Here is a 56,347-nt window from a genome sequence, read left to right on the forward strand (position 1 = left end):
CGAATTGATTCGCTATCGAGTTGGCCATGAAGATATCTCCGTAGTGGTGGTTAATGCCTGAACTGCGTCCCGCTGCTCTTTTTCGTTGTTTGTTGAAAGTGCCAGGTTTTGACCTGGGTGCCGGAAAGCTGTATCGATCGTTTGCTGATCGATCAATTCAAGAATCACAGGCAGACTGTTTCAATCAAATGGCGTCGCTCGGGGATTGTTGCAAGTTCTGTCAGCATGATCCCCGTTTCGTATGGCGCATTTTCCGTTCTTCTATTACAGGCGCCTTTGCCGTCCGTGAAATCCTGATATTCGTACTGGTCAGAGAATAGGCGATGGACCGCCCCCCCGCAATGACAGTCACTCGACTAGTCCGGGTTCGCTTTACCGCGGACGTCGCTCGTCACGACAAAAAAAGGAACGAACCTGACCGCATTTTTGTGGGCGAGGCAGTTGAAGAGCCTATGGCGCAATCGTCATTTCTCCATTACGCGCGCCTTGCCGTCCGCGAAATCCCGATACTCGTATCGATTAGAGAATAGCCAATGGACCGGCGGCCCGTAATACCGCTCGGGCGTGACTAACGCACAGCGGCACAGCGCCTCTCCGCTTCCCGGGCAGGTCACAACAGCTCGCCCCGAACGTCCCTTCCCCCTGTGTCCTTCACCCCATGATGCCGGGCAGCGCTTTCGGCCCACCGGCCGTCTACGTGCGCCTGCTTATCGCTGACGCATGCCCGCTCGTGGGCCCTCTCCCATCCACGAAATCACTGGAGCCCGTTCATGGATATCGATCGTAACTTTATCGGCGGCACCCTGGGGATCGCCGCATGTTCGTTTGCCGCCGCACTTTCTTTCGCCACGCAGGCGCAGGGGGCGAGCGCCTGCTATGCCGTCGACATGCGCGGATCGCAGCTCTACGTGACGTCGGGGGTGTTGCGCGAAGCCGCGCTCAAGGTCGCGAACGCGCGAGTCACCGCCTCCATCGAGGGTACGCCGTTGACGCCGGTAAAGCCCCCGCCCGACCCGAAACGTTGCGACGGGGCGAACGATCACCTTCCTGCGGACGGTCCCGGCACCCGCAACTACTTCGGCAATGTCGTGAGCCCGTTGAAGTTCCTGCGTCTCGCGGCGTATCAATGCGCGGGAGCCGGAAACCAGAGTCAGTTCTTCTCGATGAACCAGGCCATTTATTATCGCCAGTGTGGAGGCGGGCAATACTCGAACTACATTCACTTCTGGGGACGCGCGAACGGGAACCCGAGCACGTGTTTCGCCAGCGACTACCCGACGATGTTTGCCAAGGCCACCAAAGACAGGAAGCCGGCGGACCTGCTCAACGCGATGAAGACGGTCTACTCGGGCGGCCTGAGTGGAACCGACGCGAACGATCAGGCGCTCGGCAACGCGATGGCGGCGATCCTGATCGCCGAAAGCAATCGCGACTATCTGGTCAACCTCGAGAACTACATGTTGATGGACCTTGCCGACGTGAAGAAGGCCACGCCGGCGCAAATCATCGGGGGCCACTGCGTGCCGAATGCCGAGTCCTGCCAGAACCGCGGTGAGTCGCAGAACGGCAAGCACCCGATCGCGTGGGGCGGAGCGCAGGAAACCATGATGGTGGACGGCTGGGGCCAGGCGGCAGGTGCCAATAGCGACTTCGGCATGATATTCGAAGGCAATCTGTCGGCCGAATGGGCAGTCGCGAAAGGAAAGGTCGCAAGCGCGAAGGTCGCCGAATGCGGCAGGGTTCCGCTAACCTACGGAAATCTGAACCCCGACCAGCAGAAGGCAGTGAAAGGCGTCTTTGAAGGCATTCTGCCGGCCCGCTGAGGTTCGCCGTCGGCAACGCGCCAAGAAAACGCCGCCGCCCCATACGTGGAAGCGGCGGCCTCACTACGCTCAACCTGTTGTCAAACCGCCATCACCGTCACCGACTTCGTTACGAGGTACGGCTCGAGCGCTTCCGGCCCGCCTTCCGACCCGTAGCCCGAGTCCTTCACGCCGCCGAACGGCATTTCCGGCCACGGCGTCGCCGGCTGGTTGATCCACAGCATCCCCACTTCGAGACGCTGCGTAAGCAGGTGCACGTTCGCGAACGAACGCGTGAACGCGTAGCCGGCCAGCCCGAACGGCAGACGGTTCGCTTCCGCGATCGCATCCTCGAGCTTGTCGAAGCCGCGAATCGCCGCGACCGGGCCGAACGGCTCGTTGTTGAACACGTCCGCTTCGAGCGGCACGTTCGCGATCACGGTCGGTGCGAAGAAGTTGCCTGCCGAGCCGATCCGCTCGCCGCCCGTCTCGATGCTCGCGCCGACCTTGCGCGCGTTCTCGACCACCGACGCCATCGCGGTCAGCCGGCGCGGGTTCGCGAGCGCGCCGAGCGTCGTGCCTTCCTCGAGGCCGTTGCCAATCTTCAGCCCTTCGGCATGCTTGACCAGCGCGCGCGTGAATTCGTCGCGGATGCTGTTATGCACGAGGAAGCGCGTCGGCGAAATGCAGACCTGCCCCGCGTTGCGGAACTTCGCGCCGCCGGCGGCCTTCACCGCGAGCGCGACGTCGGCGTCCTCGGCGACGATCACCGGCGCGTGCCCGCCCAGCTCCATCGTCGCGCGCTTCATATGCTGGCCCGCCAGCGCGGCGAGCTGCTTGCCGACCGGCGTCGAACCCGTGAACGTGACCTTGCGGATCACCGGGTGCGGGATCAGGTACGACGAGATTTCGGCCGGATCGCCGTACACGAGGCCGATCACGCCGGCCGGCACGCCTGCGTCGACGAACGCGCGCAGCAGCGCGGCCGGCGATGCGGGGGTTTCCTCCGGCGCCTTCACGAGGAACGAGCAGCCGGTCGCGAGCGCGGCGCTCAGCTTGCGCACGACCTGGTTGACCGGGAAATTCCACGGCGTGAACGCGGCGACCGGGCCGACCGGCTCCTTCACGACCATCTGCTGCGCGCCGAGATTGCGCGGCGGCACGATCCGGCCGTACACGCGGCGGCCTTCGTCCGCGAACCATTCGATGATGTCGGCCGCCGACAGCACTTCGACGCGTGCCTCGGTGAGCGGCTTGCCCTGTTCCTGCGTCATCAACTGAGCGATCGCGTCGGCGCGCTCGCGCACCAGCGCGGCCGCCTTGCGCATCGTCGCCGCGCGTTCGTGCGCGGGCACCTTGCGCCACGTTTCGAAGCCGCGCTGCGCGGCGGCGAGCGCGCGGTCGAGGTCGGCGATGCCCGCGTGGGCCACCTTGCCGATTGTGTTGCCGGTCGCCGGGTTCACGACGTCGATCGTCTTGCCGCTCGCGGCGTCAACCCACTCGCCGTCGATCAGCAGTTGCGTATCCGTATAAGTCACGTTAGCCATCCAGACACCCCTACATTGCGTCGATAAAACGCGCGCTGCCGCGAGCGGCCGCGCGCCGGTTGACAGAAAGAGCAAAGCCGCCGGGGCTGACAACCACCCGGCGGTGCAGACGGCAGGCACACCGGCCTGCCGTCGTTCCGCATGGGCCGCGCTCAGTGCGCGGCCGCCGTCGCCTTGCGGAGTTTCGCGACGTCCGCCGCCTGCACGGCCGGCGCGCCGTTGTTCCAGCCGGCGCGCATGAACGTCAGCACGTCGGCGATCTGCCGGTCGTTCAACTGGTTCGAGAACGCCGGCATCGGATACGCGGAAGGCACGCCGTCGATCACGAGCGTGTCGCTGCCGTTCAGCGTCACGTTGATCAGCGACGATGCATCGGTTTCGAGCACGTTCGGATTGCCGGCGAGCGGCGCGAGCAGCGGCGCGTAACCGCGCCCGTCCACGCCGTGGCAATGCAGGCAGTAAGCGTTATACACCTTCGCGCCCGGGTCGGCTGCCGGCCGGCCCAGCACCACCTGCGTCGGCTTCGGATCGTAGCTGTACGGCGGCGCGCCCGTGCCGCCCGCGGCCGGCAGCGATTTCAGGTAGCGGGAAATCGCTGCCAGATCGTCGTCGCTCAGCGCCTGCGTGCTGTGGTTGATCACGCTCACCATCGAGCCGAACGCGGTCGCGTGCCGGTTCGCGCCGGTCTTCAGGAACTGCGCGACGTCGGCCTCGTTCCAGCGGCCGAGCCCCGTGTTGTGCTCGCCGGTCAGGTTCGACGCGAACCAGTTGTCGATCGCCGCGCCCGACAGGAACGCCGAGCCGCCTTCGTCGAGCGCCTTCTCCTGGAAGCCGACACCGCGCGGTGTGTGGCACGACCCGCAGTGCCCGAGCCCCTGCACGAGATACGCGCCGCGGTTCCACGTCGCATCCTTTCCGGGCTTGTCGGCATACGGCGTCGTGTCGAGGAACACCGCGTTCCACAACGCGAGCGGCCAGCGCATATTGAGCGGCCACGGGATGTCGGCCGCCCGGTTCGCCTGCTTCACCGGTTCGACGCCGTGCATGAAGTACGCGTACAGCGCCTTCACGTCGTCGTCCTTCAGCTTCGCGTACGACGGATACGGCATCGCCGGATACAGACGATGGCCGTCCTTCGCGACGCCCCGGCGCAGCGCGCTCGCGAATTCGGCTTCCGTGTACCCGCCGATGCCCGTGTCCGGATCGGGCGTGATGTTGGTCGTGTAGATCGCGCCCATCGGCGTGACCATCTTCAGGCCGCCCGCGAACGGCGTGCCGCGCGGCGCGGTGTGGCACGCGACGCAGTCGCCGGCTTTCGCGAGATACGCGCCGCGCGCGACGAGCGCGCTGTCGGCCGGTGCCGTTTGCGCGGCGTGCGCGGCCGTGCCGGCCAGCAGCGCGGACAGTGCGAGCAGCGATGCGCCGAGCGTGTTCAGGGTGAGGTTTCGCATGTTCGTCTCCTCTCCTCAGGCCGTCTTCAGCTGGTTGCCGACCGGCAGCTTGCGCAGCCGCTTGCCGGTTGCCGCGAAGATCGCGTTCGACAGCGCCGCCGCGGTCGCGGCCGTGCCCGGTTCGCCGATCCCGCCCGGCGCTTCGCCGCTTTTCACCAGATGGACTTCGATCGGCGGTGTCTCGTTGATTCGCATCATCCGGTAGTCGGTGAAGTTGCTCTGCACGACGCGGCCGTCCTCGATCGTGATCTCGCCGTACAGCGCGCCCGTGATCCCGAAGATGATGCCGCCCTGCACCTGCGCCTCGATCGTGTTCGGGTTGACGAACATCCCGCAGTCCACCGCGCACACGACGCGCTTGACCTGCACCTCGCCGTCGTCCACCGCGACGTCGATGACGATCGAGAAGAAGCTGCCGAACGCGTGCATCACCGACACGCCGCGCCCTTGCCCCTTCGGCAGCGACGGCCCCCAGCCGGCTGCCTTCGTCGCGACGTCGAGCACGTTGAGCGCGCGCGGCGTCTTGCCGAGCAGTGAGCGGCGGTATTGCACGGGGTCGGTCTTGGCCTGCGCGGCCAGCTCGTCGATGAAGCTCTCGACGACGAAGGTGCTGCGCGTCGGCCCGACGCCGCGCCAGAACGCGGTCGGCACGTGGCGCGGCTCCTGCCGCACGTAGTCGATCAACTGGTTCGGCAGGTCGTACGGCAGGTCGGTTGCGACCTCCACCGCGTCGGGATCGACGCCGTTCTTGAACGCGGGCGGCGCGAAGCGCGCGAGGATCGACGAACCGACGATCCGGTGCTGCCACGCGACCGGCTTGCCGTTCGCGTCGAGGCCGGCCGAGATCCGGTCGTAGTAGTACGGCCGGTACATGTCGTGCTGGATGTCCTCCTCGCGCGTCCAGATGACCTTCACGGGCGCGCCGACCTGTTTGGCGATCTTCACCGCCTGGCCGATCATGTCCGTCTCGAGGCGCCGGCCGAAGCCGCCGCCGAGCAGGTGGTTGTGCACGACGATCTTGTCCGGCGGAAAGCTCGTGAGCCGCTGCACGGTGTCGACCGCGCGCGTCGGCACCTGCGTGCCGACCCAGATCTCGCAGCCGTCGCCGCGCACGTGCACCGTACAGTTCACGGGCTCCATCGTTGCGTGCGCAAGGAACGGCTGCTCGTAGACGGCGTCGATGCGCGTCTTCGCGTTCGCGAACGCCTTGCCGACGTCGCCGTCCTTGCGCGCGACCGCGCCCTTGCCGTTCGTGGCGGCCTGCGCGAGATCGGCGACGATGTCCTTCGTCGACACCTTCGCGTCCGCGCCTTCGTTCCACTTCACGACGAGCGCCGACGCGCCGCGCTTCGCGGCCCACGTGTGATCGCCGACCACCGCGACCGCGTTGTCCGCGCGCACGACCTGGCGCACGCCCGGAATTTTCTTCGCGGCCGTGTCGTCGACGCTCGCAACCGTGCCGCCGAACACCGGGCTGTTCACGATTACCGCGTACAGCATGCCCGGCAGGCGCACGTCGAGCCCGAACTGCGCGGTGCCGTCGACCTTCTCCGGCGAATCGAGCCGCTTCGCGGGCGTGCCGATCAGCTTGAAATCCTCCGGCTTCTTCAGCACGACATCCTTCGGCACCGGCAGCTTCGCCGCGGCGTCGGCCAACTGGCCATACGACGCGCGCCGGCCGCTCGGCGGATGCTGCACTTCGCCGTTCGCGGCGCGGCACGATGCCGGATCGACATTCCATTGCTTCGCGGCCGCCGCGACCAGCAGCGTGCGCGCCGTTGCGCCCGCGCGGCGCAGCGGTTCCCATGCGTAGCGCACCGACGTCGAGCCACCGGTGAGCTGGCCGCCGAGCAGCGGATCGAGGAACAGTTTCTCGTTCGGCGGCGCATGATCGAGCGTCACGCTCGACAGCGGCACTTCGAGTTCCTCGGCGATCAGCATCGGCAGCGCCGTATAGACGCCCTGTCCCATCTCGACCTTCGGCATCACCAGCGTGACCTTGCCGCCGCGGTCGATCTGCACGAACGCGTTCGGCGCGAACACGCCCGCACGCGCGGTTTCATCGCCGTCGCCGCCGATCACCGAACGGCGCGTGTCGTCGCCCGCCGCCGGCAGGCTGAAGCCGAGCAGCAAGCCGCCGCCCGCCGCCGCGCCGAGCGACATGCCGAGTTTGAGAAACCCGCGGCGCGACACGCCGGCGCCTGCCGCTTGTCCGGCGGCCTTGCCTGCTTCGATCAGTCCTCGCGACATGTCAAACCCCCTTCGCGGCCTGCTTGACCGCCGCGCGAATCCGGTTGTACGTGCCGCAGCGGCAGATGTTGCCGGCCATCGCCGCGTCGATGTCGGCGTCGCTCGGGTTCGGGTTCGATGCAATCAGCGCGGTGGCCGCCATCACCTGCCCCGACTGGCAGTAGCCGCACTGGACGACGTCGAGCTCGCGCCATGCCTGCTGGACCTTGTGGCCGGCCGGCGTGGCGCCGACGGCTTCGATCGTCGTGATCCTGCGGCCCGCGACGGCCGCGACCGGCAGCACGCAGGAGCGCGCGGCGACGCCGTCGAGATGCACGGTGCACGCGCCGCATTGCGCGATCCCGCAGCCGAACTTCGTGCCGGTGAGGCCCACGACGTCGCGCAGCACCCAGAGCAAGGGCATGTCGTCGGGGGCGTCGACCGTGCGGGTTTCGCCGTTGATGTTGAGGGTGACCATTCAGCCTCCGGGGCCGTTGTATTGGGGAAGCGGCGCGCATGGCGCGCCGCGCGGGGTCGTCGTTGTCATTGCCGTCACGGGTGCGCAACGGATGCCGCGCGGCCCGGGAGGGACGAGCCGCGGCGGTGGTCCTGCGTCGTTACTCGGCCACGTCGATGCCCGACAGCACCTTGATGACCGGCGGTGCCGTGAACCAGTCGGCCGACTTCGTGCGGAATTCGCCGAAATACGGGCTGGCGAGGTGCGCGTCGAATGCGGCCTGGTCGTCGTAGATTTCGTACAGGTGCAGGTTCGGCGAGCCGTCTTGCTCGCGGAACAGGTCGTAGCGCCGGTTGCCCGGTTCGGTGCGCGTCTTGACGACCAGGCTGCGCAGTTCGGCCTCGGCGGCCTGAGCGTGTTCGGGTTTCACGAACAGCGAAGCAATCACGTGAAGCGCCATCTTGTCACTCCTTTCGAAACGGAATCGAGCATGCCACAAGCCGGCGTCGCGTGACGCCAGCGTGCAACCTCGGTGTGTTTGTGTTGCCGTGCCGCAGCATCAGGCCAGTTCGTCCGGGCCCACGCGCACGACGACCTTGCCGAAATTCTTGCCGGCCAGCAGGCCGATCAACGCTTCCGGTGCGTCGGCGAGGTCGGGGACGACATCTTCCCGCGTCTTCACCTTGCCCTGCGCGACCCATTCGCTCATCTCCTTCAGGAACGGCGCATAGCCGGTCGCATAGTGATCGAGGATAATGAAACCCTGCACGCGGATGCGCTTGCGCAGGATCGCACCCATCAGCGCCGGCACGCGATCACGGCCGGACGACACCGCGGTGTCGTCGTATGCCGCGTCGTTGTAATGCGCAATGATGCCGCACACCGGCACGCGCGCGTGATCGTTGAGCAGCGGCCACACTGCGTCGAACACGGCCCCGCCGACGTTCTCGAAATAGACGTCGATGCCGTTCGGACAGGCGTCCTTCAGCTTCGCGGCAAACGCCGGATCGCGGTGGTCGACGCACTCGTCGAAGCCGAGCGTGTCGGTCACGTACGCGCACTTGTCGGCGCCGCCCGCGACGCCGATCACGCGGCAGCCCTTCAGCTTCGCGATCTGGCCGACGACCGAGCCGACCGCGCCGCTGGCTGCCGCGACGACGACGGTTTCGCCGGCCTTCGGTTCGCCGATCTTCAGCAGCCCGGTGTACGCGGTGAAGCCCGGCATGCCGAGCACGCCGAGCGCGTAGGACGGATGCGCGAAATCGCGGCCGAGCGGAATCAGGTCGCGGCCGTCGGACAGCGCATAGTCCTGCCAGCCGGCGCCGGCAACGACGAGATCGCCTTCGCGAAACGCGGGCAGGTTCGACGACACGACGCGGCTGACCGTGCCGCCGACCATCACGTCGCCGAGTTCGACCGGCGCGGCATAGGACGGCGCGTCGCTCATCCGGCCGCGCATGTACGGGTCGAGCGACAACCAGACCGTGCGCAGCAGCACCTGGCCGGCGCCGGGCGTCGGCACGCTACCGGACTCGGAGCGGAAGTTGCCCGGCGTCGGCGCGCCGACCGGGCGCGACGTCAGGATGATCTGGCGGTTTGCGGTTTTGCTTTGCGGCATAAGAGTGTCTCCGTCAACAGGAATAAACGTGCTTCGTGGGCACGATCGGATCAGGGATGGACCGACAGAAGGCGCGCACGCGTGGCAGCGTCGGCGGTCAGGCCGGCGTGGTTGCACGCGTGCGGTTGGAACAATCGGGACAGCGTAACGCGGAGCGAGGTATTCGTCATGCGCGGATAAGTAGACCAGTCGTCTAGAATCGGGGCAAAAACAAGGCGCGCCGATGCGCGCCCGGGTTACGACTGCGCTCCGTCATGCGCGGCCGGCGGCAGGTTCAGCATGCGCCGCGTTTCGATCATCGCCCTTTCGAGCGGTTTGCGGTTGCGGTGAATCTTTTCCAGCAGCGTTGCGCCAAGCCACAGCTCGTAAAGGATCGCGGCCGTGTGCGGCGGATCGTCGACCGCACGCAGCGAGCCATCGGCAAGCCCTGCCTCGATGCCGCCCGCGAGCCGTTCGATGATCTGGCTCGTGCCACGCCGCAGCACCGCGCGCATCGCTTCCGACAGGTCCGACACTTCCGCGCCGAGCTTCACCGCGAGGCACTTGCCCTCCGGATCGTCCGCGCATTGCGTGTGCAGCCAGTTGCCCCAGTACGTCATCAGGCGTTCGGCGCCCGTGCCGGTCTGATGCTTGAGCAGGTTGTCGAGATGCGCGAGATAACCTTCGAAATACGCTTCGAGCAGTGCCTCGCCGAATGCTTCTTTCGAGCCGAAGTAATGGTAGAACGAGCCCTTCGGGATGCCCGCCGCAGCGAGAATCTCGTTCAGACCGACCGCCGAGAACCCCTTGTGGAGCATGATCGGCTTCGCGATGTTCAGGATGTGCTGGCGGACTTCCGCGCCTGAAGATGCATTCATGATGGCGTATGGTAGCAACGATTAGACCGGTCGTCTAGCAACGCCGGACCGACATGTTGAGCGGCACTTTACCCGATCGCGACCGGACAATCGACCGCCGTCAGCGCGCCGCTTCGTCGGCGCGTTTCCTCGTGCGCGCCCGCCGCTCGCTTCGCTGCGCGGCCGGAGCCGTCTTCGTGCCGCGCACCGGTGCCCGGCGCGCGAGCACCGTCATCTCCCGCCTCAACGCATCGAGTTCCTTGGCGCGCGCCGCATCGGTCGCCTGCGCGCCGTCGAGCTGCCCCTGAAGCACCCCGCATCGATGCAGTGCATCGCCGAGTTGCGCCTGCAGCGCGGCGACATCCTTCCGCTGCTGCGCATCGCGCTGCTCGGCGCGCGATGCCGTCGCGTCGAGTTCCTTTTGCAGCCGTGCGGCGGCGAGCCGTTCGCGATCGATCTCCTGAAGCGCCCGCTTCTCCGATGCGCGCAAGCGTTCCTCGGCCCGGCCTGCGTCGTCGCGCAGCCGGTCAAGTTGAGTCGTGAAATCCGCACGCGCCTGCGCAAGTGCGCGGTCGCCTTCCGCGTTGTCGGCTTTCAGGCGTTCGATCTCCGCTTGCATCGCGCGCCTCGATGCGTCGTCGGCCGCCCTCGCCTGCTCCAGTTCCTGGATGCGCACCTGCGCGGCCAGCAGCGCGGCCGTGCGTTGTTCGAGCGCGGTTTCGGTGCGGGCCAGCTCGGCCTGCAGCGTAGCGACTTCCGTTTTCGCCGCCGTTCGTTCGGCTTCGACTTCCGCGCGCAGTACGTCGAGCGCGGCGGCCGCGTCGGTGCTCGAACGATTCCACAACGCCGCGACCAGCTCGCCGGCTGCCGCCTGCAGATCGGCCGGCAGGCCGGGATGTTCGATCCGCACGCGACTCTTTTCCCGCAGCTCGGCCCAGAACTCGCCGAGGACAGCCGTCGGCGTGCTCATGCTGCCCTTGCGGACGAGCTGGTACAGGCGGTTCGCGGTAGGCGTGATGCCGAAACGGAAGAACAGCAGCGCGCAGACCTCGCGGTATAGCTCGCGGGTTTTCGGGAAGTCGGCCTTGAGGCGCTCGATTTCGGCGGTCAGGCGGGGTTCGGCGGCGGCGAGATCGGACATGGTGTGGTTTCGTCGGGAATTTCGTAAATAATATAACGTAAACCGTTAAATATCTAATTATTGCAGTCTATTTATTTGACATTATTTCTATAATGTCGAGATGGCCGAAGATCAGTGTGGCGTGTGGAATCGAAGCGCGCGCTGGCCCCTCCTTGCCTCCATCGCGCGCCCGGTTGGCGATGAATAGGCCGAGCCTGGGTTGCCAACCAGCCCGTCGACGATCGAATCAATACGGCCGGCTGCGGGATCGCGGTGCCGGCAGGAGGGTTGGTCCGGTTTTCGCGTAACAGGCGATCGCTTGTTTTCACGAAATACAGCCTCAGGTTTGTATTTTTACAATACATGCCATAGACTGTATTTTCAGATTACAAACGATCGCCTGTCATCCTGCGGAGCGCCCGATGGCCTTTCCTGTCCAGACCCTGACCCAGTTGCGCCCGATACTCGTCGGTTTCCGGAAATCCGCGGGGCTCACGCAGGCGCAATTGGCCGCCCGCCTGGGCGTCACGCAGCAATCCTATGCGCAGCTCGAAGCCAATCCGTCGGCGGTGAGCATCGAACGGCTTTTCAAGGTGCTGAACACGCTTGGCGTTCGTATGACGCTCGACCTGGGCGCGCAGGACGAATCGGCGGGACCAGCCAGTACCGATGCACGGCCGGCGGCTCCCAAGCCGGCCGCGAAAAAGCGCATGCCGGACCCGGCGCGCGGCGCAACGGCAGCAAAAGCTCAAACCAAAACCACGACCGGCGCCGCGCGCAAGCGGCCGGCGACAGCAGCGCCGGGCAAGCCACGGGTCTCGAAACGGGAGGACTGGTGACGATGGCGTCACGCGCCCGCCACGACCGGCTCGACCTGTGGATGAACGGCATTCCGGTCGGCTATTGGGAAATCCGGCGCGGCGTCGAGCGCCTCGTCTACCTGCCGGGCTGGCTCGACGATCCCCAGGGGCGGCCGCTATCGCTGTCGCTGCCCTTTACGCCCGGCAACCAGCCGCACCAGGGCGCGATCGTCGCCGACTACTTCGACAACCTGCTGCCGGACAGCGAGCCGATCCGCCGCCGCATCGCGCAGCGTTACCGGCTCGGATCGACGGCACCGTTCGAACTGCTCGCGTCGATCGGCCGGGATTGCGTCGGCGCGATCCAGATGCTGCCGCCCGGCGAAATGCCCGTTGACCTCGAGACGATCGACGGCGTGGCGCTCGACGACGCAGCCGTCGCCGACGTGCTGCGCCACGCGACCGCCGCTCCGCTGCCCGGCCGCGCGGAGCCGGACGGCGACCTGCGCCTGTCGATCGCCGGCGCGCAGGAAAAGACCGCATTGCTGCGTCAGGGAAACCGCTGGTTGCGGCCGTCGGGCAGCACGCCGACGACACACATTTTCAAGCTGCCGCTCGGGCGCGTCGGGAACATGCAGGCCGACATGCGGACGTCCGTCGAGAACGAATGGCTGTGCTCGAAGCTCGTCGCCGCATACGGCCTGCCGGTCGCGCCGTGCGAGATCGGCAGGTTCGACGACCAGAAAGCGCTGATCGTCGAGCGCTTCGACCGGCGTCCTTCGCGTGACGGCACGTGGATCCTGCGACTGCCGCAGGAGGACATGTGCCAGGCGACCGGCACGCCGTCCGGCGCGAAATACGAATCCGACGGCGGCCCCGGCATCGATACGATCATGGGCATCCTCGCGAATTCGACCGACGCCGCGCACGACAGGATGAATTTCTTCGTCGCACAGCTCGTGTTCTGGGTGCTGGCGGCGATCGACGGCCACGCGAAGAACTTCAGCATCGCGCACCTGCCCGGCAATACGTACCGCAGCACGCCGCTGTACGACGTGCTGTCCGCGCATCCGATCATCGGTACACGCCGCAACCAGTTGCCGCCGCGCCGCGCGCGGCTCGCGATGGCCGTGTGCGGGAAGAACCGGCACTACGTGATCGGCGAGATCCAGCCGCGTCACTGGATCGCGCAGGGGCGGCGCGTCGGCCTGACCGAAGACGACGTGCGCGTGGCGATGGCGGCTGTCGCCGCGCGCACGGAACCCGCGATTGCCGAAGTCGCGGCGCAGATCCCGGCGAATTTTCCGGCGGACGTGGCGGACGCGATCTTCGACGGCATGCGTCGCCAGAGCCGCAAGCTCGGGGCGGGAAGTGCCGCGTGAGGTTTGACGGCCGCCGCGAGCCGCTCAGCCCGCGTCGCGCGCGCGGGCGAGTGCCGCGAGGTTCCCTTCGCCAAACCCGTGGTGCCCCTTGCGCTGCACGATCTCGAAGAAGATCTCGCCGGGCCGGCGCTTGACGAAGGTCTGGAAGAACAGGCGCGGCACGCCGTCGCTGCCGATCTCGCCGTCGACCAGCACCGCGCGGCTGCGCAGCGCGTCGAGATCGACGCCGTGCCCGGGCAGCCGCGCATCGACGTCGTCGTAATAGCGTGCGGGCGGCTCGATGAATTCGACGCCGTTCGCGCGCAGCGCATCGACGCATGACAGGATGTCGTCAGTCGACAATGCGACGTGCTGGACGCCCTCGCCCGGATGGTCGGGCAGATACGCGTGCATCAGCTCGGTACGCCGCGTGCCTTCCTCGTAGACCGGAATCCGCACCGCGCCGCACGGCGACACCATCACGCGCGATTCCTCCGACACATGCCAGTGCGCGTCGATCTGGTGGATCTCGCGAAAATGCAGCAGGTCGTGGTAGAAATCCAGCCACTCCTGCATGCGGCCTGCGCCGACGGTTTGCGTGAAGTGGTCGACCTGCTGCAGGCCGACGCCCGCGCAGTCGAGATCGGTGTGTGCGGTCGCGATGTCGATCGGCCGGAAATCGATGTCGAAGATCGAGATGTCGCCGACCCCGCCGCGCTGGCCGTTCCGCCCGCGCCAGCGGTCGACGAAATACAGGTGCGAATCGCCGATGCCCTGGATCGCCGGGATCTTCAACTCGCCGACACCGACCTTTTCGCCTTCGAACGCCCACGCGCCGAGCTGGATCGCGCGCTCGAACGCGCGCCGGGCATTCGCCACGCGCAAGCCGATCGCGCAGACGCCCATCCCGTATTCCTCCGCATAGCGTGCGGCGAACGAATCGGGCTCGGCGTTGATCAGGAAATGCATCTGCCCTTGCCGGTACAGCGTGACGTTCTTGCTGACATGCCGCGCGATCGCCTTGAACCCGAGCTGCTCGAAGCGTTGCGCGAGCGCTTCCGGCACGGGCGCCGCGAATTCGACGAATTCGAGGCCGGCCATCCCGAGCGGATTGGCGACCGGATCGACGACGGACGGCGTATCGCTGGACAGGGGGTGGGAATTGCCGGGCATTCCAGTCTCCGGGGGCATGCGGTCGAGGGGGATGGCGCCCCGCGCGGGCGGCATGCGCGGCCGATGTGGCGACCGGGCATCCGCCCCGAGCGGGCGAGTTTTCATGCTGCAGATTTTAACCAGATCGTTCACGACGGCACACCCTGGCCGAACGGGATATCGTCGCGCCGCCTAGTGCAAACCCGAAAAGCGTTCGATAATCGCACGATATTGAACGATAATCGCGCACTTTGCCCGATTGGCCAATTGCCGCCGTGCGGCGCGCACCCTATTCTCCGTTCACTCATCGACTTCAATGCAGCATCGGACGCGGCGCCGCCACGATTCCACGATGCGCCGTACCAGGAGACACCGCCATGACCCCAACCTTCGACACCCTCGACGTCGCCGCCGGCAGCCGCGCGCGCAGCCAGGCCCGCAAGGCCGCGCTCGGCAGCTTCGTCGGCGCCGTCGTCGACTGGTACGACTTCCTGCTGTACGGGATCGTCGCCGCGCTGGTATTCAATTCCGAGTTCTTCCCGAAAGTCAGCCCGACGATGGGCACGCTCGCGGCGTTCGCGACGTTCGGCGTCGGCTTCCTGTTCCGGCCGCTCGGCGGCGTCGTGTTCGGCCACTACGGCGACCGGCTCGGCCGCAAGCGGATGCTGGTGCTGACGGTGATGCTGATGGGGCTGTCGACGGTCGCGATCGGCCTGCTGCCGACCTTCGCGACCATCGGCTGGTGGGCGCCGGTGCTGCTGGTGCTGATGCGTGCGATCCAGGGTTTCGCGGTCGGCGGCGAATGGGGCGGCGCGGCGCTGATGGCCGTCGAGAGCGCGCCGAAGCAAAAGAAGGCGTTCTACAGCAGCGGCGTGCAGGTCGGCTACGGCGTCGGGCTCGTGCTGGCCACGGGCATCGTGTCGATCCTGAGCCACACGCTCGGCGAAGCCGCGTTCAAGTCGTGGGGCTGGCGCCTGCCGTTCGTGTTCAGCATCGTGCTCGTGCTGGTCGGGCTGTGGGTGCGCAAGAGCATGGACGAATCGCAGGAGTTCGTCGAGAAGGTCGAGCACGGCAACCGCAAGCTGCGCCTGCCGGTGCTGGAAGCGCTGACGCGCCATCCGAAGGCGTTCCTGCTGATCGTCGCGCTGCGTCTCGCCGAACTGTTCACGATGTATATCGTCACCGCGTTCGCGCTCAGCTATTCGACGACGAACCTCGGCATGTCGCGCGACCTGTTCCTGAACGTCGGCCTGCTGGTCGGTGCGGTGAGCTGCGTGACGATCCCGTGCTTCGCGTGGCTGGCCGACCGCTACGGCCTGCGCCGCATCTACCTGATCGGCGCGCTGATCGGCCTTGCATCCGCGGTGCCGTTCTTCATCGCGCTGGAGGCGCGGTCGATCGCGTGGATCGTGATCTTCTCGATCCTGCTCGCGAACGCCGCGCACGACATGGTCGTGAGCGTCCAGCAGCCGCTGTTCACCGAGCTGTTCGGCGCCGAATACCGCTATAGCGGCGCGGGCGTCGGCTACCAGTTCGCGAGCGTCGTCGGCGGCGGGTTCACGCCGTTCATCGCGGTCGGCTTGGTCAGTCTCGCCGGTGGCTCGTGGCACCTCGTCGCCGGTTATCTCGCGGCGGGCTGCCTGATCTCGCTGGTGGTTGCCGCGCGGATGCGCGCGGCGCAGTGACGAAGTGAGCGCGTGGCCGGCCCGATCCGCGGCCGGCCATTTCTCCGCATCGGCCGCCGGCCGAACGGCGGTCCCCCGCCCAACGTCAAACACCGTCAATCACGCGCGGCGATTCCCCTTTTCCCCGCTGAACATTCCACGCCGCCCGCCGACCAATGGCATCATATGGGCCTACGTCAGTCACCGATACGCCCCCATATCATGTCGAATCTCATCGTCCACGGCGGCACTCCGCTGCGCGGGGACATCAAGCCGTCCGCGAACAAGAACGCCGTCCTGCCGATCCTGTGCGCCACCCTGTTGACCGATCAGCCGCTGCGCCTTGTCGGCGTGCCGGACATCACCGACGTGCGCAAGATCCTCGACATCTTCCGCACGCTCGGCAGCGACGTGTCGGTCGACTTCACGACCGGCCTGCTCGAACTCCACCATCGCAACACGAAGTTCGATCCGGCCGTCCACCGGCTGCCCGAGGCGATGCGCTCGTCGATCATGCTGATTCCGCCGCTGCTCGCGCGCTTCGGCGTCGCGCGCCTCGAGAACGACGTGAAAGGCTGCACGCTCGGCGTGCGCGAGATCGATCCGCACGTCGAGGTGTTCGAGCGCTTCGGCGCGCACATCGAGCGCACGCCCGATTCGCTGATCGTTCGCACCGACGGCCCGCTGACGGCCAACGATCACTGGTTCGACTACGCGTCGGTGACGACCACCGAGAACTTCGCGCTGTGCGCGACGGCGGCGAACGGCACGTCGACGCTGATGAACGCGGCGTCCGAGCCGCACGTGCAGGAGTTCTGCCAGTTCCTCGCGATGATCGGCGTCACGATCGAAGGCATCGGCACGTCGCGGCTCTGCGTGACGGGCGGCGGCAAGCTCGGCGGCGGCGAATTCCGCTTCGCCGAGGATTTCCACGAGATCGCGACGTTCCTCGCGCTCGGCGCGATCACGGGCGGCGACATCACCGTGCGCAACTCGTCGCCCGAGCATTTCCCGCTGATCGACCGCACGTTCGCGAAGTTCGGCGTCAACGTCACGCACCGCGACGGCTGGTCGCGCGCGGAACGCGATGGCCCGCTGCGCGTGCGCCGGCCGTTCACGCAGAACATCCTGACCAAGGTCGAAGCCGCGCCGTGGCCGTACCTGCCGGTCGACCTGCTGCCGATCTTCATCGCGCTCGGCGTGCGTGCGGAAGGCAGCGCGATGTTCTGGAACAAGGTCTACGACGGTGCGCTCGGCTGGTCCGGCGAACTGTCGAAGTTCGGCGCGCACGTGCTGCTGTCGGATCCGCACCGGCTGATCACGTTCGGCGGGCTGCAACTGACGCCGGCGCGCGTCGAGAGCCCGTACATCATCCGCGTCGCGATCGCGCTGCTGATGGTGGCCGCGAGCATCGAAGGCCGCTCGGAAATCATGAACGCGCTGCCGATCCGCCGCGCGCATCCGCATTTCGTCGAGAACCTGCGCTCGGTCGGCGCGAACGTCGAGTGGACGAGCAGCGAATAATGCCGCTCCGGCGGGTGCGGCTCGCGTGAAGTCGGCGCCGCATCCGTCCTCCCTCCTTCCCCGGCCGGCGTCGGCAGACTGCCCGGCAAGCGGCGCGCGTTGAAGGATCGCCGCTTCGCTTCCAGGCGTTACTCTCCCTCCCCGCACTCGACGTCGCCCGCTCCCATGTGGTCGAAGCCGTAAAGCATCACGGCGGTCGTCCCGTGCGCGGGATCGCTCGGCCGCCTGCCAAGGCCGTCGTCGGCCGGGCTCGACGGATACTGGATGCTCGTGTCCATCAGGTTGGCCGGCTGCTTGCGCAGTTCCGCCTCGGTCAGCTTGCGCCCTTCCGCGCGCGGCAACCCGAACGCCTTGCGCACGTCCGCTTCGTTCCAGGTTCCCTTCAGCATCACTGTGACCATCTGCAGGTCGCCATGCTCCCAGTCCAGGTCGACTTTCGTCGCGAGCGGATGCACGCGGGCCGCGAGCCGGTCGGGGAATGCGGGGCCTTCGTAATATGCGGTCGTGTTCCTGCACGCGTCGCCGGTATTCCGGTACTTCTTCAGCATGCAATTGAAGCGCTTGTCGCGATAGTCGAAAGTCTTTTCGAGGGTGCAGCCGAATGCCGGCGACGGCATGCGTGGCCATGCGCGGATGTCGACGGTTGGCTTCGGGAGTGCCGCGCCCGTCGAAGGGTTCGCCGCGGCAAGCAGCGGCATGGCCGCGACGAGCACGGCGAGAGCGGATTCGCGAATTTTCATTTTTTGTTCCAGTCGGACCGGCGATTCTATCCAGACTGTGGATGACCGGGGCCAGTCGGCGCGATCAACCGTGTTCCGATAGTCTCCTTGACGGCCAGCGCCCACGCATCCGGCGTGGCCGGCGCTGCCTGCGCATGCGCGGGCAATGCCGCCAGCGCCAGCGCCACGGCGCAGTATGCGAGATGGCGCGTGATTCGGTTGTTGTCGACGCTCATTTCCCCACGCTCGTGCCGAGAATCCTGCGCCGAATCATACAAGCCCGAACCATGCGACCGGCTGCGTGCCCGCAGCCTGTTCGATCTGCGCGATAATCGCCCACTCCCGCGCGATCACCGCGCATGACGGCACCGCTTCCCGACGATGAAAAAGCCCGAACTCGACCGACGCGACTGGATTGCCGGCCTCGAAAAAGGCCTGATGATCCTGGAAGCATTCGACAGCCAGCACGCGCGCATGACGCCCACGCAGGCCGCCGCGCGGACCGGCCTCACGCGCACGGCCGCGCGGCGCTACCTGCTGACGCTCGAATCGCTCGGCTACGTCTACACCGACGGCAAGCTGTACGGCCTGACGCCGCGCGTGCTGCGGGTCGGCTGGTCGTACTTCGACTCGGCGCGGCTGCCGCGCACGGTCCAGCCGTATCTGCAGCAACTGAGCGCGTCGTTGAACGAATCGGCTTACGTGAGCGTGCTCGACGGTTGGGAACTCGTGTTCATCGCGCGCAACGGCGTGTCGCGCGTGATGACGACCGGCTTCGTGCTCGGCGCGCGCGTGCCGGCGCCGCTGACGTCGCCGGGCGTCGTGCTGCTCGCCCATCATCCGGATCGCGAGGCTGTGCGTGCATGGCTCGACGACACCGAACTGCCGCCATTCACGCCGCACACGATCACCAACAAGGCGCGCCTGCTCGAACAGGTCGACCACGCGCGCGACGCCGGTTTCGCGGCGATCGAGCAGCAACTGCAGGTTGGCGTGCGCGGGATCGCGGTGCCGCTGAAGAATCGTCACGGCGAAGTCGTCGCCGCGCTGAGCACGAACATGCCGATCGGCACGGAGACGACCGATGCTGCCGTGCGGCGCGTACTGCCGCACCTGCAGGAGGCCGCGCTGGCGATGCTGAACGTGCTGTAGTGCCCCGCCCAGGGCGACGCCCGCTACACCGCTACGCAACGAACGGATAACGCTTCTGCGCTGCAACCGGCAGTCTGCCGGCCGGGCAACCTCTCCTTCACCCGATCCGCCACCACCGCGGCAGCAGATCGCGCACTTCCCGCCGCCGGTAACGATCGTCGATCAGATGCACGACGCCTTCGTCGTGCTCGGTGCGGATCACGCGCCCGGCCGCCTGCACGACCTTCTGCAAGCCCGGATACAGGTACATGTAGTCGTAGCCGTTGCCGAAGCGCGCGTCCATCGCGCGCCGCATCTGCTCGTTGACATCGTTGACCTGCGGCAACCCGAGCGTCGCGATGAATGCGCCGATCAGCCGTTCGCCGACCAGGTCCACGCCTTCCGAGAACGCGCCGCCCAGCACCGCGAAGCCGACGCCGCGCCCGCCCGCGTCGAAGCGTGCGAGAAACGCATCGCGCTCGCTTTCGGCCATGCCGGGCGCCTGCGCCCATACCGGCACGTCCGGATGGCGCGTCTGCATCAGCGCGACCACGCGCCCCAGGTAGTCGAAGCTGCTCAGGAAACCAAGGTAGTTGCCTGGCCGCGTCGCGTATTGCGCGGCGATCAGGTCGGCGATCGGTTCGAGCGAACGGTCGCGGTCGCGCCAGCGTGTCGACACGTGGCTCGCGACGCGCACCGTCAGTTGCTCGGCGCGGAACGGCCCGTCGACGTCGAGCCAGCCCGTATCGCCGGGAAGCCCGAGCGTGTCGCGGTAGAAATGGAACGGGCTCAGCGTGCCCGAGAACAGCACGGTCGCGCGCGCGGCTTCGTAGCGCGGCGCGAGAAATCCGGCCGGGATCACGTTGCGCACGCACAGCGTCGACTGAACGCGGCGCCGCCGGCTGGCCGACGCGACGCCGTCGAGCGCCGGCTGGCGCGGCATCGGCTCGCCGTGCAGCGTCGCGTCGAAGATCGACGCGCTGTCGAAGGCTTCGGCGAGCACGCCGAACTGGATCGCCTCGAAATGAAAGCGCAGCAGCGCGTCGCCGTTCGCGCGCGGCGCGTCGGTCAGGTGCTCGCCGATCGCCGCGACGAGATTCTGCACGGCCGACACGATCGGGCCCGGAATGTCCGGATACGCCGCATAGCGCTCGGCCTGCGCGCGATTGACCGTGCCCCATGCGCGGGCGAGCCGGTCGAACGCCTTGCGCAGCGCCGCGGGCGCGGCTTCGCGCGCGGCCGCGAACGCGAACGGATCGAGCGACGCGCTGTACATCTTGCGCGCACGGTCCAACAGGTTGTGCGCTTCGTCGACGAGCACGCCGACGCGCCACTGGTTCTGCTGCGCGAGCGTGTGCAGCATCGCGCTGCCGTCGTAGTAGTAGTTGTAGTCGCCGATCATCATGTCCGACCAGCGCGCGAGCTCCTGCGCGAGGTAGTACGGGCAGACGTCGTGCGCGAGCGCGGCCGCGCGCACGGTATCGCGATCGAGCAGCCCGGCACCGATCGCCGCGTCGCGCGCGGCCGGCAGCCGGTCGTAGAAACCTTGCGCGAGCGGGCACGACTCGCCGTGGCACGCTTTGTCCGGATGCTCGCACGCCTTGTCGCGGGCAACGAGCTCCAGCACGCGCAGCGGCAGCGCGGGCGTGCCGGCGCCGAGCGTCGTCGCCGCTTCGAGCGCGAGCGCGCGTCCGGGCGTTTTCGCGGTGAGGAAGAACACGTGGTCGAGCTCACCCTCGCCGCACGCCTTCAGCAGCGGGAACACGGTGCCGAGCGTCTTGCCGATGCCGGTCGGCGCCTGCGCCATCAGGCAGCGCTCGTCGCGCGCCGCGCGATAGACGGCGACCGCCAGCTCGCGCTGGCCGCTGCGGAACTGCCCATGCGGAAACGCGAGCGCGCGCAGCGCCGCATCGCGCGCCGCGCGATGGGCCGTCTCGCGCTCGGCCCAGCCGACGAAGCATGCGCACTGCTCGGCAAAGAACGCTGCGAGCGTGTGCGCGTCCAGCGTTTCAGTCAGCACGGTCTCGCGCTCGGACACGATGTCGAAATACACGAGCGCGACGTCGATTTCCGCGAGGCCACGCGCGTCGCACATCAGGTGCGCATAGACCTTCGCCTGCGCCCAGTGCAGTGCGCGGTGGTTCGCCGGCATCGCGTCGAGGCTGCCGCGATAGGTCTTGATTTCCTCGATGCGGTTCGCCACGGGATCGTAACCGTCCGCGCGACCGCGCACGGTGAGCGTGCCCCACGTGCCCGTCAGCGCGATCTCGGTTTCGTAGCGCGCGCCCCGGTTCGACGTGACCGCGCCGTGGCCGGCGATGCCTTCGAGCGCGGTCGGCGCAGGCGTGAAGCGCAGGTCGAGATCGCCGCGCCGCGCGGTGAACTCGCACATTGCCCGCACCGCGACGACGTAGCTCACGCGGACAGCCTCGCCGCGTCAGCTTGCGCGCCGCCCGCGCCGGCCCACTCGACATCGACGACGCGCACCGGCATGCCGTGCGCGACGCAGTAGGCGAGCCAGCGCGTCTGGTTGTCCTGCAGCCGGTCTCCCGGGCCCTTCACCTCGATCAGTTCATAGCGGCGCTCGCCGGGCCAGAAGCGGACGAGATCGGGCAGCCCCGAGCGGTTGCCGCGGATATCCGCGAGCAGGCGTGCGAACCACAGCCGCAGGTGCTCGGGCGGCAGGCACGCGAGCGCCTCGTCGAGCAGTTCGTCCGTCAGCACGCCCCAGAACACGAACGGCGACTGCAGCCCCGCCTTCGTCGAGTAATGCCGGCGGATCGTGTCGCGATACGCGCCCGAATCGAGCTGCGCGAAACAGGCGGCGAACGCGTCCGCGCGGCGTGCAGCGAAATCGGGCGCGTGCAGGTCGGCCGGGCCGCGCTGGAACGGGTGGAAGAACGCGCCGGGCACGGCTGCGAACACGGGCTCCCAGCACAGCAGCCCGAACAGCGAATTGATCAGCGTGTTTTCGACGTAATGGACCGTCGACGCCGGCTGCGCGAGATGGTCGCGCACCGCGAATTCGACGCTGACGAACGCGTCGGGGCGCGCCAGCACGAGCGTCTCGCGCGGCACGTCCGGCGCGGCGGCCGCGCGTTCGACGCGCTGGCCGACGCGGCGCTGCAGGCGTGGCAGCATGCGCTCGACGCGCTGGCGCTCCTCGTCGCTCTCGAAACCGCCGCGCGCATCGAGCGCCAGTGCGAGCGCGTCGTCGTCGCGCCCGCAGCGCTCGAGCACGCGGATGCGCCGATGGCGGCTGCCGGGCCATGCGCTGCGCGTGTAAGCGTCGAGCGCGGCGGCCCAGTCGGCGCGGCGCTCGCAGGTCTGCCCGAGCGCGAACAGCAGCTTCGCGCGACGCGTCGCGAGCCACGGCTGCGCACAGCCCACCGCGTCGATCGCGCGCAGCAGGTCGTCGAACGGCAGATCGTCGGGCCACGCGTCGAGCGCGTCGCGGCACATCTGCAGCGCGAGATACGCGTCGACGTCGCCGCGCTGCTGGAACGCGCGCGACGACGGCGCAATCGGCACGCTTTCGTACTGGAACACGCCGAGATCGGCGAGGACGAATTCGCTCCAGTCCTGATGCAGATTGCCGAAGAACATCAGGCGCAGCCGGTCGCACAGCGCACCGACCGTCACGCGCAGCACGCGGTCGCCCGCCTGCGCACACCACGCGTCGAGCGGCTGCGCGGCATCGTGCGCGGGCCGCAGCCGTTCGAGCCATTCGGGCTTGCGCTCGCCCGCATGCGCGGCCAGCGACGGGAAGATGCGCAGCAGGTCGGCCTTGGTCGACAGCGCGAACAGCTCGTCGAGCGTCAGCGCGGGCGCCGGATCGACCCAGCCGAGCGCGACGAGCGGCGCGGCCGCATCGAGCGTGCAGCCGATTTCGTCGTACGCGAGCTTGCTTGCGCGGAAGTCGGACCCGCTGCGCATCAGCATCCGCACCAGCAGCGCGCGCGACGCCTGCGGCAGCGACGCAAAATCGCGAACGAACGCCTGCTCCCGATGGTCGAGCAGATCGTCGTAACGCTCGCCGAGCCAGGCCAGCGCGCGTTCGAAATTGGTCAGGTAGTAAAACGCCGGGGGCGTCGGCGAAGCAGGCGTCACGGGAATCGATCACTGTACGTTTGTACAGGTCGGAATCATATCAAATGTGATGGGAATTGCCGCACGCCGCCGCCCGGCCAGACACCTGGATCAGAACTGGTAATTCACCGACATGTCGAACACGCCGTTGGTCGACTGCTGCGTGATCGGGCTGCGCGCCGCGCGGCCGACGAGCTGCTCGATCGCGCCGTCCATCGTCACGAACCAGTGCTTGTTCACGAACCAGACCATCGTCACGCCCAGGCCAGCCGACTTGATCCCCGCGCCCGACGAATAAGCCGGCAGCCCCGAGCGAGCGGCGGCACCCTGGCTCACGCCGAACCAGCTGTTCATGTAGCGCGAGTCGGCGAACGAGACGGTCGGCCCCGCGAACCAGAAGAAGTTTTCGTTACTGCCGGGCATCGGCATGTATGCGGAGAAATCGCCGGTCCAGCCGTTCGAGCCGCCGATGCTGCGGCGGACATCCGCGCGCAGCACGAGCGGGAATTCCTTCGAGATCACGTAATCGGCCGCCAGCTTCATCACGGGCGCCGCGTTGATGTTGTCGAGGCCGTTCAGGTGGCCGAGATCGTCGGCCGAGCGGCGCCCGAGGTCATAACCGACCGACAGGCTCACGCGCCAGTTCGGCCCGCGCAGCACGTTCGCGCCCAGCCCTTCGCCCGTCGACAGGAAGAACAGGTCGCGATAGCGGATGTCGAGATTCGGGCCGCCCATCACGCGATAGCGGTCGGAGCCCGCATAGCGCGGCTGCAGCGTCATCGCGGCGCCGACGCTGACCTGCCAGGTGGAGACGGTCGGATCGAACAGTTTCTCGAGCGGCACGCCTGCCGAGTATTGCCACTCGCCGAGCGGCGAAGGTGTCTGGGCCGACGCGTCGCGGGCGCCGGCCGCGGCAAGCGCCGCGCATGCCGACAAGCCGGATACGAACCGGCGTGCGCCGGGTGACAGTAACGGGCGGGCAACAGTCATCAAGGCGGTCTCCGTCGGTTGCGCGAAACGAACCTGAGGAAAAGCGCAGCGCAGCCTCTTCGGCTGCAGCGGCTGGCAGGGCAGCCTGCGGCACGAACGTAGCGTGCGCTGAATTAACGGACATCCTACGCGACGCGCGCGCAGACGCAAAGCGCCCGCTGCGCGCGGGCACTTTGCCGCTTTCCGGAATGGATGGGTGAAGCGTTGCCGGATCAGAAACGCTCGACGTGATAGTCGCCGGCCAGCGCGGCCGGGCTACGCGTCGACATCATCCGCGAGAAGCCGTCCGCGAGCCGCCCGAGCGCGAGCTGTTTCTGGCTGGTATCCCAGTGCGTATAGGTGTCGTATGCAGCATCGTCGAACGATACGGTGACGGCGACCGGGCGGCCGCTGGCGCGAAAGCCGATATGCAGCACGCCGCCCGGCAATTCCTCGATGTGATAACGCAACGAGCGCGATTCGAAATAGCGGCCCAGCACCTGAGCGATCGCGCGCTTGTCTGGCGATTGCACGTGAATGTCCATGATGGTCCTCCTTTCAGTGGTCGTGCGGCCGGTTGCGGCGCACCGCACCGCGCCCGCCCGGCATCCGTATCGGCGGCGGGTGCGACGGCGGATCGCCGTGCGGCAACCCCTCGGGCACGGGCGGATCGACGGGATCGTCGTGCCCGGGCTGCGTCGGATCGGGGTCGACGTCAGGTGTCGGTTCGGGGCGGTGCAGCGTGAATGGCGTCTTCATGTCACTCCTGCGCGACGGCGCACATCTCGATGGCGCTGCGGCCGTGCGCAAGCGGCGTGCCCGTTGCCCGATCCGGCCTGACGCTGCCGTGCGGTCAGTCGTCGTAGGCCGCCATCACCAGCCACATCGTGCGCCCTTCCGCGATCAGCCGCACCGCGAGCGCGAACGGATCGGACGGCGAGCATTGCGCGACGAGCGCCCGCTGCGCGCGTTCGGGACCGTCGTAGACGACGTCGTTCAGTTCGCGCACTTCGTCCTTGCCGTCGAACATGCGTCGTTCGGGCCGATAGACCAGCGATTCGCGCTTCCACGCGTCGAACCGCTCGCGTACGTGGCCGAAATCGCCGCCGCATACGTTTGCGTCGTAACGTATCCTTTCCTTGGTTGCATTCATCACGATGTCCTCTCGTCCAGGTCGACGGCGCGCGGGTCATGCCCGTCGCACCGGCCGGCGTCCCCCGGCGTGCAAGCGTCGTGCCGCCGATGCCGCGCAGGCACGGCGCTTGCGCCCGCATCAACGAACAAGGAGGTTCGACCATGAACGTTCACGCCCCCGGCCGCCGCGACGCCGTGTCACCGGCTGCCGGCCTGCTCAGGCTCGCCACGTCCCGCCCGCCGCCCGAAGACAAGACGGAGGAGCGCATCGACGAAGGGCTCGAGGAGACGTTCCCGGCCAGCGATCCGCCCGCCGTCGGCGGTGCGACGCGTATCGACCCCGCCAAGCCGTCCGGCAAGCACGAACGTCGTGCGCCGCACGTCCCTTCCCCGCCCCGCGATCACGGCTGACGGCGGCACCCGGCTCACGATGCGCTGCGGCGCATCGGCGGGCCGGCGAAATCCGGAGCGATCTGATGAAGATCCTTGAACGCCGATGGCATGAAATCAGCGGCGCCGCCGGCGTCGCGACGCTGGCGGCGATCGAAAGCGCCGTGGTGCTCGCGATCGTCGCGATGACCGGCATCGGCCACTGACATCGCTTGCCGCCCGTTCGCGACTGCCGCCGTGGAAGATGTACAAGCGGGCTGGCAAATTTCTCCGTCGTCCGGCCGACAAGGGCCGGCGTGCGCGGAGCGCGCGCGGCACGGTATCTGCTCCCGAATCGATTCGCTCACGAAGGAGGCTTCATGTATCGCGTCAACGAGATCATGTCGCGCGACGTGGTGTGCGTCGCGCCGACCGATACGATTCGCCATGCGGCCGAACTGATGCAGCGCTTCGATATCGGCGTGCTGCCCGTTTGCGACGGCACCGAACTCGTCGCGATCGTGACCGACCGCGACCTCGCGGTGCGGGCGCTGTCGCACGGCCATTCGTCCGATACGCCCGTGCTGGCGGTCGCATCCGCACCCGTGCAGTGGTGCGTCGAGGACGACGGCGTCGGTGATGTCCAGCAGCGGATGGCCGACGTGCAGTTGCATCGGCTGCCGGTGCTCGACCGCAGCCTGCGGCTCGTCGGCATCGTGTCGCTCGGCGACATCGCAACGCGCGCGGGCGGCCCTGAGCGCGACGAGCTCGCCAATACGCTCGAGGACGTGTCGCTGCCGCGTCGGCGCTGACACACGCGCGCTCCCTCGTTCCGCACGACGGCCCGCTGCCCGGGTGCGACGCGCACACGCACGCGTTTCGCGCGTGCGCCGGGTTGCCGTTTCGACCAGGAGGTTTTCGATGACAACGGACAAACCGTCGCGCGACGCCGCGCGCATCGTCGGCGCCGGCCGCCGCCCGCACGCGGGTGGGCCGGGGCCCGACGTGATGGCCGCCCGCACGCTCGAAGGCGATCGCGTGCTGACGGTGGACGGCGACGACATCGGCAAGGTCACCGACATCATGCTCGACGTGCGTTCCGGCCGGATCGCATATGCAGTCGTCGCGTCGCGCGGCGGGAGCGGGAGCGGCGACAAGCTGCTCGCGGTGCCATGGAACGCGCTGATACTCGACGTCGAGCGCAAATGCTTCGTGCTGCCCGTTGCCGCCGAGCAGGTGCGCGAAGCACCCGGCTTCGACAGGAACCGCTGGCCGGCCATGGCCGATCCGGACTGGGCCGAGGCGCTGCATGCGTACTACGGCAGTGCGCCGTACTGGCTGATCGAGGAAGGCGAAACGGCGCTCGACTCGCCGCCTTACGAGGCGTCGCCGGGCGGCCCCGAAGACGACGGCCGGCGCAGGCGTTGAAATCGGCCGGCTGCAACGCGATTCAGTGCGCGGCCGCCACCGTCTGCGCGAGCCGCCGCGCGGCGGCCAGATGCGCGTTCAGCGTCGGCAGCGCGCGGGCCGCGAATGCGCGAAGCTGCGGATCGCGGCCGTTGCGCGCCTCGGCTTCGTAGAGCCGGATCGCCGCCTCGTGCGCGCGCGGGCCCGCCAGCGCGACATAGGCCGTGTCGAACGCGCGGCCATCCTTCGTTCGCAATGCCGTCACTGCCGGATCGACTAGCATCCGCGTCTGGACCGGTACGCCCTTTTGCGCGCCAAGCTGCCGCAATTCGGCGGCGATGCGCGTGAGATCGTCGATCATCCGGCGCGCGAATGCCTTTACGTCCGGGTTCGACGAGCGGTCGAGCGCGAGCTGGCTGGCCTGTCGCTCGACCTTGCCGAGCATCGCGGCCTTGTCGACGAATTCGGCATCGATGCCGGTCGGCCGCTGCGTCATGGCGGCCTCGTCGGCGGTCGGGCCGGGGCTGACGACGCCCGGCGCGACCTGCACCGAAGAAGCAGGCGGCGCCTGCGCGTGCGAGAGCGCGAACGCCAGTGCGCCGGCGGCGGCCAGCGCGCCTGCCGCCGGCCGGCGTTCGTCCCGGTTCATCCGGTTCGTTTTCATCCGGGGACCTCCGTATGCGAGACGGAGCGGGCCGGCCGCGCGTTTTCCGTCACTCGGGACGCTCGGCCGACGTAAGGAAATCGGTCCTGCGCCGTTGCTCCATGCGCCCGCTGTATCCGCTGCTACCGGTCGCGCACTTTCCCGTCGCGTGAATCGTCCGGCGCGACGTCGACGATCACGCTCGCCAGCGTCGGCATGTCGACCGGCTTGCACAGATATGCGTCGAAACCGGCGGCCAGCACGCGGTGACGGTCGGCCTTGCCGGCGTGCGCGGTGACCGCGACGACCGGCAGGTGTCCGCCGCCGCCCGGCAAATGCCGAATGCGGTCGAGCAGCCAGAAGCCGTCGCCGTCGGGCATCGCGAGATCCGACAACACGACGCTCGGCGGATGCCGTTCCACCACGTCGAGCGCATCGTGCCCCGACTGCGCGGTCGATACCTGCGCGCCCATCGTTTCGAGTGCCGCGGCGAGGCTGGCGCGCGACGTCGCGTCGTCGTCGACGACGAGCACGCGCCGGCCGTCGAGCGCGGCCGCGGCCGGCCGGCCCGTCGTGCGCACCGGTTGTGCGACCGGATCGTCTGCGTCCCAGCCGGCCGGCAGCGTGACCGTCACGGTCGTCCCGCGTCCGGTGCCGGCACTCGTTGCGACGACGTCGCCGCCGTGCAGTTGCGCGATGTTGCGCACGATCGACAGGCCGAGCCCGAGGCCGCGTTTCGGCGAAGCGAACGCGCCTTCGGGCCGGCTGAACGTCTCGAACAGGTGCGGCAGGTATTCCGCCGCAATGCCTTGCCCCGTATCGGCGACCGACAGCCGCACGCGCTCGCCCGCTCGCGTCAGCGACACGGTGATGCGCCCGCCCGGCGGCGTGAACTTGATCGCGTTGGACAGCAGGTTCGACAGGATCTGGCGCACGCGCTCGCCGTCCGCCGAAATCACGCAGGTCGGCATCGAGTACTCCGTCGACAGCACGAGCCCGTTCGCCCGTGCCGTCGCGTCGAGTTCGCGCATGGCGTCGCCCACGACGCGCACGAGATCGACCGGCACGTGTTCGAGGCGCAGCCGGCCCGTCGCGAGCGACGATGCGTCGAGCAGGTCGCCGACCATGTGAGACAGCGATCGCGCGCTGCGATCGATCGCGTCGATCGCCTGTTGCGCGAAACCCTGCCCGTCGACGTTGCGCAGCACCTCGACCCAGCCGTAGATCACGTTCACCGGCGTGCGCAGCTCGTGCGAAACCGTGGCCAGCAGTTCGTCCTTCAGCCGGTTCGACGAGTCGGCCTGCGCACGCGCGTCGCGCGCGCCGCGCAGCGAACGCAGATCGCGCCGCTCGTCGCGGCGGCGTTCGCGCGCTTCGCTCAGCGTCATCGACAGGCCCGTGCAGTTGCCCTGCGCATCGATGATCGGCGACGCGGCAAAGGTCGCACGAAAGCGGCCGCCGTCGCCGCGCACGCACAGCACGTCGAGCGGCCCGACAGGCGCATGCAGGTTCGCGAACGATGCGGGCACCGGATGCCGCCGCAACCAGCGCGGCGCGATCATCGAAACGATGTCGCGCCCGGTCGCCTGCGCCGCGTCGATCCCGAAGATCCGCCACGCGGCCGGATTCCAGCTGGTGATTCGCCGCGCGGCGTCGACCCCGACGATCGCATCGGGTGACGCGTCGACCACACGGCGCAGCTGGCTGTCGTCAGGCGCGCGCGCGGCGGGCGCGGGCTCGCGGCGCGGCGAGCGGGCATTGCCGTGGCCGTCGTCATCGATTTCGCGCGGACGCGGACGATCGTTCGCGAGCAATGGCTTCACGGCCGTCACGAGCACGCACTCGACGAAGCCGATCGCGACGAACGTGCCGGCCTGCGCGAACAATGTGGCCAGCGGCGCATCGCGCCACCACAGCATGCCGATCACGGCCACGCTCGCAACGGTCGCGGCCAGGCCGCCGCCGAATGACGTCAGCCACGCAGCAGCCGCAACGGCCGCATAGAAAGGCAGCGGCGCAATTGGCGCGTGCTCGCCGACGACGCGAATCGCCCACGCCTGCAGCGCGGACGCCAGCCCGACGGCCAGCATGACCCATGCACCCTGCCGTAACAGCTCACGGTTCAGGGTCCTCATTGCATCCTTGCATCGCGCCGGCTCCCGTCGCGCGGCATCGTGCCGCTTGTCGGCCATCCGGCATTGTCGTCGAGCGTGCCGAGCGAGCATGGTGGTATCAGCAAGCAACATGCCCGATGCGGGCCTGGGGCGGTGTCCGGACCGAGAATGGTCGGACCGGCGTCATGGCGGCAGTCTGTTCGGCCGCAGCCGGTCCGGCACCGGTCGAAGTCGCGGTCCGCCCGGGAGGAATGCAATCGCAACCGGCTTTTTCATCGGGTTTCTGTAAAAAGGCGCCGGTGGATCGTTCCACGGGTTTGCGGAAAGACCGATGGGCGATTCCTTCCGCTCACGCCGCACACATTGGAAATTCCTATTCAGCGGCACCTTCGCGGCCGTTTCGCTGTCGATGATAAATATTGCAATGAACGGAACACGTGATGCCGATTTTCAAAACGGCCCGCTAACGCCGATGGTCGAACCCGCAAACCGGTCGAAGCAGCGCGCAGACGGCCGCCGGCTATCCGGACGGTCCTCCGCGATGCGCACGCTGCTCGGCCGCATCGAGAAAATCGCGCCGACCCGCGCCAGCGTGATGATTGCCGGCGAAAGCGGGGTCGGCAAGGATATCGTCGCGCGCCGGCTGCACGATCTCAGCGCACAGCGGGACGGCCCGTTCGTTCCCGTGAACTGCGGCGCGATTCCGCCCGATATTGCCGAGTCGCAACTGTTCGGGCACGAGAAAGGCAGTTTTACCGGCGCGATCGCGCAGCGGGAAGGTTTTTTCGAAGCCGCGCGCGGCGGCACGCTGCTGCTCGACGAGATCGCGGAAATGCCCGCGGCGCTGCAGGTGAAGCTGTTGCGGGCAATCGAGTCGAACGCGATCGTGCGGGTGGGCGGCACCGAGCCGATTCCGCTCGACGTGCGGATCGTGTCGGCCACCCGCCATAATCCGGCCGACGCCGTGCGCGACGGCCGGCTGCGCGAGGATCTGTTCTATCGCCTCGCCGCGTTCGCACTGTACGTGCCGCCGCTGCGCCAGCGCGACGGCGACATCGAGACGATCGCGCTGGAATTCGTCGATACGCTGAACGCGCGGCACCGCTCGCACAAGCGGCTGACCGACGCGGCGATCGCGGCGCTGCGCGCGTATTCGTGGCCCGGCAACGTGCGCGAGCTGCACAACACGCTCGAGCGCGCGTACATCCTGGCGGACGACGGCATCGACGTCGCGCTGCCGAAGCTGGCGATGCCGCCCGACCGCACGTCGGAGAGCGCAATGGCGCTGCCGCTCGGCGCGACGCTGCACCATGCGCAGCAGCGCTTCATCGCGGCGACGCTGCATCATTTCGACGGCAACAAGCCGCGCGCGGCGAAAGCGCTCGGGATCAGCCTGAAGACGCTCTACAACCGGCTCGCGCTGATGCGCGACCGAGGCCGCTCCTGAGCGGCACGGCCGCGCATCCGGCGTGCCGCGTCATGCGACCTTGAACTGCCCGACCGTCGTCGCCAGCGCGTTCGCCTGCGACTGCAGCGCGGTTGCGGCCGCCGTCGACTGTTCGACGAGCGCCGCGTTCTGCTGCACCATTTCGTCGAGCTGCGTGACCGCGCGATTCACTTCCTGGATGCCGCGCGTCTGCTCGTTCGCCGCGTGCGTGATCTCGGAAATGATCGTCGTCACGTTCGACACGTTGGACACGATCTCGCGCATCGTGTCGCCGGCCTGGCGCACCTGCCCGGACCCGGCCGACACGCTCGCGACCGTCGATTCGACCAGCACCTTCACTTCGCGCGCGGCCTGCGCGCTGCGTTGCGCGAGGCTGCGCACTTCCTGCGCGACCACCGCGAAGCCGCGGCCCTGCTCGCCCGCGCGCGCCGCTTCGACGGCCGCGTTCAGCGCGAGGATGTTGGTCTGGAATGCGATCCCGTCGATCACGCCGATGATGTCGCCGATCCGGCCCGACGCTTCCTCGATCTTCCCCATCGTCGCGACGACGTCCGACACGACCACGCCGCCGTGCGACGCGATCCGCGACGCGGCCGCCGCGCGTTCGTCGGCCTGGTCGGCGGCTGCCGCCGACTGGCCGACGGTGGCCGTGATTTCTTCCATCGAAGCGGCCGTTTCCTCGAGGCTCGCCGCCGCCGATTCGGTGCGCGACGACAGGTCCTGGTTGCCCGCCGCGATCTCGTTCGCAGCCGTGCGCACCGATTCGCTCGCGTCGCGGATCTGGCGCATCACGTCGTTCAGCTTGTCGATGAAGCTGTTGAACGAGCGCGCGATGTCGGCGACTTCGTCGCGGCCGTCGGCCGGCAGGCGCTGCGTCAGGTCGCCCGCACCCGAGCCGATCGCGGCCATCGCCTGACGCACCAGCGACAGGCGGCGGAACGCGGTCGCGGTGATCGCGCCGATGATCAGCGACGCGACGCCGACGATCACGATCAGCGTGACCAGCGATGCGGTCAGCAGCGAGCGCATCCCGGCCGTCGCCTCGGTCTTGTCGAGCAGCACCAGCGCGTACCAGTCGGTGCCCGGCACGGGCCGCGCGCGCACCAGCTTCGCCTCGCCGCCGACACCGACCTCGACGGGCGCGGTCGCGGCCGCGATCGACGCGGCGCTCGTCGCACCGAGTTCGGACGACACGTCGGCGACCGGCTTCAGCGTGAGCTTCGGGTCCGGGTGCGCGACGACGTGGCCGCTGCTGTCGATCAACATCCCGAAACTCGCGGGCGTCGGATGAATCGACTTCACGTTGGCGATCACGCTGTCCATTGCGACGTCCGCGGCGACCACGCCCTTCAGCGCGCCGTCGCGCAGGATCGGCACCGCGAACGTGACGACCAGATTGCCGGTGCCGGCGTCGACGTAAGGCGGCGTGACGACCGGCTTGCCGGCCTGCGCGGCCTGCTTGTACCACGGGCGGCCGGTCGGATCGTAGTCGGGCGGGATGCCGGTCGGGTCGGAGAAGCGGAACGCCTTGTCGGCATAACCCGCGTAGACGTTCGTGAAGCCGCCGGCCGCGGCCGTCTGCTTGAACACAGGCAGCGGATCGGACGCCAGCGCGGCATCCTGCAGCGACGCGATCATCCGGCTCCGGGTGGCGACCCAGTCGGCGATCCCGACCACGTGGCCGCTCGCGACGGAGGTCAGGTTGCGATCGATCGCGTCGTCGTTGTACGAGCGTGCGATGAAGTAGTTGATCAGCGTGGTGGCAACGAGCGCGAATACGACGATGGCGACGCACGCGGCAAGGATGCGGGCGCGGATGGAGGAGAACATGGCAACGACTCGGTAAGGGAGCGCGAACGCGCGGTGGACCAGTTCACCGGGTAAACGGCAATCGCGCCGCTTACTTGAGGCCGTTGCGACAATTCAGCGAAATGTATGACGAAACGCCGCCGGCTGTCGGCGGATCGTCAGGAGACTGCCGTGCCTGACCAGTGCCCGCGCGCAGGTCGCCGGGCGCGGCGACGGTGCCGACGGCCTCGTGCGCGGAAATCGCCGGGCGTTTCGGGTTGGCCGGCTCGCCGTCGACCGCATGCGTGAAGGTCGAGCGGGATTTGACCGCGGCCCGGCGACGGATCGGGTAACGCCCGCCGCGTCAGCCGCGGCGAGCGCCCGTCATAGACGGTGGCTCGGGCGCGGATCGGATTCAGCGGGCGACGTATCGGCCCGCGTGTCGCTGTCGAGATCGTCCTGCTGGCGCATCCGTTCGCGCAGGTGCCGGATCGCGAACACGTGGATGTAGTCGTGCACACGCGCGCCGGACGACAGCGCGCGCACTTCGTCGTCGAGCATCGCGCGCAACTGGTCTGCGCCGATCGCACGCTGTTGGGCGGCTTCCTTGAGTGAATCGAGCAAATTGTCCTTGGACATCGACGAACTCCTGACGGTCGAGGAACGAAAAGAAGACGGTACTGGAAGTTTAGAGACTGGACGGCTACGCGGCGTGCGATGCGCCGGAGCATATTTGCGCGCGATCAACGGCACGTTGCGTGCCGCCGTGCCGATCCGTCTCCGGACCGGCCGCGCCCGGTTCGCGGCGCAAACCGCCCGCGAACGAAACTGGAAGCCCTGCCACGCCACCCCGGGCGCGGCACCGGTCGACGGGCTGACGATGGAATGCCGCGCGACGCCGATGCAGTTGGGGAACTTAGACCGGCCGAAATCATGCGTCAAGCGACGTCTGCGGCACCCCGCTCATTCGTCGGAACGAACGCACGGATCACGGCAGATAGCACCGCACCCGCCGATCGGCCGCCACGCGTGTCAGCGGATTCCGATACGCACCGCGCAATGCCTGACAGCGACTTCAGCGCACGCTGCTTGGCAGCGCGTTGTCGCCGCCCGATACTGATGGCATGAACAAGGCGTTCATACCGGGTCATCGCCCAGCCGGCCTTCGAGCCGGCATGCGGGGTCCGGCGCAGGAGACCAACCATGACACATCGCAACTTCGCAGGCCGGGACGGCCAGCGGCACGCGTCGGGCAATGCGCGCGCCCTGCCCGCCCGGGCCGGGTCGGCCGGCATCCGTCCGTCCGACGATCTCGACACCTTGCTCGCACTCGCACGCGAAGCCGGGCTGCTCGTCACGCTCGACGGGCAGATCGGCCGCGAAAAATACCAGAGCGTCGCGGGGTCGCTACTCGCGCTGCAACGGTTCGCCGCGGCACTCTGCGCGCGGGCCGCGGACGACGCGCCGGCCGTTTCGGAGTCGCGCCGCAAGGCGCGCCCCGGCTGGCCGCATGCGAACCGGCTGCGCAATCGCACATGCGGCGTGTGCGCACCGCTGCATGTCGTGCGCCGACGCCCGCATCCGAATGTACGCCGCGGTGCCGGCCGCCGGCACACTCTGCGGTCCATTCTTCGCACCCTCTAGCAGGCACGGCGCGGGGCCGTGCGATGGCCTGGCTTCTACAGGGCCTGCAGCGTGCCGCGCATGTACGGCGATGCCATGCACGCCGCGAGCATCCGCCGACCCGCATCGACCGCGCGCCATGACGTGCCATGACGTGCCGTTCCACACGGCAGCATTCACGACAGTTCCCGCGGGGAAAAGAAATCTGACGGGGCCGGCAATGCGGAAAGCGGACGGGGTGACTCGCACCCCGCCCGTCCTCCAAGGCAGCGGTCGGCTGCCTACCCTCGTGCCAGAGAGTTCCGGGTCGGACGATGCGCCATGCAATGCGAGGCGCGCCTCCTGAAAAGGATGGGTCGACGACCAACGCGCCGTCGATCGATGCCCGCGTTCATGCGCGACTGTCATTACATTTGCACGACAGACCGGCCGCGTCGGCGGATGCTCCATGAATATCTCACGCGATGCGCACGACGTTTCTGATGCAGGTCAACCGAAACCCGTTTCGTGCGTGACAGCGCGCCAGTCACTCCGCGCCACGCACGAGCAAGACAGGCACTTGCGCGAGGTGCGCAACGCGGCGCGCGACGCTGCCGATCAGCCAGGCGGCGATGCCGCGCCGGCCGTGCGAGCCGACCACCAGCAGTTCCGCACGCCAGTGCACGGCGTCGCGCATCAGCGCATGGGCCACGTCGTCGCTGGTCGGACGCGTTTCGACGATACCGCGCTTGGTCGGGTTACCGGTCGCATGGAACAGCGGACCGACCTTCGCCAGTGCATCCTCGCCCTCCGCACGGTACGCATCCTCCAGCGCGCGCACCGGCACGAAATCCGTCAGACGAACCGCGCGATCGATCACGTACGCCGCATACAGCAACGTCGTCGGCGCCGCGAAGCCGAGCCCGACACGCACCGCGTGCAGCGACGGCTCGCTGCCGTCGACCGCGAACATCAGCCGCTGCAGCGTGCCGTCCGACGGACGTGCATAGCCGGCCGGCACGATCAGCAGCGCGCAGCGCGCGCGTGTCGTCAGCGTGTCCGACATCGCACCTTCGACGAGCCGCAGCAGCCCGTGATGCGGATTCGCGCCGACCACGAGCACGTCTGCACGCCACGCCAGCGTGTCGTTCACCAGCGCATCGGCGACCGTGCCGCCCGTGACCGACGTATCGACGACGACCTGCTCGACCTCGATGCCGCTGTCGTCGAACAGCGCCGCGATCCGCGCGTTGGTGGCTTGCGCCTCGCGGATCATGTCCTCGCGCGCCGACGTCAGCAGCGCGTCGATGCGCGGGATGTCGGGCAATACGAGGCGCGGGTTGTCGATCGTGCAGACGATGCGCAATCGCATGCCGGAGCGCAGAAGCGTGCGCGCGTAGCGCGCGGCGGCCAGCGATTCGGGCGTCGGATCGACGGCCAGCGCGATTCGCGCGAGCGTCGGGATGGAATGAGCAGGCTGCATGGCGAAGGCCTCCGTGCGTGCGCGTCGTCGCGGAACGACGACGGGAGCTTCGCGCGGAAACGGCGCGCGACGGCCGGGCGGCCGAACGGCTGGCGCGGTCGCGGGGATCGCCGGGTGACCACGCGAAGCGCGGACAAGCAATGCGTTCAGCATAGGACGTCCGGCCCACGCGCGCATGATCGTGATCAACGATCGCGCAGCCCCTGCCCGTACTGCTTACGACTTCGTCGGCACCGATGCCGCCGGACGGTTCGCGTAGAACAGCGCATACGCGATGCCGAGCAGCACGATCCACACCGGCCCGATCACGAGCGCGACGCGCGTGTCGGGCGTGAACGCCATCAGCACCACGACCAACGCGAGAAATCCGAGCGCGATATACGAACCCAGCGGATAGAACGGCACGCGGATCGGCAGGCGCGCGATCTTGTCGGCTGAAAGCGTGCGGCGAAAGCGCATCTGCGCGATCAGGATCACGCACCACGTCCAGATCGCGCCGAACGTCGACACCGACGTGAGCCACGTGAACACGTGCTGCGGCGCGAGATAGTTGAGCAGCACGCCGATCAGCAGCAGCGCGACCGACACGATCACGCCGTACACCGGCACGCCGTTGCGGTTCACGCGGCCGAGCTGCGCCGGCGCCTGGCCCTGCTGCGCGAGGTTGTAGAGCATCCGCGCGGTGCTGAACAGGCCGCTGTTGCACGACGACAGCGCCGCGGTCAGCACGACGAAGTTGATGATGCCGGCGGCGGCCGGAATGCCGAGCCGCGAGAACGTCATCACGAACGGGCTGCCCTGCGTGCCGATCTGGTCCCACGGATACAGCGACATGATCACGAACAGCGCGCCGATGTAGAAAATCAGCACGCGCCAGAACACCGAGTTCACGGCCTTCGTCAGCGACTTCTCCGGGTTGCGCGCCTCGCCGGCCGTGAGGCCGAGCATTTCGACGCCGAGATACGCGAACATCACGATCGGCAGCGCGGCGATCACGCCGCCGATGCCGTTCGGCATGAAGCCGCCGTGCGCCCACAGGTTCGAGATGCCGGTCGCGACACCGCCGTTGCCGATGCCGAACGCGATCATCAACCCGCCGCCGACGATCATCAGCACGATCGTGACGATCTTGATCAACGCGAACCAGAACTCGAATTCGCCATACAGCTTGACCGCGATGAAGTTCACCGAACCCATTGCCATGAGCGCCGCGAGCGCCCAGATCCAGTTCGGCACGCCGGGGAACCACATGTGCATGTAGACGCCGACCGCCGTGATTTCCGCCATGCAGGTGACGATCCACACGAACCAGTAGGTCCAGCCGGTCAGGTAGCCCGCGAGCGGGCCGAGGTAGTCGCGCGCGTAGCGGCTGAACGCGCCGGCGACCGGATTGGTGATCGCCATCTCGCCGAGGGCGCGCATGATCAGGAAGATCGCGATGCCGCCCAGCAGGTAGGTCAGCAGGATCGCCGGGCCGGCCGTGCGGATCGCGGTGGCCGAGCCGAGGAACAGGCCGACGCCGATCGTCGCGCCGAGCGCCATCAGGTTGATGTGCCGCTCTTCCAGCCCGCGGTGCAACTGGTCTTCTGGTTGTTTCAAGTCCGTCTCCTGGCAGCCGCGCGCGGGCCGCCGTCATTGTGTCGATGTCAATGCGCGACCGTTCATGCCGATCCCGGCAGCCGAAAACGAAATAATCTCCGCTGTCGTTTTTCGAATGAGAAACGACACGAATACTGCGTCAATCCGACTGGAATCGCCGCGGATTATCCGTATTCTCCGGAACAATCCGGAAAACGGATCGGGCTTTTCACGGAATACGCCCGTTCGGCCCGTGTGACGCGGCTGTGCGCGTGACGAGCGGCAACGGGATCAATCGCTTTCGGCGCGAACGAACGCGCGTCGAATGTGCGCGATCATGCGCAGCAATATGCAGGCGGGATTATATGAATGATCGGAGGTTTCACGCCAGCCGATTTTCGCAAAATCGCGATGCGTGAAACCGCTGGCGGAATTCGAATGCGCGCGACGCCGCGCACGCATTTATTTGGACAGCGTCGCCCTCACCGTATATTCGCCTTCGAGCGCACCGTGTTCGGGGCGCACGAAATAGCGCGACGAATCGAGATCGGCCGGCAGCGGCTCGACCGGATAGCCGTGCTTCTCCCACGCATCGAGGCCGCCCTTCAGCGCCCGGATGTTGTGGATCATCTTCTTGCGCTGCATCTTCGCGATCAGGCGCTTCGCGGTCGCCTCGTTCGGGCACACGCAATAGACGACGATCGGCCGTTTCAGCATTTCCGGGTCGAGCAGATCCGGCGAGTCGAGATCGACCGGCACCGCGCCGGCGATCCGGTACGGCTCGCGTTCGCGGATCGCGCGCGGCCGCGCGTCGAAGATCAGCGGCGGCTCGTCCGACGTCATCATCTCGACGAGCTGCGGCGGCGAGATGCGTACCTGCGCGAGATAGCGGCGGAACTGCACGCGGCGCACCCAGCGGTACAGCAGGAACGTGATGAAGATCGCGAGGAACGCGTCGAGGATCGTGCCGCCGCTCGCGCGCACCCACAGCACGAACTGGACGATCTGGTCGTGAATGGCCGCGCCGCCGACGAGCCAGAACGCGGCCCACAGCGACGCGCCGGCCAAATCCCAGAACAGGAATACGCCCACGCCGATCGCGGTCGTGCCGAGCAGCGGCGCCGACACGAGGCCGAGGCCCGGCAGGAACTTGGACAGCACGAGCAGCGGCGCGCCGTATCTTTCGAATACGTTACGCGCGAAGCGCAGCGTCGTGTCGAGCGACAGCGAGAAGCGCACGAGGCCGTTCAGCAGGCGCCGGCCGCGCGTGCGGCCCATGAAGAACCACAGCGAATCGGCGAGCATCGTCGCGCCGATCGCCGCCGCGAACATGCTGGCCCAGGACGCCTGCCCCATTGCCGCCATCGTGCCGCCGAGAATCAGCATCGGCACGGCCGGCACCGGCACGCCGAGCTGCGTGATCAACACGCTCGCGAACACGGCCCACGGGCCGAGCGACGATGGAATTGCAATGGGAAAGTGCCACACGGCGGCGCTCCTGGAAGACATGCGGGCCGCGCGACGGGGGCCGTCGGACCGGCTGCGCAACGGCCGCCGCGGCACGTCCGCAGCAGACCTTGTGCATCACGGGCATTCTAAACGGGTTTGACCGGGATCGCGCGGAACACACGCGACCGTCACGGGCTTCAGGCCGACGGCTGCACCAAGTTACGCGTCCGGGCGCTGCGCGAGCCTTGCAACGTGCTCCGCGTAGTCGGGAAACGCGGCAGCCAGCGCGGCCGCGTCGGCCAGTTCGAATTCCGCGAACTCGAACCCCGGTGCAACCGTGCAGCCGACCAGCGCGACATGCTCCGGCGACGCGCAGCGCGCACCGAACCAGCGCCCGGCCGGCACGACCGTCTGGAACACCGTGCCCGGATGCGTGAGCGGGTTGCCGAGCCGGTGGATCGTCAGCCCGTCGCGCTCGTCGAGCACCCAAACTTCAAGCGGATCGCCTGCGTAGAAATGCCAGACCTCGTCGGAACGGATCCGGTGCCACGACGAATAGGCGCCGTCGCAAAGCAGGTAGTAGATCGCGGTCGATGCGGCGCGCGGTGCGCCGTCGGCCGGACGCACGACCGAATCGGCCGCACGGTAGGTTTCGCGGAAATAGCCGCCCTCGGGGTGCGGCTGCAGGTCGAACTGGCGGATCAGGTCGGTGGCGGAAATCGGCATGGCGGATGACGTCGGTAACGTGAGAAACCGGCATCCGGCTACGGCCCGGTTCGTCGCGGATGCGACCGGGTGCCGCCGGATACCGCTGCGTCGATCGCCGCGGCCATGCGCGCGGCGAGGAATCGGACACGGTCGATGCTGCCAGAACTGCGGGTCGGGATGCAACCCGCGGGCGTCAATGGCGCCTATGTGTGCGCATCCGGGGCGCCCTCTCGTCCGGACGACGCATGCGTCGAACGCGACAGGCGCACTCACGCGCGCTGCGCCGATCAGCGCGTCGCGCGTTCCATCAGGCAGACATCCGGCAAAGGCGCGCGGCAGTCTCCTGCCCGCAACCGCTCATGCGTCAGCAACGCACCGCATGCATCACGCGGTCGCCGGCGCGCCCGGCTCGCTGTGCCGCACCAGCAGCACGGGCCGGTCGGCCGTGCGCAGCAGCGATTCAGCGACGCTGCCGAGCAACAGCCGGCGCAGCCCGTGCCGCCCGCTCGTGCCCATTACGATCAGGTCGGCATCGGTTTCGGCCGCCGTGCGCATCAGCACCGTGGCGACATCCTCGCCGTACGCGTCGAGCGCGCGCACGGTGCCCGGCACGTGCTGCTGAGCGAGCTCCGCTTTCGCAGCGTCGAGCACCGGCGTCGCAGCGGCGGTGGCCGCCGCATCGCCATCGCGCTCGGCTGCGAAGCCCGCGTCGACGTCGACGAGCTGCGGCCGATGCTCGACGACATACGCGCAGGTGACCTCGCCGCCGGACGCCGCCGCGATCCGGATCGCCTCGTTCAGCGCGAGACGCGCGCTCGGGCCGCCGTCGAGCCCGACGAAAATCCGCTTGTACATGGTCCGTTCCTCCGACCGGGCATGCGTCGCGCGTTGTACGACGACGGCCCGTTACCGCAAGCCGGCCCGGTGCCGGCTCGCCTGCCGAACAGTCTGCCCCACGTGCCGACGCGCTCGTTGACGCGCGTCAAGCGCGGCCGGCGCACCCGCTGCTCCGTGCCGTTTGCCGCATTTTCAGCCGACCCTATTACATAAAACGTGTAAAACGCGCACAATTTCATCTTCAAAATAGACGCTGTACGCAGCCGGTGCGAGTTTTGCCCGGTTTTGCCGCGCTGCCCGAGTGCTGCGGGCCGCCCCGACAACAGAATGGCCATCGAATGACCGCCAGTGGAACCCCGACGCGTGATTCCCGAGGGCCCACGCGCCTCCAGAGCATGTTACGCCAGCCGCTTGCGGCTGGCATCGTCGCGCTGTGCGTCGGCGCGGTGCTGTCGCTCGGCGTCGCGCTGCTGGTGCGCGAGCAGTGGCAAGGCGCCGTCCGTACGCGCTTCGAGCGCCGCACGACGCACGTGACCGCGATGCTGCGCCACGAGCTGCAGTCCGGCGTCGCCGTGCTCGAAGGCGCGCGCGGCGCATTCAGCCTCGTCCCGGAAATGACGCCCGAGCAATGGCGCCGGTATGCGGAGACGCTCGATCTCGACAGCGGCCGCTCGCCGGTCCGGCAGATCGGCTATGTGCCGCTGCCGCCCGCGACACGCAGCGCCCTCGCCGGCTCGAAACCGATGCCGGGCGGCGCGCTCGCGGCCGCGGCGCTCAGCGCGCCCCCGTCGAGTTCGCCCGTCGTGCGCTTCGGCACGTCCGACGCGGCGCCGCTGGCGCGCGCGCTGCAAACCGGCGACATCGCGCTCGGCGTTCACCCGGCCGACGACGACACGTCCCGCGACGCGCGCACCCTCACACTGTTCCTGCCCGTGAGCGCCTCGCCGCATGCGGCCGCCACGCCGTCCGGCACGCGCGAAGCCGGCGCCGACGGGATGCTGTTCGCAGCGCTGAGCCCGCGGCGCCTGGTCGAGCGCGCACTCGACGCGGAACGCGGGATCGACCTGTGGATGACCGCCGGCGGCGATCCGCGCGCGATCGCCAGCGTCGAAACGACGACCGACGAGGCATTGGCTTCGCCCGACCTGTTGCGGCGCACCGACGTGCTGAATTTCGGCGGCACCGTGCTGACGCTCGCCTATTCCGCTGACGGCCGCCCGAGCGCAACCGGCGCGCAGCGCGCGGCCGGCACCGTGCTTGCCGCCGGACTGATCGCGTCGTTCGCGTTCGCGGCGCTCGTCCATGCGCTGATGCGCGGCCGGTCCGGCGCCACGGCCGATTCCGGCGCGAGCAGCCGCGGCATCCTCAACGAGGCGCGGATGATGGGCATTATCCGTTCGTCGATGGAAGCGATCATCACGATCGACGAGAAGCAAACGGTCGTGATCTTCAATCCGATGGCCGAGCAGGTGTTCGGCGTGTCCGCGATGGAGGCGATCGGCGCGCCGCTGTCGCGCTTCATCCCCGAGCGGTTCCGCGCCGCGCACGCGAGGCATGTCGACCAGTTCGGCGTGACAGGCGTTTCCGAGCGGCAGATGGGCCGCCAGCGCGTGCTGTTCGGGCTGCGCGCCAGCGGCGAGGAATTTCCGATCGAGGCGTCGATCTCGCAGATTCGCGACGCGTCGGGCAAGCTCTATACGGTGATGCTGCGCGACATCACCGAGCGGCTGCGCGCCGAGAATGCACTGAAGCAATCGCGCGAGGAATTGCGCGAACTGTCGGCGAACCTGCAGAACGTGCGTGAAGAAGAAAAGACGCGCATCGCACGCGAGCTGCACGACGACCTCGGCCAGCAACTCACCGCGCTGAAGATGGACCTGTCGGTGGTCGAGCAGCAGTTACGCGTGCCCGGCCGCGCGCAGCCGGACGAAGGCATGCTGTCGCATCTGCAGGGCATGCGGCGGCTGATCGACGCGACGGTCGCGTCGGTGCGGCGCATCGCGGCCGACCTGCGGCCGGTGATGCTCGACGATCTCGGCCTCGTGCCCGCGATCGAATGGCTCGCGAACGATTTCACGAACCGCTACGGGATCGATGTCGAGCGTCACATCGAAACGGGCGGCCTTACGTTCACCAGCGCGGGCGCGACCACGCTGTTCCGGATCGTCCAGGAAGCGCTGACGAACGTTGCGCGCCATGCGGATGCGACGCGCGTCGCGCTGCGGCTCGACATCGAGGACGGCTTCTGCGTGCTGCGCGTCGCGGACAACGGCCGCGGCGCGGCGCCCGGCGGCACGGTCCACGAGGACAAATCGTTCGGCCTGATCGGCATTCGCGAACGCGCGCACATGCTCGGTGGTACCGTGACGATCGACACCGCGCTCGCGCGCGGTTTCTCGATTACCGTCGCGTTACCGCTCAGTACCGTCCAACAGGAAACCCTCATCACATGATCAAGGTGCTCATCGCCGACGACCATACGCTCGTGCGCGACGGTCTGCGGCACATCCTCCAGAACGCCAGCGGATTCGAGGTGGCCGGCGAAGCCTGCGACGGCCCGTCGACGATCGCGCTCGTTCGCTCGACACCCGCGCAGGTGCTCGTGCTCGACCTGTCGATGCCGGGCCGCAACGGCGTCGAACTGATCAAGCAGATCAAGGACGAGAAGCCCGCGCTGCGCGTGCTCGTGCTGACGATGCACGCGGAACAGCAATATGCGGTACGCGCGTTCCGCGCGGGTGCGTCAGGCTATCTGACGAAGGAAAGCGCGAGCGCCGAATTGGTCGGCGCGGTCACGAAGGTGGCGTCGGGCGGCGTCTACGTGAGCCTCGCGATGGCCGAGCAGTTCGCGCAGAGCCTGAACGAGCCGGCCGAGACGCTGCCGCACCAGCGGCTGTCCGATCGCGAATTCGACGTGTTCCGACGGATCGCCGCCGGCCAGACGCTGACCGAGATCGCGCACGCGCTGTGCGTGAGCGCGAAGACGGTCAGCACCTACAAGACGCGAATCCTGGAAAAGATGCAGATGCCGCACGAAGCGGCGCTGGTGCGTTACGCGATGCGGCACAAGCTGCTCGACGAAACGGACGACGTGTAACGGACGACGTGTAGCAGCGGATGGCGGCTTGACCGGCCGCGCGGCATGCGGCCGGTAACGGTTCGTGACTTTTCCTACCTGGCTGGCACCGGGCATGCGAGATCGCCTTCCTCGCAGGACAGATAGGCCTTCAGCGTTTCCGTACGCGCTTTCGTCAGATCGTCGAGGCAGGTCGATACGACCATCGGATACACACTGCCGCCCTCGGCATTCGCGCTGGAGAAACTGCATTCGGCATCGCGGTACGCGATCCACGCCCGCTGCGCATTCACGAGTTTGTCGGCAAGCGGCCGTGCATCGCGCAGGCGCGCGGTGACGGACTGGTAGGTCCGGTTCAAATCCCCGTCGGATTTCTTGTACGCGCGATCGGCACACGCCGTCATCGTCGCCTGATCCGTTGCGTCCGCACAATTCGCCTGTGCATGGGCGACGTTCGCCGCGAGTGCCAGCGAGCACAGCAGACCGGTCAAGACACGCATGGATGCTCCTTGTTGTTCGTTGAAGTCGTGGAAGCCGGTGCGGAGCATGACGCCCCTGCCGCGCCTCGGCGCGCGGCGACACCGTCCGCGATGCTAGCGCACGCGCGTCCGCTTGTCAGCCGGCATCATGCTCGCGCGTCGGCTTGCATATCATCCACGCGCACCTACACTGGAAAAATTGATACGCCGCTTCAGGCCAGCGCTATCGCGTCCATCCCGTCCCGCTTCCGCGCATTTCTCAGCGCATTTCGCGTTCGTGCCGCCGAGCGGGCGTGACGTTTCGTCAGCCGGTTTCCTCTGCCTTGCGCAACGCGCGATCGCCGTCGCTCTCTGGAGGAAATCATGAGCTATCACCTGGAAGGCCGTCTGCTCGAGGTCTGCAACTGTCGCGTACTGTGCCCGTGCTGGATCGGCGAGGATCCGGATTTCGGCGTGTGCGACACCATCGTCGCATGGCATGTCGACAAGGGCACGGTCGACGGCGTCGACGTCGGCGGCAACACGATCGCCGCGGTGTGCCGCGTGCCGGGCAATATCCTGGAAGGCAACTGGACGGCTGCGATCTACGTCAGCGACACGGCGTCCGACGAGCAGGAGCAGGCGCTCCTCAAGGTCTATACGGGACAGGCCGGCGGCCCGATCGCCGAACTCGCGAAACTGATCGGCAAGGTCGTGTCGATCGAGCGCGCACCGATCCGGTTCGACGTCGAAGGCGCGCGCGGCACGCTGTCGATCGGCACCGACTATCACGCGGAACTCGAGCCGTACCTGGGCCCGAGCGGCGCGCAGACGACGCTGACCGACACCGTGTTCTCGACCGTGCCCGGCGCCCCCGTGTTCGTCGGCAAGGCGCCCGTCTACCGGTCGAAGAATGCGGCGATCGGCATCGACGTCGATCTGAAGAATCACAACGCGTTGCAGAGCACGTTCCTGTTCGACGCGTGAATCGCGATCGCACGGAAACGGCCATGGCAGCGTCGCTGCATCGGCGCCTGTTTCCGCTCGTGCTCACGAGCCTGGTTGGATTCGCGTGGGTCACGCTGTGGGCGTGGACGCGCAGTCCGTACGGGCGTTATCTCGAGCACGGCGACGGTGCCGCCTCCGAACCGTTCAGCGCGCTTTGTCGCGCGCTGCCTGGCGGCGCGCTATGGCTGCCGGCCGTGCTCGACGCGGCCGCCTGGACGCTGATGATCCTTGCGATGATGCTGCCGACGACGCTGGCGCTGTTCAATGCGTTCGCGCGCGTCGTCGCGAACCGCCCCGACCAGGCGCGCCTGCTCGCGCTCGTCGGCGTAGGCTACATCGTCGTGTGGAGCGGATTCGGCCTCGTCGCGCACGGCCTGCATGCACTGGTGCTGACGGGCGTCGCGCATGTGCCGGCGCTCGCGTGGCGCGGCTGGCTGATCGGCGCGGCCGTGTTTGCGCTCGCCGGCGCATTTCAGTTCAGTTGGCTGAAGGAACACTGCCTGGACCGGTGCCGCACCCCTTTCAGTTTCGTGATCAGCCGCTGGCGCGGCCGCACGCCGTTGCGCAACGCATTTGCGCTGGGCGCAAGCCACGGGCTCTTCTGCGTCGGGTGCTGCTGGGCGCTGATGCTGCTGATGTTCGTCGTCGGCGCCGGCAGTCTCGGCTGGATGCTGTCGCTCGCCGCGCTGATGGCCATCGAAAAGAATGCGGCGTGGGGGCGGCAGCTCACGGCGCCGCTCGGCGCCGCGCTGTTCGGCGTGGCCATGCTGATCGTCGCGAACCACGCGTGAGGCCCGCGATGCGCCCGCCCGCCTCCGCATTCGCGCTGCACGTACGGCCGGGCGTGCGGGTCGCCGCGCTGACGTCCGTCGCGATGCTCGCCTTCGCGTCGAATTCGCTGCTGTGCCGGCTCGCGCTGCAGGCCGGGCGGATCGACGCGGCCAGCTTCGGCAGCCTGCGCCTCGTGTCGGGCGCGCTGATGCTCGCGATCGTTGCCCGCGCGGGTGCGCGACGGCCCGCCCCGCCCGCGGACTGGCCCGCGGCGGCGATGCTGTTCGCCTATGTCGCGTGCTTCTCGTTCGCGTACCTGACCGTCAGTGCCGCAACCGGCGCGCTGATCCTGTTCGGCGCCGTGCAACTGACGATGTTCGCGGCGGGATGGCGCGCAGGCGAACGGTTCGCCCCGGCGGGCTGGGCCGGGTTCGGCGTCGCGCTCGGCGGGCTGCTGTATCTCGTGTCGCCGGGGCTCGCGGCGCCGACGCCGCAAGGCGCCGCGCTGATGACCGTCGCCGGCATTGCATGGGGCATCTATTCGATACGCGGCCGCAAGCCTGCCGATCCGGTCGCGGCGACCGCCAGCAACTTCCTGCGTGCCGCACCGCTGGCGCTCGCATTGAGCGTCGCGCTCGCCGCCCGCATGCGCGTGACGCCGGCCGGCGTCGCGCTTGCCGTGCTTTCCGGTGCGCTCACCTCGGGCCTCGGCTACATCGTCTGGTATGCCGCGCTGCGGCACCTCACGGCCATGCGCGCCGCGGCAATCCAGTTGTCCGTACCGCCGATCGCCGCGTGCGGCGCCGTGCTGTTCCTGTCCGAACAGCCGACCTGGCGGCTCGCGCTCGCATCGGCCGCCATCCTCGGTGGCGTCGCGGTCGTGCTCGCGACTCGTGCCCGCCGCGCGGGCACCGCGTCGTAATGCCAGGCAGGCGCACCGCGCTCGCCCCGGCTCATTCGGTCATGCGGAAACGAAAAACCCGTACACGGATACCGTGCACGGGTTTTGGGGAAACCGCAAACCGGGCACCGTTGCGGGCGCCGGCCCGCTTAGTGGCCGAAGTACACCGACGTGCGATCGGCGGCGGCCGGCACGACCACGCGCTGGCCCGACTGCGACGTCGCGGCGGCATTCGCGCCGTAGCCCGTTGCGTCAGCCTGCGCGCCGGTGTTCTGCGCTGCGGCGATCTTTGCCTGCGCGGCCTGGATGTTTTCCGGATAGTTCACCCAGTCGTTCGGGTTGTAGCCGGCCTTTTCGAGCTGGACCAGCTCGGCGCGCACTTGCGCGCGCGTCAGCGGCTGCTGGTTCGATTGGGCAAACGAGACGACCGGTGCGGCCACCAGGGCGGCCAGTGCAACTGCCTTGATCAGCGATTTCATGATGCGTTACCTCCAGGATTGTTTTGTCAGGCGCTTCGGACTCGGGGTCGTTGCGCATGAGTAGAAGTCTAGGAGGCGTGACTATCAGGGTAAATACTTAAATCGCAAATTCACTGTTGACGGAAACCGTACAATTTCGCCGGAATAGCCTCAATCATCAGACGATTGTCGACATTCATACGCCGAATGCTGCGATACAGCATCTGGCGCGCGCGGCCCACGCGTCAGCGCGATTGATCGATGTCCACCGACGCCATCAGCCTGTCGAACAGCAGGGCCTTGAGGCGGACCAGATCGTCGGCGCCGGTCTCGCCGAACGCCGCGTGATGCAGCGTCAGTGCCGGCGCCGCCGGATCGGCATGCACGGCCCGCACCGTGCCGTCGAGCGCCAGCTGCTCGACGCGGTCGCCCGCCGCGTACGGCAGCAGCACGCGCAACGGCTCTCCGCTTGCGGCGATCGTCCGGTCGACCGCGATCGACAGCCCGCTCAGGCTGATGTCGTGCACCATTCCGATGCCTTCCACCCCGTCGGCTCCCCCCGTGCAGCAGGCCGCGATCCGCGCCGGCACGCGCGGCTCCGCGCGCGTACGCAGCCGGTCGACGAAGCCGGGCGGCGACAGAATCATGAACCGCGCGGCGCCCGACACCTGCACCGACTCGACCGTCGCGCCGAAACGGGACACCGCGGCCCGGCCGATCGCTACCGCTTCGATGTCGTCGCCGCGCGCGAAGTCGAACACGGCCGCCGGCTGCGGCTCGACGAACAGCGCGCCCGACGCGGCGATGCCGATCAGCCGGAAGCGCTGCAGTCCGCGTGTCGTGCCGACCCGGCGGCGGATGCCGATCGCGGCACCGGCCGACAGCCCCATGCGCGGGGCGGGCGGCACCGCGCCATGCGCGCGCGGCTCGGCATCGGCGTCATCGCGCATGCGCACGGGCCGGAAATGGTCGAACAGGAAAGCATGCTGCGCGGCATCGCTCAGCGTCGTGCCGGCCGGCAGCAGCGCGGCGCCGTCGGCATCGTAGAGATCGAAGCCGAGCGGAACGCCAACGCAGAGGTCGTCGCGCGCTAGCGCGACGTAGTCGGTGGGAGGTCGCATCGGAGAGGCGCGGAACGACCGCGCGAACTGTCGTGACAACATGATTACGGCAGCATCGCGCGAAATCTGAACGGCGTCGTTACTGCGAGGCGCCCGTCGCGTCGGGAGCGACCGGCGCGGGCGGCTGGGCCGGCGTGGCGGCCGGCGCAGCACCGATGCCCGCACTGCCGTCGCTCGTCGTACTTGCGCCCACTGCCGGGGGCTGCGCTGTCTGCGGTTGCGATGCGCCTGGCGACAATGCAGCGGCCGATGCGGCCACTTCGGACGCCGGTATCCATTCCTCGACGATGCCGCCGGACGCCGCTTCGGGCGCCGATGCCGCCGACGCGGCCGATGCAGCGCCTTCGTCGGCCTCCGATGAAGGCTCCATGCGCTGCGTCCTGACCGGCGCGGGCGCCTTCGTCGGCTCGGGCCTGAACCACGTGTCGAACAGATCCGTCGCACGCTCGCGCAGCGACGCGAACCAGCCGGGCGACGGCTCGGTATCGAATTTCGCCTTCGTGTCGACGATCCGGGCGCGCTGCGCGCGCTGGAGGAAATCGCCGACGATCGGCAGCGCACTGTGCGCGCCCTGTCCCCAGTAATCGCTGCGCAGCGTCACGCGGCCGTCGTCGAAACCGACCCACGCACCGGCGACGAGGCCGGGCTGCATCAGGATGAACCAGCCGTCCGCGTTGTCCTGCGTCGTGCCCGTCTTGCCGGCTACATCGCCGCGAATGCCGAAGCGCGTGCGGATGCTGCCGCCGGTGCCGCGCGTCACGACATCGCGCATCACGTCGAGCAGCGTCTTGTCGGTTTCGGCGTCGAGTGCGCGCTCGGGCGGCGACGGCGCGTACTCGGCGAGCACGTCGCCCTGGCGGTTCTCGATGCGCGTCACCATTTGCGGCTCGACGTAGAGGCCGCCGTTCGCGATCGTCGCGTACGACGCGACCATCTCCTTCAGCGTGACCGGGCTCGTGCCGAGCGCGAGCGACGGCACGCGTTCGAGCGGGCTTTCGCGCACGCCCATGTCGCGCGCGAGCCGTGCGACCGCCGCCGGCCCGACCTTCTCCATCACCTGCGCGGTAATCCGGTTGCGCGACAGCGCGACCGCGTCGCGCAGCGTCATCGGCTTGCCCGTCGGCGGCACGTCGTCGTTCGGCCGCCAGATCTCGCCGCCCTTCAGCGGGATCTCGACCGGCTGGTCGATGAACGTGTCCTCCGGCTTCATCCCGCCCGCGAACGCGGCGCCATAGACGAACGGCTTGAACGTCGAGCCCGGCTGGCGCCGTGCCTGCGCGACGTGGTCGAACGGCTCGTTGGTAAAGTCGCGGCTGCCCACCCACGCGCGGATCTGCCCGTCGCGCGGATCGATCGCGAGGAAGCCGGCCTGCACGTCGGTCTTCGTCTTGCACAGCGCGCGCATGAAGCCGCGGTCGGCCGCGAGCAGCTTCATCGCGGCCGCGTCGTCCTTGCCGGCGTCCTGCGCGGCCTTGTACTCGGGCGACTCGCGCATGAAGGTGCGGAACACCTCGTTGTCGGTGCCGCAGCCGTCGCGGCCGCTCCACGCGTTGTTCGCGATGCCCTGCAGCTGATTGCCCTGCAGCGTGAGCGCCTGCGTCGCCATCTGCTGCAGCCGCGAGTCGATCGTCGTGCGCACGATCAGTCCGTCCGAGTAGATGTTGTAGTCGTTGCGGTCGGCCCACGCGATCAGCCATTTGCGCAACTGCTGCGCGAAATGCGGCGCCGGCCCCGGCGGCTCCTTCTGGCGCTCGAAATCGATGCGCAGCGGCCTGCGCTGCAACTGCGCGAACTGCGCCGTCGACAGCTTGCCGTACTTCACCATCTGGCCGAGCACCGTGTTGCGCCGCTGCAGCGCACGCTCGGGGTTCAGCACCGGGTTGTAGTAGCTGTTGCCCTTCAGCATTCCGACGAGCGTCGCGCTGTCGAGCACGTCGAGTTCGTCGGCCGACTTGTCGAAATAGGTGCGCGCGGCCATCTCGACGCCGTACGCGTTGTACAGGAACGGCACCGTGTTCAGGTAGGTCTCGAGAATCTGGTCCTTGCTGTAGACGGCCTCGATCTTCAGCGCGGTGATGGCTTCCTTCACCTTGCGCGTGAGCGTCGGCGCACGGCCGATCTCGTCCGGATACAGGTTGCGAGCGAGCTGCTGCGTGATCGTCGAGCCGCCCTGGCGGCTGCCCGAGAACGTATGGAGCGCGGCCGATGCGGTGCGTTTCCAGTCGAGGCCGTGATGCTCGTAGAAGCGATGATCCTCGGTCGCGATCAGCGCGTCGACCATATGCGGCGAGATCTGCTTGAGCGGCACCCACTCGCGGTTCGACGGCTTGAATTCGGCCAGTAGCTTGCCGTCGGCGGACAGCACCTGCGCGGGCTGGTCGACGCGCGCCTTGCGGATGTCGCCGATGCCCGGCGTGAACGGGATCAGCGCGATCACGTACAGCACGAACAGCACCGGCACGCCGGCCGCCGTGAGCAGTACGCCGCGGCGCGTGGGACGACGGAGATGCTGCCACGCGGCGGCGGCGAGAGGCTTGACCCTCGCGACGGCGGCAGCCGCGACGGCTTGGGCGCGCGCAACCCAGCTGGCACAGAAGTCACGCACTGACGACACGTTTCGGCGATTCACGCGGGTGGAGCTCGGCTGAAAAGGGTGCATCGTACCAAAACTCGCGCGGCCCGCCGGCCGTGGCGGCCTTGCGCCCTCGCGCACCGCACGGCTTCGCGACCGGCCGCACGCAAAAAAGGCGCGTGCCCCCGCAACGGGAACGACGCGCCAGGCCTGGTACGACAACCGGGTGGCCGCGCGACGGCGGCCGATCGGCGCTGCTGCTCAGCGCACGAGAAAACCGTAGGTCAGCGGATCGCGCTCGTCGACGATCCAGTTCGCGAAACCGCAGATATGCGCGCTGCCTTCCACTTCCGGGATCACGGCCGGGATGTCGCCGACCGTCGTCTCGCGCAGCACGCGCCCCTTGAAGATCGTGCCGACGATCGATTCGTTGACGAGCGTGTCGCCGGCCGCGAGCAGCCCGCGCTGGTACAGCTGCGCGACGCGCCCGCCGGTGCCGGAGCCGGTCGGCGAGCGGTCGACCTCGCGATCCGCGAACACGCAGCAGTTCGCCTGCGTCGAGCCCGGATGGCGCGGCGCGTTCGCGATGATCGTGCCGTAGATATGGTTGATTTCCGGAATCTCCGGATGCATGACCGGGTACTTCGCGTTCGCGGCGGCCTTCACTTCCGCACCGAAGCGGATCAGCTTTTCCACCGCCGCTTCGCGCACCGGCAGGTCGAACGGCGCGCCGTCGACGTAGAAATAGAACGCGCCGCCATACGCGATGTCGCCGGTCACGGTGCCGAACGACGGCGTATCGACCGACACGTCGCGCCGCCAGATGAACGACGGCACGTTGACGAAGCGCACGGGCCCCGCATGCTCGCCGTCCCACCTGACGAAGGCCTCGATGAAGCCGCACGGCGCGTCGATGCCGACCCACGTTTCCGGCATCGTGCGCTGCACCCAGCCGAGTTCGACCGCGGCGGTCGACAGCGCGATCACGCCGTGCCCGCAATGGTCGCTGTAGCCTTCGTTGTGCACGAAGATCACCCCGAAATCGGCGTTCGGCGACACGGGCTCGGTCAGGTAGCCGCCGTACATGTCGGCGTGGCCGCGCGGTTCGAACATCAGCGCGCGGCGGATCTCGTCGGCGTTCTCCTTGAGCCATGCGCGACGCTGGACGATCGTGTCGCCAGGCAGGCGCGGCAGCCCGCTCGTGACGATGCGGAACGCTTCGCCGCCCGTATGGACTTCGACGGTGGAAAGGGATCGGGAAATTTTCATGTTCGGTCGAATGCGTTGAAACGAAGGACGGCGGCCGGGCCGCCGTCCGATGGCGGGCTGGCCGTTACTTCGCGTACGGCTCGGGCAGGCCGTTGCGGATCACGTAGACGGACGTCGGCGCGCCCTTCAGGTCGCCGTTCGCGTCGAACGAATAGGTGCCCGCGACGCCCGCATAGTTCGACTTCGCGAGCTGCGCGATCAGCTTCGCCTTGTCGGTGGTCGTGCCGGCCTTGACCATCGCGTCGGCGAGCAGCTTCACGCCGTCGTAGTAGTTGACGCCGTAGACCTGCGTGTCCGTGTGATAAGCGTCGTGGTACTTCTTCAGGAATTCGCGCCCGGCCGGCGTTTTCTCGAGCGCGACGCCGCCCTGCGCGCAGTAGACGATCGATGCCGCATCGCCCGCCACCTTGCCCATGTCGGCCGAGCAGATGCCGTCGCCGCCGAGCAGCTTCGCGCGCAGCCCGCGCTGCTTCATCTGCTTGGCCATCGGCGCGCCCTGCGCCGCATAACCGCCGAAGAAGATCACGTCCGGGTTGCCCGCCTTGATCTTGGTGAGAATGCCGAGGAAATCGGTGGCCGACGAACTCGTGTATTCCTGGTCGACGATCTTGATCCCGTTCGCCTTCGCGATGTTCATGAACTGCTCGGCGACGCCCTGCCCGTATGCGGTGCGATCGTCGACGACGGCCGCGGTTTTCGCGTTCAGCGTCTTCGCGGCGAACGTGGCCATCGTGCCGCCGAGCTGCTCGTCGCTCGCGCCGATCCGGAAGATGTTCTTGAAGCCCTGCTTCGTGAGTGCCGGATTCGACGCGACCGGCAGGATCGGCACGCCTGCATTCGAATACACGCGCGATGCCGGGATCGCGACGCCCGAGTTGTACGGCCCGAGCACCGCGACGACACCCTTGTCGACGAGGTTCTGCGCGACCTGCACGCCGGCCTTCGGGTCGGCCTGGTCGTCGTCTGAAATCAGCTTGAACGTGACGGTCTTGCCGGCCACCTTCACGCCGGCCTTGTTGAGTTCGTCGACGGCAAGGCGCGCGCCGTTTTCATTGTCCTTGCCGTTCGCGGCCTGCGGGCCCGTCAGCGGCGCCGAATGGCCGATCATCACGACTTCCTGCGCGTGCGCGGAAGTCAGCGCGCCGGCGGCAACGGCCACCGAGAGCGCGGTAACGAGATGTCGCATGATGTCTCCTGATTGGTTTTGTGTGAAACCAATGTAGGACACGCGTGGTCACATCGCAAGCAATTTCAAAATAATTTTCGCGATTCTGGTCATATTTCAGACCAGAACGAAGCCGTGCACGTCACTTCGGCGCGATGTCGCGCCGCACGCGGCGGATATGCTGCTCGACATAGAACGCAGCCGCATCGGCATCTCCGGACACGATCGCCTCGTAGATCAGCCGGTGTTCGGACACGTAGAGCCGGATCCGGCCCGCGTCGTAGATGCCGTCGTCCTTCAGCCGCTTCCAGAGCGGCTGGTCCATCGTCTTCGCGACCTCGTCCGCGATCTTCACGATCAGCGGATCGCCGGTCATCAGCGCGAGCTGCCGGTGGAACAGCCGGTCGCTCTCGTTCCACAGCGCGCGCTGGTGCGGATCGTCGACGTCGGTGATGGTTTCCATCTGCGCGAGATAGCGCTCGGCGCCCGGGTCGGCGCGGCCGTGCGAGGCAGCGAGGCGCGCGATCGCGGGTTCCAGGATCAGCCGCACGTCGAGCGTCGACGTCGGGCTGAAATCGGCCTCGGACGCCGCCCGCATGTCGCCGCGTTCCGCGAGCACGTCGAGCGGCGACGCGACGACGTAGGTGCCAGAATTGCGCTTCGTGAACACCAGCCCTTCGTTCTGCAGCGCGCCGAGCGCCTCGCGCACGGCCGGCCGGCCGACCTGGAACAGCACCGCGAGCTCGCGCTCGGACGGCAGCCTCGAATCGGCCGCGTAGCGCCCCGCGCGAATCTCGTCGCGGATCTTCTCGGCGACCTGCTCGTAGATCTGCAGCGGCCTGAAACCGCCTTCGAGTGATTCGGGACGCGCGGACATCATCGTATGGCTCCTGCCCGGTCGCGGGCGTGGACTTGGAATGGGTTCGCACTATACCGGAGCGGCGCCGGCATCGAGACCACGGCGACCCTTTTGGACAGATATTAGAACCAAAACCGGCGCTTCGGTTTATTTCCCGGGTTGCCGGTGCGATGGAAAGTGGTATAGATTCGATCCACACTGCCACCGTGTCACGGTATCCGGCAGCCCCCTTGGCGGGCGCGTCATGCGCCCGTCGTCCACGTTCACCGACGCCTGCGACGTACACGATGACCGCCCTTTCCCGGATTCCCGTTTTCGATGCGGCCGACACGGCCGCGCTGCTCGACTACCCGGCGCTGCTCGCCACGCTCAGGCAGGCCGTCGCCGAGTACGCGGCGGGTGAGATCGTCAGCCCCGAACGCCTGGTCGTGCCGCTGCAGGCCGGCGGCGTGATGCTGTCGATGCCGTCGAGCGCGCGCGACCTTGCCACCCACAAGCTCGTGAACGTATGCCCCGGCAACGGCGCGCGCGGGCTGCCGACGATCCTCGGCCAGGTGACCGCGTACGACGCGACCACCGGCGAGATGCGCTTCGCGCTCGACGGCCCGACGGTCACCGGCCGCCGCACGGCGGCCGTCACCGCGCTCGGCATCGACGCGCTGCATGGCGCCGCGCCGCGCGACATCCTGCTGATCGGCACCGGCAAGCAGGCGGCCAATCACGCGGAAGCGCTCGCGGCGATCTTTCCCGACGCGCGCCTTCACGTGCGCGGCACCAGCGCCGACAGCGCGGCCGCCTTCTGCGCCGCGCACCGCGCGCAGGCGCCGCGACTCGCTCCGCTCGACGGCGACGCGATTCCCGATGCGATCGACGTCGTCGTCACGCTGACGACGAGCCGCACGCCCGTCTACCGCGAAGCCGCGCGCGAAGGCCGGCTCGTGGTCGGCGTCGGCGCGTTCACCGCGGATGCGGCCGAGATCGATGCGAACACGGTGCACGGCAGCCGGCTCGTCGTCGACGATCCGGCCGGCGCGCGCCACGAGGCCGGCGACCTGATCGTCGCGCAGGTCGACTGGCAGCAGGTCGCGTCGCTCGCCGACGTGCTGGGCGGCGCATTCGCCGTCGGCGGACCGCTGCTGTTCAAGAGCGTCGGCTGCGCCGCGTGGGATCTTGCCGCGTGCCGCACCGCACGCGATGCGCTGGACGCGCGCCGGGCCGGCTGACCCGGCAGCGAAGCCTACCGGCCGCGCGCGCGGCGCCGGTGCGGCGTTGCAACATCCGGAGCGCTCCGACACTTTCCCGTACGCGTTGTAGGAAACGCCCTACAACGCGTCGAAGCGGCCTACACCAACTTCCAATTCGGCCGATTTCATTTCCGGCGGCACACCACGATACTGCCGGCATGAATGCCAGCTTGTCGCCCGCCACGCTCAGGGTGTTTCTCGTCGATCACGCCGTCGCCGTCCGGCAGCGGATCGCGCTGCTCGTCGGCGCGATTCGCGGCGTCGCCGTCGTGGGCGAAGCGGAAGACGGCCAGCACGCGTGGACGCAGATCCGCGGCAGCCGGGCGGATGTCGTGATCGTCGACCTGCGGCTCGCGGACGGCAGCGGCCTCGACCTGATCGGGATGCTGTCGAAGGCCGCGCCGCGCATCGTCACGA

At 68.1% G+C, this 56,347-nt stretch carries 52 protein-coding genes (2 of these 52 running past the window's edge); 18 read left to right on the plus strand and 34 right to left on the minus strand.

The genetic code is table 11. The features are described from left to right. Nucleotides 1–28: the beginning of a DUF4430 domain-containing protein gene (locus tag BT264_RS04825; RefSeq protein ID WP_072436806.1), read on the minus strand. Its footprint begins 344 nt before the window's first position; the window shows 28 of its 372 coding nt (coding positions 1–28); its start codon is at nt 26–28; its stop codon lies beyond the left edge, outside the window. Between the two features lie 742 nt (nt 29–770). Between BT264_RS04825 and BT264_RS04830 the strand changes: the two genes are divergently transcribed. After that, entirely contained in the window at nt 771–1,823 is a 1,053-nt protein-coding gene (locus BT264_RS04830; RefSeq protein WP_072436805.1) for a hypothetical protein, read from the plus strand. Between the two features lie 80 nt (nt 1,824–1,903). On the opposite strand, the gene BT264_RS04835 is transcribed toward BT264_RS04830, so the two are convergent. The 8 genes from BT264_RS04835 to BT264_RS04870 form a co-directional block, all read right to left on the minus strand. Further along, nucleotides 1,904–3,349, minus strand: coding sequence for an NAD-dependent succinate-semialdehyde dehydrogenase (locus BT264_RS04835; RefSeq protein WP_072436804.1), 1,446 nt, complete (start codon nt 3,347–3,349; stop codon nt 1,904–1,906). Nucleotides 3,350–3,501: 152 nt separating this feature from the next. After that, complete coding sequence (locus BT264_RS04840; protein WP_072436803.1) at nt 3,502–4,800, minus strand: c-type cytochrome; 1,299 nt, start codon at nt 4,798–4,800, stop codon at nt 3,502–3,504. Between the two features lie 15 nt (nt 4,801–4,815). Further along, on the minus strand, nt 4,816–7,050 hold the full coding sequence (locus BT264_RS04845) for a xanthine dehydrogenase family protein molybdopterin-binding subunit (RefSeq protein WP_072436802.1): 2,235 nt from the start codon (nt 7,048–7,050) through the stop codon (nt 4,816–4,818). Nucleotide 7,051: 1 nt separating this feature from the next. After that, the gene (locus BT264_RS04850) at nt 7,052–7,507 is read right to left on the minus strand and encodes a (2Fe-2S)-binding protein (protein ID WP_072436801.1); all 456 of its coding nucleotides are present in this window, start codon (nt 7,505–7,507) and stop codon (nt 7,052–7,054) included. A 139-nt stretch (nt 7,508–7,646) separates the two neighbouring features. Beyond that, nucleotides 7,647–7,946, minus strand: coding sequence for a putative quinol monooxygenase (locus BT264_RS04855; RefSeq protein WP_072436800.1), 300 nt, complete (start codon nt 7,944–7,946; stop codon nt 7,647–7,649). Between the two features lie 99 nt (nt 7,947–8,045). Next, complete coding sequence (locus tag BT264_RS04860; protein ID WP_072436799.1) at nt 8,046–9,104, minus strand: NADP-dependent oxidoreductase; 1,059 nt, start codon at nt 9,102–9,104, stop codon at nt 8,046–8,048. Nucleotides 9,105–9,340: 236 nt separating this feature from the next. Further along, a complete protein-coding gene (locus BT264_RS04865; protein WP_072436798.1) occupies nt 9,341–9,961 on the minus strand; it encodes a TetR/AcrR family transcriptional regulator in 621 nt (206 codons plus the stop codon). Nucleotides 9,962–10,061: 100 nt separating this feature from the next. After that, nucleotides 10,062–11,081, minus strand: a complete 1,020-nt coding sequence (locus BT264_RS04870) for a DNA-binding protein (RefSeq protein ID WP_072436797.1) — start codon at nt 11,079–11,081, stop codon at nt 10,062–10,064. Between the two features lie 401 nt (nt 11,082–11,482). Between BT264_RS04870 and BT264_RS04875 the strand changes: the two genes are divergently transcribed. Further along, nucleotides 11,483–11,899, plus strand: coding sequence for a helix-turn-helix domain-containing protein (locus BT264_RS04875; protein ID WP_072436796.1), 417 nt, complete (start codon nt 11,483–11,485; stop codon nt 11,897–11,899). A gap of 2 nt (nt 11,900–11,901) precedes the next feature. After that, nucleotides 11,902–13,242: a type II toxin-antitoxin system HipA family toxin gene (locus BT264_RS04880; RefSeq protein WP_072436795.1), complete on the plus strand. Its 1,341-nt coding sequence runs from the start codon at nt 11,902–11,904 to the stop codon at nt 13,240–13,242. A 24-nt stretch (nt 13,243–13,266) separates the two neighbouring features. Here BT264_RS04880 and BT264_RS04885 read toward each other — a convergent pair whose 3' ends face one another. Then, nucleotides 13,267–14,394: a 4-hydroxyphenylpyruvate dioxygenase family protein gene (locus tag BT264_RS04885; protein WP_072436794.1), complete on the minus strand. Its 1,128-nt coding sequence runs from the start codon at nt 14,392–14,394 to the stop codon at nt 13,267–13,269. Between the two features lie 356 nt (nt 14,395–14,750). Here BT264_RS04885 and shiA point away from each other — a divergent pair, with 356 nt between their 5' ends. Beyond that, nucleotides 14,751–16,058, plus strand: coding sequence for a shikimate transporter (gene shiA / locus BT264_RS04895; protein WP_072436793.1), 1,308 nt, complete (start codon nt 14,751–14,753; stop codon nt 16,056–16,058). A gap of 201 nt (nt 16,059–16,259) precedes the next feature. Continuing rightward, entirely contained in the window at nt 16,260–17,561 is a 1,302-nt protein-coding gene (locus BT264_RS04900) for a UDP-N-acetylglucosamine 1-carboxyvinyltransferase (RefSeq protein ID WP_034179537.1), read from the plus strand. Between the two features lie 128 nt (nt 17,562–17,689). Here the strand turns inward: BT264_RS04900 and BT264_RS04905 are convergent, their stop codons facing one another. Together BT264_RS04905 and BT264_RS37870 are read right to left on the minus strand one after the other, a co-directional pair. Then, nucleotides 17,690–18,301: a hypothetical protein gene (locus tag BT264_RS04905; RefSeq protein WP_072436792.1), complete on the minus strand. Its 612-nt coding sequence runs from the start codon at nt 18,299–18,301 to the stop codon at nt 17,690–17,692. Nucleotides 18,302–18,327: 26 nt separating this feature from the next. Further along, a complete protein-coding gene (locus tag BT264_RS37870) occupies nt 18,328–18,516 on the minus strand; it encodes a hypothetical protein (RefSeq protein WP_143155685.1) in 189 nt (62 codons plus the stop codon). A gap of 145 nt (nt 18,517–18,661) precedes the next feature. Between BT264_RS37870 and BT264_RS04910 the strand changes: the two genes are divergently transcribed. Continuing rightward, nucleotides 18,662–19,432 carry an IclR family transcriptional regulator domain-containing protein gene (locus tag BT264_RS04910; RefSeq protein WP_072436791.1) on the plus strand — a complete coding sequence of 257 codons (771 nt, stop codon included), beginning with the start codon at nt 18,662–18,664 and terminating at the stop codon, nt 19,430–19,432. Between the two features lie 97 nt (nt 19,433–19,529). Here the strand turns inward: BT264_RS04910 and BT264_RS04915 are convergent, their stop codons facing one another. The 6 genes from BT264_RS04915 to BT264_RS04940 all read right to left on the minus strand — a co-directional run bounded on the left by BT264_RS04915 (nt 19,530) and on the right by BT264_RS04940 (nt 25,622). Continuing rightward, nucleotides 19,530–21,830 (minus strand): ATP-dependent DNA helicase, encoded by a 2,301-nt coding sequence (locus tag BT264_RS04915; protein ID WP_072436790.1) that lies wholly within the window; start codon nt 21,828–21,830, stop codon nt 19,530–19,532. Continuing rightward, nucleotides 21,827–23,521, minus strand: a complete 1,695-nt coding sequence (locus tag BT264_RS04920) for a VRR-NUC domain-containing protein (RefSeq protein WP_072436789.1) — start codon at nt 23,519–23,521, stop codon at nt 21,827–21,829. Before BT264_RS04920 ends, BT264_RS04915 begins: the two co-directional genes overlap by 4 nt. Nucleotides 23,522–23,611: 90 nt before the next feature. Beyond that, nucleotides 23,612–24,490, minus strand: a complete 879-nt coding sequence (locus BT264_RS04925; protein WP_072436788.1) for a MipA/OmpV family protein — start codon at nt 24,488–24,490, stop codon at nt 23,612–23,614. Nucleotides 24,491–24,702: 212 nt separating this feature from the next. Further along, nucleotides 24,703–25,014, minus strand: a complete 312-nt coding sequence (locus BT264_RS04930) for an ATP-binding protein (protein ID WP_072436787.1) — start codon at nt 25,012–25,014, stop codon at nt 24,703–24,705. 13 nt (nt 25,015–25,027) lie between these two features. Continuing rightward, entirely contained in the window at nt 25,028–25,228 is a 201-nt protein-coding gene (locus tag BT264_RS04935; protein WP_072436786.1) for a hypothetical protein, read from the minus strand. A 94-nt stretch (nt 25,229–25,322) separates the two neighbouring features. Beyond that, nucleotides 25,323–25,622 carry a hypothetical protein gene (locus BT264_RS04940; protein ID WP_072436785.1) on the minus strand — a complete coding sequence of 100 codons (300 nt, stop codon included), beginning with the start codon at nt 25,620–25,622 and terminating at the stop codon, nt 25,323–25,325. A gap of 143 nt (nt 25,623–25,765) precedes the next feature. Here BT264_RS04940 and BT264_RS04945 point away from each other — a divergent pair, with 143 nt between their 5' ends. The 3 genes from BT264_RS04945 to BT264_RS04955 all read left to right on the plus strand — a co-directional run bounded on the left by BT264_RS04945 (nt 25,766) and on the right by BT264_RS04955 (nt 27,400). Further along, nucleotides 25,766–26,014, plus strand: coding sequence for a hypothetical protein (locus BT264_RS04945; protein ID WP_072436784.1), 249 nt, complete (start codon nt 25,766–25,768; stop codon nt 26,012–26,014). A 338-nt stretch (nt 26,015–26,352) separates the two neighbouring features. After that, nucleotides 26,353–26,784, plus strand: coding sequence for a CBS domain-containing protein (locus BT264_RS04950; protein ID WP_034179547.1), 432 nt, complete (start codon nt 26,353–26,355; stop codon nt 26,782–26,784). Nucleotides 26,785–26,893: 109 nt separating this feature from the next. Further along, entirely contained in the window at nt 26,894–27,400 is a 507-nt protein-coding gene (locus tag BT264_RS04955) for a PRC-barrel domain-containing protein (RefSeq protein ID WP_072436783.1), read from the plus strand. Between the two features lie 22 nt (nt 27,401–27,422). Here the strand turns inward: BT264_RS04955 and BT264_RS04960 are convergent, their stop codons facing one another. Continuing rightward, nucleotides 27,423–28,043: a DUF4142 domain-containing protein gene (locus BT264_RS04960; protein ID WP_072436782.1), complete on the minus strand. Its 621-nt coding sequence runs from the start codon at nt 28,041–28,043 to the stop codon at nt 27,423–27,425. A 122-nt stretch (nt 28,044–28,165) separates the two neighbouring features. Then, on the minus strand, nt 28,166–30,157 hold the full coding sequence (locus BT264_RS04965; RefSeq protein ID WP_072436928.1) for a hybrid sensor histidine kinase/response regulator: 1,992 nt from the start codon (nt 30,155–30,157) through the stop codon (nt 28,166–28,168). Nucleotides 30,158–30,545: 388 nt separating this feature from the next. Here BT264_RS04965 and BT264_RS04970 point away from each other — a divergent pair, with 388 nt between their 5' ends. Then, the gene (locus BT264_RS04970; protein ID WP_072436927.1) at nt 30,546–31,583 is read left to right on the plus strand and encodes a sigma-54 interaction domain-containing protein; all 1,038 of its coding nucleotides are present in this window, start codon (nt 30,546–30,548) and stop codon (nt 31,581–31,583) included. Nucleotides 31,584–31,613: 30 nt separating this feature from the next. Here BT264_RS04970 and BT264_RS04975 read toward each other — a convergent pair whose 3' ends face one another. Then, nucleotides 31,614–33,413, minus strand: a complete 1,800-nt coding sequence (locus BT264_RS04975) for a methyl-accepting chemotaxis protein (RefSeq protein WP_072436781.1) — start codon at nt 33,411–33,413, stop codon at nt 31,614–31,616. A gap of 342 nt (nt 33,414–33,755) precedes the next feature. Then, complete coding sequence (locus BT264_RS04980) at nt 33,756–34,010, minus strand: DUF3562 domain-containing protein (RefSeq protein WP_072436780.1); 255 nt, start codon at nt 34,008–34,010, stop codon at nt 33,756–33,758. Nucleotides 34,011–34,574: 564 nt separating this feature from the next. On the opposite strand from BT264_RS04980, the gene BT264_RS04985 reads away from it, so the two are divergent. Beyond that, nucleotides 34,575–35,015, plus strand: coding sequence for a hypothetical protein (locus BT264_RS04985; RefSeq protein WP_072436779.1), 441 nt, complete (start codon nt 34,575–34,577; stop codon nt 35,013–35,015). Between the two features lie 505 nt (nt 35,016–35,520). On the opposite strand, the gene BT264_RS04990 is transcribed toward BT264_RS04985, so the two are convergent. The 5 genes from BT264_RS04990 to BT264_RS05015 form a co-directional block, all read right to left on the minus strand. After that, the gene (locus BT264_RS04990; RefSeq protein ID WP_072436778.1) at nt 35,521–36,456 is read right to left on the minus strand and encodes a universal stress protein; all 936 of its coding nucleotides are present in this window, start codon (nt 36,454–36,456) and stop codon (nt 35,521–35,523) included. A 216-nt stretch (nt 36,457–36,672) separates the two neighbouring features. After that, nucleotides 36,673–38,055, minus strand: coding sequence for an amino acid permease (locus tag BT264_RS04995; protein ID WP_072436777.1), 1,383 nt, complete (start codon nt 38,053–38,055; stop codon nt 36,673–36,675). A gap of 441 nt (nt 38,056–38,496) precedes the next feature. Beyond that, entirely contained in the window at nt 38,497–39,522 is a 1,026-nt protein-coding gene (locus BT264_RS05005) for a DedA family protein/thiosulfate sulfurtransferase GlpE (protein ID WP_072436776.1), read from the minus strand. 180 nt (nt 39,523–39,702) lie between these two features. Continuing rightward, nucleotides 39,703–40,209, minus strand: a complete 507-nt coding sequence (locus BT264_RS05010) for a cupin domain-containing protein (RefSeq protein ID WP_072436775.1) — start codon at nt 40,207–40,209, stop codon at nt 39,703–39,705. Between the two features lie 366 nt (nt 40,210–40,575). Beyond that, entirely contained in the window at nt 40,576–41,046 is a 471-nt protein-coding gene (locus tag BT264_RS05015) for a universal stress protein (protein ID WP_072436774.1), read from the minus strand. A gap of 320 nt (nt 41,047–41,366) precedes the next feature. On the opposite strand from BT264_RS05015, the gene BT264_RS05020 reads away from it, so the two are divergent. Both BT264_RS05020 and BT264_RS05025 read left to right on the plus strand, forming a co-directional pair. Continuing rightward, entirely contained in the window at nt 41,367–43,481 is a 2,115-nt protein-coding gene (locus tag BT264_RS05020; protein WP_072436773.1) for a PAS domain S-box protein, read from the plus strand. Further along, nucleotides 43,478–44,125 (plus strand): response regulator, encoded by a 648-nt coding sequence (locus BT264_RS05025; RefSeq protein ID WP_034179559.1) that lies wholly within the window; start codon nt 43,478–43,480, stop codon nt 44,123–44,125. The genes BT264_RS05020 and BT264_RS05025 overlap by 4 nt, the downstream gene beginning before the upstream one ends. A 74-nt stretch (nt 44,126–44,199) precedes the next feature. On the opposite strand, the gene BT264_RS05030 is transcribed toward BT264_RS05025, so the two are convergent. Next, nucleotides 44,200–44,604 (minus strand): lysozyme inhibitor LprI family protein, encoded by a 405-nt coding sequence (locus BT264_RS05030; protein ID WP_072436772.1) that lies wholly within the window; start codon nt 44,602–44,604, stop codon nt 44,200–44,202. Between the two features lie 342 nt (nt 44,605–44,946). Here BT264_RS05030 and BT264_RS05035 point away from each other — a divergent pair, with 342 nt between their 5' ends. From BT264_RS05035 to BT264_RS05045, 3 genes are read left to right on the plus strand one after another with little or no spacing between them, the layout of a single operon-like run. Then, nucleotides 44,947–45,549: a DUF1326 domain-containing protein gene (locus tag BT264_RS05035; protein WP_072436771.1), complete on the plus strand. Its 603-nt coding sequence runs from the start codon at nt 44,947–44,949 to the stop codon at nt 45,547–45,549. Between the two features lie 23 nt (nt 45,550–45,572). Next, the gene (locus BT264_RS05040; protein WP_072436926.1) at nt 45,573–46,361 is read left to right on the plus strand and encodes a DUF2182 domain-containing protein; all 789 of its coding nucleotides are present in this window, start codon (nt 45,573–45,575) and stop codon (nt 46,359–46,361) included. Nucleotides 46,362–46,369: 8 nt separating this feature from the next. Then, nucleotides 46,370–47,263: a DMT family transporter gene (locus BT264_RS05045; protein ID WP_072436770.1), complete on the plus strand. Its 894-nt coding sequence runs from the start codon at nt 46,370–46,372 to the stop codon at nt 47,261–47,263. Between the two features lie 128 nt (nt 47,264–47,391). Here the strand turns inward: BT264_RS05045 and BT264_RS05050 are convergent, their stop codons facing one another. The 6 genes from BT264_RS05050 to BT264_RS05075 all read right to left on the minus strand — a co-directional run bounded on the left by BT264_RS05050 (nt 47,392) and on the right by BT264_RS05075 (nt 54,707). Next, nucleotides 47,392–47,721, minus strand: a complete 330-nt coding sequence (locus BT264_RS05050; protein WP_072436769.1) for a DUF4148 domain-containing protein — start codon at nt 47,719–47,721, stop codon at nt 47,392–47,394. A 224-nt stretch (nt 47,722–47,945) separates the two neighbouring features. Beyond that, nucleotides 47,946–48,821, minus strand: a complete 876-nt coding sequence (locus tag BT264_RS05055) for a PilZ domain-containing protein (RefSeq protein WP_072436768.1) — start codon at nt 48,819–48,821, stop codon at nt 47,946–47,948. 79 nt (nt 48,822–48,900) lie between these two features. Beyond that, a complete protein-coding gene (locus tag BT264_RS05060; RefSeq protein ID WP_072436767.1) occupies nt 48,901–51,480 on the minus strand; it encodes a penicillin-binding protein 1A in 2,580 nt (859 codons plus the stop codon). A 174-nt stretch (nt 51,481–51,654) separates the two neighbouring features. Then, nucleotides 51,655–52,662 (minus strand): trans-3-hydroxy-L-proline dehydratase, encoded by a 1,008-nt coding sequence (gene lhpH, locus BT264_RS05065; protein WP_072436766.1) that lies wholly within the window; start codon nt 52,660–52,662, stop codon nt 51,655–51,657. Nucleotides 52,663–52,726: 64 nt separating this feature from the next. Next, nucleotides 52,727–53,848: a branched-chain amino acid ABC transporter substrate-binding protein gene (locus BT264_RS05070; RefSeq protein ID WP_072436765.1), complete on the minus strand. Its 1,122-nt coding sequence runs from the start codon at nt 53,846–53,848 to the stop codon at nt 52,727–52,729. Between the two features lie 121 nt (nt 53,849–53,969). Continuing rightward, entirely contained in the window at nt 53,970–54,707 is a 738-nt protein-coding gene (locus tag BT264_RS05075) for a FadR/GntR family transcriptional regulator (protein WP_034179566.1), read from the minus strand. 266 nt (nt 54,708–54,973) lie between these two features. On the opposite strand from BT264_RS05075, the gene lhpI reads away from it, so the two are divergent. Together lhpI and BT264_RS05085 are read left to right on the plus strand one after the other, a co-directional pair. Continuing rightward, a complete protein-coding gene (gene lhpI / locus BT264_RS05080) occupies nt 54,974–55,909 on the plus strand; it encodes a bifunctional Delta(1)-pyrroline-2-carboxylate/Delta(1)-piperideine-2-carboxylate reductase (RefSeq protein WP_072436764.1) in 936 nt (311 codons plus the stop codon). A 179-nt stretch (nt 55,910–56,088) separates the two neighbouring features. Further along, nucleotides 56,089–56,347: the 5' portion of a response regulator gene (locus BT264_RS05085; RefSeq protein ID WP_072436763.1), read on the plus strand. Its footprint extends 146 nt past the window's final position; only the first 259 of its 405 coding nucleotides appear in the window; its start codon is at nt 56,089–56,091; its stop codon lies off the right edge, out of view.

It is taken from the genome of Burkholderia sp. NFPP32 (assembly GCF_900119325.1).
Classification (GTDB): domain Bacteria; phylum Pseudomonadota; class Gammaproteobacteria; order Burkholderiales; family Burkholderiaceae; genus Burkholderia; species Burkholderia pyrrocinia_C.

Excerpts from the sequence above, each read along its gene's own strand:
- BT264_RS04875 (WP_072436796.1), top strand. The coding sequence starts at position 11,483 with ATGGCCTTTCCTGTCCAGACCCTGACCCAGTTGCGCCCGATACTCGTC.
- BT264_RS04965 (WP_072436928.1), bottom strand. The coding sequence starts at position 30,157 with ATGAGGACCCTGAACCGTGAGCTGTTACGGCAGGGTGCATGGGTCATG.
- BT264_RS37870 (WP_143155685.1), bottom strand. The coding sequence starts at position 18,516 with ATGAGCGTCGACAACAACCGAATCACGCGCCATCTCGCATACTGCGCC.
- BT264_RS04870 (WP_072436797.1), bottom strand. The coding sequence starts at position 11,081 with ATGTCCGATCTCGCCGCCGCCGAACCCCGCCTGACCGCCGAAATCGAG.
- BT264_RS05045 (WP_072436770.1), top strand. The coding sequence starts at position 46,370 with ATGCGCCCGCCCGCCTCCGCATTCGCGCTGCACGTACGGCCGGGCGTG.
- BT264_RS04845 (WP_072436802.1), bottom strand. The coding sequence starts at position 7,050 with ATGTCGCGAGGACTGATCGAAGCAGGCAAGGCCGCCGGACAAGCGGCA.
- BT264_RS04855 (WP_072436800.1), bottom strand. The coding sequence starts at position 7,946 with ATGGCGCTTCACGTGATTGCTTCGCTGTTCGTGAAACCCGAACACGCT.
- BT264_RS04865 (WP_072436798.1), bottom strand. The coding sequence starts at position 9,961 with ATGAATGCATCTTCAGGCGCGGAAGTCCGCCAGCACATCCTGAACATC.
- BT264_RS05070 (WP_072436765.1), bottom strand. The coding sequence starts at position 53,848 with ATGCGACATCTCGTTACCGCGCTCTCGGTGGCCGTTGCCGCCGGCGCG.
- BT264_RS04955 (WP_072436783.1), top strand. The coding sequence starts at position 26,894 with ATGACAACGGACAAACCGTCGCGCGACGCCGCGCGCATCGTCGGCGCC.
- BT264_RS05055 (WP_072436768.1), bottom strand. The coding sequence starts at position 48,821 with ATGCGACCTCCCACCGACTACGTCGCGCTAGCGCGCGACGACCTCTGC.
- BT264_RS04905 (WP_072436792.1), bottom strand. The coding sequence starts at position 18,301 with ATGAAAATTCGCGAATCCGCTCTCGCCGTGCTCGTCGCGGCCATGCCG.
- shiA (WP_072436793.1), top strand. The coding sequence starts at position 14,751 with ATGACCCCAACCTTCGACACCCTCGACGTCGCCGCCGGCAGCCGCGCG.
- BT264_RS05060 (WP_072436767.1), bottom strand. The coding sequence starts at position 51,480 with ATGCACCCTTTTCAGCCGAGCTCCACCCGCGTGAATCGCCGAAACGTG.
- BT264_RS05075 (WP_034179566.1), bottom strand. The coding sequence starts at position 54,707 with ATGATGTCCGCGCGTCCCGAATCACTCGAAGGCGGTTTCAGGCCGCTG.
- BT264_RS04975 (WP_072436781.1), bottom strand. The coding sequence starts at position 33,413 with ATGTTCTCCTCCATCCGCGCCCGCATCCTTGCCGCGTGCGTCGCCATC.
- BT264_RS04900 (WP_034179537.1), top strand. The coding sequence starts at position 16,260 with ATGTCGAATCTCATCGTCCACGGCGGCACTCCGCTGCGCGGGGACATC.
- BT264_RS04830 (WP_072436805.1), top strand. The coding sequence starts at position 771 with ATGGATATCGATCGTAACTTTATCGGCGGCACCCTGGGGATCGCCGCA.
- lhpH (WP_072436766.1), bottom strand. The coding sequence starts at position 52,662 with ATGAAAATTTCCCGATCCCTTTCCACCGTCGAAGTCCATACGGGCGGC.
- BT264_RS04835 (WP_072436804.1), bottom strand. The coding sequence starts at position 3,349 with ATGGCTAACGTGACTTATACGGATACGCAACTGCTGATCGACGGCGAG.
- BT264_RS04950 (WP_034179547.1), top strand. The coding sequence starts at position 26,353 with ATGTATCGCGTCAACGAGATCATGTCGCGCGACGTGGTGTGCGTCGCG.
- BT264_RS04885 (WP_072436794.1), bottom strand. The coding sequence starts at position 14,394 with ATGCCCGGCAATTCCCACCCCCTGTCCAGCGATACGCCGTCCGTCGTC.
- BT264_RS05025 (WP_034179559.1), top strand. The coding sequence starts at position 43,478 with ATGATCAAGGTGCTCATCGCCGACGACCATACGCTCGTGCGCGACGGT.
- BT264_RS05040 (WP_072436926.1), top strand. The coding sequence starts at position 45,573 with ATGGCAGCGTCGCTGCATCGGCGCCTGTTTCCGCTCGTGCTCACGAGC.
- BT264_RS04925 (WP_072436788.1), bottom strand. The coding sequence starts at position 24,490 with ATGACTGTTGCCCGCCCGTTACTGTCACCCGGCGCACGCCGGTTCGTA.
- BT264_RS04840 (WP_072436803.1), bottom strand. The coding sequence starts at position 4,800 with ATGCGAAACCTCACCCTGAACACGCTCGGCGCATCGCTGCTCGCACTG.
- BT264_RS04860 (WP_072436799.1), bottom strand. The coding sequence starts at position 9,104 with ATGCCGCAAAGCAAAACCGCAAACCGCCAGATCATCCTGACGTCGCGC.
- BT264_RS05035 (WP_072436771.1), top strand. The coding sequence starts at position 44,947 with ATGAGCTATCACCTGGAAGGCCGTCTGCTCGAGGTCTGCAACTGTCGC.
- BT264_RS05015 (WP_072436774.1), bottom strand. The coding sequence starts at position 41,046 with ATGTACAAGCGGATTTTCGTCGGGCTCGACGGCGGCCCGAGCGCGCGT.
- BT264_RS04985 (WP_072436779.1), top strand. The coding sequence starts at position 34,575 with ATGACACATCGCAACTTCGCAGGCCGGGACGGCCAGCGGCACGCGTCG.
- BT264_RS04880 (WP_072436795.1), top strand. The coding sequence starts at position 11,902 with ATGGCGTCACGCGCCCGCCACGACCGGCTCGACCTGTGGATGAACGGC.
- BT264_RS04935 (WP_072436786.1), bottom strand. The coding sequence starts at position 25,228 with ATGAAGACGCCATTCACGCTGCACCGCCCCGAACCGACACCTGACGTC.
- BT264_RS05030 (WP_072436772.1), bottom strand. The coding sequence starts at position 44,604 with ATGCGTGTCTTGACCGGTCTGCTGTGCTCGCTGGCACTCGCGGCGAAC.
- BT264_RS04910 (WP_072436791.1), top strand. The coding sequence starts at position 18,662 with ATGAAAAAGCCCGAACTCGACCGACGCGACTGGATTGCCGGCCTCGAA.
- BT264_RS04960 (WP_072436782.1), bottom strand. The coding sequence starts at position 28,043 with ATGAAAACGAACCGGATGAACCGGGACGAACGCCGGCCGGCGGCAGGC.
- BT264_RS05050 (WP_072436769.1), bottom strand. The coding sequence starts at position 47,721 with ATGAAATCGCTGATCAAGGCAGTTGCACTGGCCGCCCTGGTGGCCGCA.
- BT264_RS04940 (WP_072436785.1), bottom strand. The coding sequence starts at position 25,622 with ATGAATGCAACCAAGGAAAGGATACGTTACGACGCAAACGTATGCGGC.
- BT264_RS04850 (WP_072436801.1), bottom strand. The coding sequence starts at position 7,507 with ATGGTCACCCTCAACATCAACGGCGAAACCCGCACGGTCGACGCCCCC.
- BT264_RS05020 (WP_072436773.1), top strand. The coding sequence starts at position 41,367 with ATGACCGCCAGTGGAACCCCGACGCGTGATTCCCGAGGGCCCACGCGC.
- BT264_RS04945 (WP_072436784.1), top strand. The coding sequence starts at position 25,766 with ATGAACGTTCACGCCCCCGGCCGCCGCGACGCCGTGTCACCGGCTGCC.
- lhpI (WP_072436764.1), top strand. The coding sequence starts at position 54,974 with ATGACCGCCCTTTCCCGGATTCCCGTTTTCGATGCGGCCGACACGGCC.
- BT264_RS04990 (WP_072436778.1), bottom strand. The coding sequence starts at position 36,456 with ATGCAGCCTGCTCATTCCATCCCGACGCTCGCGCGAATCGCGCTGGCC.
- BT264_RS05010 (WP_072436775.1), bottom strand. The coding sequence starts at position 40,209 with ATGCCGATTTCCGCCACCGACCTGATCCGCCAGTTCGACCTGCAGCCG.
- BT264_RS04970 (WP_072436927.1), top strand. The coding sequence starts at position 30,546 with ATGATAAATATTGCAATGAACGGAACACGTGATGCCGATTTTCAAAAC.
- BT264_RS04980 (WP_072436780.1), bottom strand. The coding sequence starts at position 34,010 with ATGTCCAAGGACAATTTGCTCGATTCACTCAAGGAAGCCGCCCAACAG.
- BT264_RS04930 (WP_072436787.1), bottom strand. The coding sequence starts at position 25,014 with ATGGACATTCACGTGCAATCGCCAGACAAGCGCGCGATCGCTCAGGTG.